The organism is Tatumella citrea, assembly GCF_002163585.1.
Taxonomy (GTDB): domain Bacteria; phylum Pseudomonadota; class Gammaproteobacteria; order Enterobacterales; family Enterobacteriaceae; genus Tatumella; species Tatumella citrea.
Genome location: NZ_CP015579.1, coordinates 1,957,272 through 2,014,047, shown reverse-complemented (window position 1 = coordinate 2,014,047; position 56,776 = coordinate 1,957,272). Strand labels below are relative to the sequence as shown.

Below are 56,776 nucleotides of genomic sequence, written 5' to 3'. Positions count from 1 at the left end.
CCATGTGGATTCCGGTCGGGTTGAACTGTTGACAGATATGGCCGTAGCGCGGGTAATTCTGGAAGGAAAACGGGCCACCGGCGTCGAAGTGATAACCAGTAATCAGACACAGAAAATCTCAGCCAGCCATGTCATTCTGTCAGCCGGTGCGGTGCAGTCACCGAAAATTCTGATGCATTCAGGAATTGGCCCGGAACAACAACTCTCTCAGTTCAATATTCCGGTTAAAGTTAACCTGCCAGGTGTGGGTGAGAACCTGCATGACCACCCTATTATCCCTGTCAGCGCCTATGTGAAAGGCGTGCTCGGTTACCAGAATGCCGCGCTTGGTTTTGGCACGGTCAAAGCCGGTATGCGTTATTACATCACCAAAGACGGTCCCGCTTCCGGTAACGGTATCGAAACTGTTTCGTACTGGAATCCGGACCAGCTCGATGCCGAGCCTACTGTGCAGTGTTATCACGAGCCAATTATTTCGACTAACGGACTCAGCCCGACCGGCAGCCGTTCCGGGGTCACATTCGCACTGGTTGTACTACAACCGCGCAGCAGAGGTTCTGTCCGCCTCGCCGATGCAGATCCATTATCCATGCCGCTGATTGACCCGAATTTTATCGGCGATGACTATGATTTAGATATCGGAATTAAAGCTGTTAAATCGATTCGTGAAGTGATGAAACAGCAATCTCTGGCCCCGGTGCTGGAAGAAGAGCTGATGCCTGGTGACGGGGTAAAAACCGATGAACAGATTGCTGAATTTGTTAAAGCAGTCGCCACCACCATGTGGCATCCGGTAGGTACCTGCCGGATGGGACTGGACGAGATGTCAGTCGTGGATGCCAACCTGCAGGTGCATGGTGTCGATAATTTGCATGTGATGGATGCTTCTGTCATGCCGAATATCACCAGCGGTAATACCAACGCACCCACCCAGGCCCTGGCATTAGTCGGTATCAGGCGCTGGGTGAAACGTTACGCTCAGGCCTGATTAGCCGTAATCACCGCAGAAATCGGCCACAGATAACAGGGTTAACCGGTAACAGCCACGGGTTAACCCTGTGTTCCCCACGGGGAAAGCAGCATTGCTGACCCCAGCCCTCCGGCCGCCGCGATAGCACATAACCCGGTTTGCCCGTTACGTTGTCTGAGTTCATGAAACATTCTGCACAACAGAACCGCACCTGAAGCACCAATCGGATGGCCTCTGGCCAGTGCCCCTCCTCCGACATTTACATTGTCCATCGCCAGGCCACTCTGCCGAATACAAACCATGGCCTGCGCTGCATAGGCTTCCATCATTTCAGTTAGACAGTGTTGTGGCTGATACTGAGGATTACGCTCAAACAACCGACGAATAGCTTCCACCGGCGCATAACCGGGTAACCGGGTATCTGCCCCCAGCGTCTGATATCCCGCGACTGTTAAAGCAAACCCACAGCCTAATCGGGCTGCAGTCTTATCCGAAACCACCACACAGAAAGCAGCACCATCGGCTTCAACGGCAGTGGACGCCAGACTGACCGTACCGGCTAATGCCGGAGTGCGTTGTGCCAGCCGCAGGCTGAGAGCCCGGGGGTAGACATCACCGGTCACCCCGGCCAGTGGCACAATCTCTGCAGTTAACCGGCTGGCCGCAGCTAACGCTTTATGATGACTGTCGATAGCAAACTGGTCCTGTTCCTGCCGCGTAAGATGAAAACGGTCGGCCAGTTCACCGGCAGCCATAGTCATGTCCGGATCCGCTTCGGGATCGGGTGTAAACGACGGGCGGGTATAAAACTCGGCAGGTCGCTGATCAGCAAATGTTTTGGCCCGCAGCGGGCGACGTGAATAACTCTCTGCGCCTCCGGCAATCACAATTTCTGCGGTCCCTGCATCGACCAGTGCCGCGGCAAGCGCTACCGCGTCCAGTCCGCCGGCACACTGGGTATCAATACTCAGCCCGGAAACATGGTCCAGCCCGGCAGCCAGCGCGGCGACCCGTGCCGGATTACCGCCCGCGCCCAGCGAATTTGCCATAACTAACTGCGACACTTCTGCAGCAGCAATGCCGGTCTGCGATAACAGAGCGCGGATCACCAGTTCTGCCAGCTGGTGGGGCAATAACTCGTTGAATGCTCCGCCGCGCGGAACCACCGCAGTCCGTAAGGCCGCAATGATGGCACTCATGGATTCAGTAACGCCGTTAAACGTTGCAGATCTGCTTTCCCGCCATTCAGTAACGGAAATTCAGCCAGAAAATGAAAATGTCGTGGCACCATCGCACTTCCCAGTTGTCGGGTGATATCACTGCGTAGCTGCTTTTCCAGCTGCGGGTCGCTTTCACCCTGGATAAATGCATGCAGCAGATGGCCACGCTGCGTATCAGGACAGGCAATCACCGCGACGGCACCCTGTTCCAGCCGCTGGCTGATCACGTTTTCGACTGCTTCAGGAAATACATTCTGGTCAGCGATAGTGACCATCCGGCTGCGGCGTCCGGCCAGCCACAGATATCCCTGCTCATCCAGCCAGCCCAGTTCTCCGACCGTCATAAAATCACCGTCGCTGCGGGTTTCACTGCTGCCACCTAACGCATAGCCACGGAACAGATAGGGACTGCTGACCCACACCTCACCAATCCCCTGACAGGCATGGCGGATCTCAATAGTTACCCCCGGATAAGCTTTACCGACAGACCCTTCCGGTGTCTGCTGGTCTGCCAGCGTGATAAAGCTGGTTTCAGAGGCACCGTAGAACTCATGGATAGCGGCGTCCGGAAAGCATTCCGCCGCCCGCTGACGGGTTTTGCTGTCCAGTTTGCCACCCCCACACAGAATCAGGCGCACCTTAGGCAAAATATCACCACTGCTGGTCAGCAGACGTAATTGTGTCGGAGTAATATAGAGAACGGTCACTCCGGCATCAGCCAGCAGCCGCACCTGATTACGCGGTCGCATACCCACCATCACTTCGACCGGCATCCCCAGGCCCAGCGATTCACAGACTCCGTACAACGACAAAGAGTGGTTAAGCCCGCCAAAAACCGCACTATGATCAGCTGCGGTCAGGCTAAAAAGTTGCCGGTTAATCTCAAAAGTGCGCTGCCAGGAGAGCCGGTGGCGGCGGATTACTTTCGGCAACCCACTGCTTCCACAGGTAGTACATTCTATGTATTGCTCATCTTCAGTCGTCTCAATCCACGGAGCCTGGTTAATGGCACGAAAGGTCGTACCCTGCTGCCAGGCTGCGAGCAAACGTCGCAGGGCATCGGGTTGTTCACCCTGACTGTCCGCCAGTAGCTGCCCGTGAAAACTGATAACGTTCAGGGGATTAATGTTCACTCTGCCTCCTGTGCGGAAAAACCATGCAGCGTGGTAAATTCCTCTAAACCCGCGCGACGGGTACGGAACTGATTCACTGGTGCATCAGTATCGGCTTTGCCCAGCGCAATTCCGCACACCACCAGCTGTTCATCGGGTAACTGCAGTAACTGATGAATATGTCGGCCGTAATTAGCTAATGCACCAATACCACAACAGCCATAGCCGAGGTGCCCGGCGGTCAGGAAGAAATTCATCAGCGCCATTCCAAGATCCATAAAGCAACCGGCTCCCATGTCGCGCTGAATAGTGACCACAATACCCACGGGCGCGTCAAAGAAACGGTAATTGGCGTCAAACTGACGACGCCGTCCGGCAATATCGCGTTTTTCGATACCAAGCGCCTGATAAAGCGCATAACCGGCATCACGCTGCCGTTGTTTCAGTACAGCAGACATGGGTTGTGGAAAGTAACTGTACAGTTCTTCTTCCGGGGGAGTTGTCTGTACGATGTGGGATAACTGCTCAGTCATTGCTGACAGAGGCTGCCCGGTATAGACGTGAAACGCGCCAGGTTGCAGGTTGGCACCACTGGGAGCACTGCGTGCAGCGTTCAGCATGATCTGCACATCAGACAGTTTCACAGGATCGGGTAAAAACGCGCGGCAGGAAGAGCGGTTAGCCAGAAATGCCGGCAGTGAAATATCTGAGTTTTGCATCAAGGGACAGCCTGAACCTGGAACATGAGAATAAGCAGCAAAGGATACCGGACACTTGCACAGGAGTGAAGAGTCTCATTATAATCGTAAACTAATTTCATGGTTATAGGTTTACAAGTCTGTGTGGTATCTTGCGATCGTTACCTTCCTCTGGGGATCCTCTTTCAGTCTGACCGGGCATTTTCTGGCGGGCCAGGTGGACAGTTACTTTGCCGTGTTCATCCGTACACTGGCAGGCACCCTGATTTTCCTGCCTTTTATGGTATGGCGCAATCTTCCTGCACGGCTGGTGGCAGGCCTGTGGGCAGCCGGTGCACTTCAGTTTGGCGTGACATATGCGTTGTCATACCAGAGTTATACCATGCTGACCGTACCGGAGATGCTGCTGTTTACCACCCAGACTCCGTTGTATATCAGCCTCATTAATAATGCTCTGGAAAGGCGCTTTAACCCGTGGACGCTGCTGGCAGCTATGTTTGCGGTTTCCGGTGGGATAGTGATTCACTACCATCCGCTCACCGGGCATTTCTGGAAAGGATTCTGGTTGTTGCAACTGGCGAATCTGACCTTCGCTGCCGGGCAGGTGCTGTGCCGTCGACTGCTGCTGAAATATAAGCCGGAAGTTGCCCTGCCAAGATTGTTTGGTCACTTCTTCCTTGGCGCTATCTGTATTACCGGACCGCTCTACTATCTGTTTGGTCAACAGGGCCATCTGCCACAAACTACCGCACAATGGTCAGTGCTTATTTATCTGAGTGTGGTGGCCACAGCACTAGGCAGTTACTGGCTGGCCAAAGGCAGTACGCTGGTTTCCGTGGCTACTTTGTCGGTGTTTAACGAGCTGCATGTGCCCGTCGGCCTGGTGATTAATATGCTGCTGTGGGGCAATGATGTTCCGCTGCTGCGACTGGCGGCTGGTTGTTGTTTAATTGCTATCGCGATCGGTATTAATTACCGACACCCTACCCGTCCCCGGGCATCAGCTCAGCCCCTTCCTCAGCCTGACTGACCAGAAAAGGCACAGTAACAGACGTTGCTGTGTCTTTCCTCTTATCCGGTTTCCAGCCTTTGCCCCTTCTCCGGTTCCTGAATTCTCTGTTCTCCCCGGATTAATCACCTTCATCAGAGTTGCACAGCGACCTGCTATTTATCCTGCAAAATTTTTCCGGCACGTCCCTGTCAACCTACCACGGGTTGTTTTTCTGCCTGTTATCGCACAATAAAATTACACAAAAACGTAAATATAAATTAACATTTATTGAAGATGGTTTACAAACCACAGTTTTTTTATTTCCGGATATCTCCGGAATTGTGCAATGTCGACACAGGAGTATCAAATGTCTGATCCTTCATCGAAAGGGATTAGCCGGCGACGGCTGCTCTCTGGCTCTGCCGCAGGTTTAACCGTTGCCGCGGTAAGCAGTGCTAATGCCACCACTATCACCGGCATCCCTCGCTGGATGCTGTTTGACCATAACAGCCCCATCACTCCCACCAGCCCCGGCCTTAAGTTCCTGACTCAGGAAGAAGCGACTGAAGTGGATGCTATCGTCAGTCAGTTGATCCCTGCGGATGAGTTGTCGGTGAGCGGTAAAGATGCCGGTTGTACGGTATTTATCGACCGGCAACTGGCTGGCAGCTATGGCGATGCCAGCCGCAACTATATGCGTGGCCCTTTCCGGGAAGGAACTCCGGCCCAGGGTGATCAGTCTCCGTTAGTACCCCGCGAGCGTTACCGTCTTGGACTGGCGGGCTTGAGTGACTATTGCCAGCAAAAATACCAGAAACTGTTCAGCCAACTGGACAGCGCAACCCGGGATGAAGTGTTGACCGGACTGGAACAGGGAAAAATCAATCTTACCGGCATCAGCGGCAAGATGTTTTTTGATCAGGTTCTAACCAACACCATGGAGGGCTTCTTCTCCGATCCGGTGTATGGCGGCAACCGCAATATGGTCAGCTGGAAAATGATTGGTTTCCCTGGCGCTCGTTATGACTATCGCGACTATCTGACCAAAACCGATCAGAAACTGGATTTAGTCCCGATTTCCATCATGGGCAGCACCGCCTGGAACGCGAAGGTATAAGACGATGACAAAAAAACTCCCTGCCACTGATGTGGTGATTGTTGGCCTCGGCTGGGCCGGTTCAATTTTAGCCAAAGAACTCTGCGATCAGGGTCTGAATGTGATTGGTCTGGAACGTGGCCCGTGGCGCGATACTGCCAAAGATTTTAACGTAGCCACCGCGCCGGATGAATTGCGTTACAACGCCCGCGAGGAACTGATGCTCCGGCCGGCACAGAACACCTGTACCATGCGTAATAACCCTTCAGAAACTGCACTGCCAATGCGGTTCTGGGGCTCTTTCCACCCGGGTAACGGTACCGGTGGCGCCGGTAACCACTGGGCGGGTATTACTTTCCGCTATCAGCCTGCCGATTTCCGGCTGGCGAGCCATCTGCGTGAGCGCTACGGCAAAGAAGTTGATCCGGCTCTGACCTTACAGGACTGGGGGATCACCTGGGAAGAGATGGAACCCTTTTATGACTCTTTTGAACGGGTTGCCGGAATTTCAGGGAAAGCCGGTAACATCAAAGGCAGTATTATCGAAGGCGGAAACCCGTTCGAAGGTCCGCGCGCCCGTGATTATCCAAATCCGCCAAATATTCAGACCATTGCGCAAACATTCTTTGCCAAAACTGCCACCGAAATGGGTTACAAACCTTTTAACGTTCCTTCTGCACTGGCCTCTCAGGGTTATACCAACCAGTATGGTGTGACGATGGGCCCTTGTACCTATTGTGGTTTCTGTACCAACTACGGCTGCGCCAACTATTCGAAAGCCAGTGCTATCGTTAACGTTTTACCGGCAGTAGTCAGCATGCCCAACTTTGAAGCACGCACCAACTGTGAAGTCATGGAAGTTCTGAAAGACAGCAGCGGCAAAAAGGCTACCGGAGTGGTGTATATCGACAGTAATGGCGAACGTTATGAACAGCCAGCGTCTATCGTGATTGTGGCCGCCTTTACTTTTGAAAACGTGCGTCTGATGCTGCTGTCGAATGTTGGTGTGCCTTATGACCCTGTCACCGGCAAAGGAACTACCGGCCGTAACTACTGTTACCAGACAGCGAATGGTGTCCGTCTGTTCTTCAAAGATCAAATCTTCAACCCGTTTATCGGCGGTGGCGCCATCGGGATGGGAATCGACGAATTCAACAACGACAACTTTGATCACTCCGGATTAGGGTTTGTTGGCGGTGGTTCTACCCGGGTGACACCTATCGGTGCTGCACCTATTGCTTCGCGTCCGGTGCCGCCGGGCACTCCGCGCTGGGGATCGGCCTGGAAGAAAGCAACCGTGGAACATTATCTGACCAATATGAGTATTGGTTGCGAGGCCAGCAGCTATCCGCAGCGCACCAACTATCTGTCGCTCGATCCAAACTATACCGACCCGCATGGCCGGCCGTTATTACGGATAACGTTTGATTTCCCGGACAATGATATGCGGATGGCACAGTATGTCACCAATAAAGTTGGTGAAATTGCCTTACGTATGAATCCGGTGCAAATCCAGAAACAACCACGTACTGCCCCGTGGGCCAACAACGACTACCAGTCATCTCACGTGGTTGGCGGCTTTGTGATGGGCGCTGACCCGTCTACCAGTGCGGTCAATAAGTTTTGCCAGGTCTGGGATATTCCAAATCTGTTCGTGGTGGGTGGTTCTGCGGTTCCAAATAACCCCGGGTATAACCCGACCGGTACTGTTGGCGCCCTTGCCTTCCGTACCGCTCACTATATCCGTACTCAGTACCTCAAACAGCCCGGGGAGATGATGGTATGATGAAAAAGTTAATGCTGACTGCCGGCAGTTTACTGTTGCTGACAGCCGGTTACGCACATGCTGACAGCGGTGGCGATTCCTGGGACCTGGTAAGTAAAGGCCGTTACATTGCGCAACTGGGTGACTGTACCGCCTGTCATACAGAGCCGGGACATCCTCTGTTTTCCGGCGGGGTCGCGATTGAGACACCTTTTGGAAAACTGGTAGGCGCGAATATTACCCCTGATCCGGAAACCGGCATTGGTAAATGGACCTTTGAAGACTTCCAGAACGCGATGCGTAAAGGCCACAGCCGTGACGGTCAGTTGCTTTACGGTGCCATGCCTTTCACGGCCTACACCAAAGTAACTACCGACGATAACCGGGCACTGTGGTCTTATCTGCAAACTGTTCAGCCGGTAAACCGGGTGGTTAACACCAACCAGTTGCCATTCCCGTTCAATATCCGTACTTCACTGCATGTCTGGGATATGCTGAATTTTACCGAAGGTGAATATAAGCCGGACCCTAAACAATCAGCCGAATGGAACCGGGGCGCTTATCTGGTTCAGGGTCTGGGGCATTGCAGTACCTGCCATACACCTAAAAATATGCTGGGTGGTGATAAAGACAGCAAGTTCCTGCAAGGCGGCTCACTGGGTGTCTGGTTTGCTCCGGATATTACCGCCAATACCCACAGCGGTATTGGTCAGTGGACCCAGCAGGAAATTGTCGAATACCTGAAAACCGGTGCTAATAAATACGATATCGCTTCAGGTCCGATGGCTGAAGCTGTAGAGCATTCGACTCAGTACTGGAAAGATGAAGACCTGAATGCGGCTGCGGTGTACCTGAAATCGCTGAAAAACGATAGTAGCCAACCACAACCTCTGGCGGCGGATAATGGCCAGATGGTGAATGGTAAAGCGATTTACGCGGACCGTTGCAGTGCCTGCCATGTGTCACAAGGTCAGGGAGTCTCACATCTGTTCCCGCAACTGGCTAATGCACCACTGGTTAATGCAGTCGACCCTGCATCACTGATTCATGTAGTGCTGGCGGGCAGTCGCGCCGGAGGGACCGCTGCGGCTCCAACGGCTCCTGCTATGCCTGCATTTGGCTGGAACATGACGGATCAGAACGTCGCCGATGTGCTGACCTATATTCGTAACAGTTGGGGGAATGCAGCACCGTCTGTCACCGCCAGCGATGTGAAGAATATGCGCAGTACTTTAGAGAAGTAATCAGCCATCACCTCTCCGGAGGTGTTTGGATGCCACAAAAAAGGCCCCGCAACGGGTAATGCCGGTCACTTAAGGTGACCGGCATTGTTTTTAAAGGGATATTTCGACCTTTTCTCCCTCACTTCTCTCACATATTCCCGTTCTCGTCGTGGTGGCAGTTTCAGCATCCCGGCATTACTGTAAAAGTGTTTAAGGTGACCCGGGATGGCTCCCGGTGAAGCCCACGGCAGACCGATCAGTAGCCGTAATATCTCTGATACTGCACCGCTGAAGCTCAACTGGTAAGGCAGGTAATTTCCTTTCAGGCTGAACGCCATTTTAATCATCTGGTAACGCACCAGGTTATACGTCAGCAGTATTCCCCATAACTCCTGCTTCACCAGATCGGGCAACCGGCTTCTCAGCGTCCAGCGGTTTCCCAGTAAAAACTGCTTTGCCTCACGATATCCCAGCTCGATTTCCCAGCGATGCTTATAAAGTTCTGCCACGTCAGTCGCCGGATAACGCATCGCATCTGTCATGGAAGTGACTACCTGCCGTTCCGTCCCGTTCACTTTCCGCCTGATTAGCCTCACTATGAGTTCTTCCGGCAGGCCTTTCCATTGCTTTCTGGCCTGAGGCGTGGTTTTCAGTCGTATCAGTTCGTCCTGCCTGCCGAGCTTTCGTACCACTTCATACTGAGTGTTCTTTTTCAGCGGCGTTAGCCAGTGGCGATTTTCACCTGCATTATGCCAGTCATGTAACAACCCTAAAGAGTAAAAGCCCTTATCAAACAGCGTAATACTGTTATCCGGTGCATTTTCTGCCAGCTGAGCGGCCAGCCGCATTTCGTTGATATCGTAGCGACCTGACACACTTGCACGCAGCAGATGGCTGCTGAGTTCCATCAGACACACCATACGAACCTGAGGATAACCGCGTTCACCATGCTGATTAGATGCTTTGCCGAAGGCCTCTGCATTTTCAGGAGTGTCCCGGGTATGCCAGACAACGCCATCAACAGCATTAAGCGTCAACCCGTGCCAGAGAGGATGTCTGGCTTCTTCGTGCCAGTGTTGTTGAGTGAGATCAAACAGGACCCGGATGGCATCTTCGCCCAGTGTTTTTCGGCGGGCAATCACAGAGCTGGGTGCGGTAAATGACCGTCCGGTCCGGTCAACAATATCCATCAAATTCACGATATGGCTCATGGGCTTATTGTTGAATATGGCCATACCGATAACCAGCCAGACCATCGACTCAAGGGGAAGTTTACGCTTACGCAGCGTGACGGTATCAGTGAGGGAAAACGCCTGTCGGATGAGGTCAGGAGAGAGCAGGTCAGAGAGGCTCTGTACTTCTTCGGGAGCAGTGAGATTAATAATGCCGAGAGCTTGCGAAAGTTCCATTTAAAAAGGGTCCATGTCTGCACATGAACCCTTTTTACACCAACCACCGGATCGGTCAAATGATCCTTAAACGATCGGCATTACCCGCAACGGGGCCTTTTGATTATTGATACTGAATTAACCGTGTTGCAGATCGCGTTTGATACTGTCAGTAGCGCGCAAAGATAACGCCACCATACTCAGGGTTGAGTTAACAGTCCCTGCGGCTGCCATCACACCACCGGAAGCGATATACAGGTTCTGATGATCGTGGGTTCGCATCCATTTATCGACCACTGAATCTTTCGGATCATGTCCCCCGATAGTCCCGCCCATAATGTGGTTGTTCGGGTTAAAATACGGAGTCATTTCGATTTCGGTCGCGCCAAACAGTTTGGCAATAGTCATCAGATGCTCACGGGATGAAACCGCGGCCTTACGCACATAATCACCCACATCATAGGTAACATGCGGGTATGGGATACCCAGTTTATCTTTATGCACGGTGCTGAGTGTCAGACGGTTGTCCGGATTGGCCAGAATATCGTGGTTAACATAGATATCCATTCCACAGGCGGCCCGGCGACGAATCTCCTCATCCAGTTTCTTACCTACCAGCCCCATTTGCAGCGCTTTCACCCCGGCTTTATGGTTCTGAGAAGTATTGTTCATCCCGATCTGAATTGCCGAATGCTCACGACGGAAATCACCATCACGATAGTTAGTGATTGAACTCATCTGTACCGAACCACCGCCGGTCCAGATAGGCTCTGCTGACTGGAAGCTCATCAGAATACCCGGGTGATCCATCATATTCCGCCCCACCATTCCTGAACTGTTCGCGATACCATTCGGGTTACGGTCATTAGCCGCCATTAGCAGCAGTTTCGGTGTTTCGATACCGTTACCTGCCAGCACAAAAGTCCGTGCTGTTACGCGGTGCGAGTTTTTGTCCGGATCGTAGTAGTACAACGCTGTAATGTTGTTGTTTTCGTCGGTATCAAACTTATAGACCACCGCATTTGGCAGAACCTTAGCACCTGCTTTTTCGGCTTTAATAATACTGTGAATACCATTGAACATGGCGCCGATTGGACAGATAGGCATACAGTTATTGTTACCGCAGCACTGCGGACGCCCGTCATATGGCCGGCTGTTACGTCCCTGGGGTACCGGGGTGTTTTCATAACCGGCAGTTGCCACGACTTCGGTAAACCGACGATCGGCCGGACCGTATGGCATTGGCTCCATCGGGAATGGCTTTTTACGTGGAGCAACGTACTTCAGTGATGTGTCGTTAGGGCCATTAACACCAATCAGCACCTCGGCACGATAGTAATAATCTTCCATTTCGTCATAAGTCACCACCCAGTCACGGCCCACACCATAAGTGGTCTGGAGCTGCATATCTGCAGGCAGGAAACGCCAGCAGGAAGCTGCCCAGTGCCAGGTTGTCCCGCCGACGCCTTTGATCATACCCTGACGAAATGCAGAAGCATCCGGACCGGAAACTTCCGGATAATTATTATATGGATAGAGCTGCGGATGAACTGCCCACGGTTCCGCCGGATATGGCGTTGCGTAATCAGATTCAGATTTATTCACTGGCGGCAGATTTCGCCAGTTCTCTACCACTTCCCCTCTTTCCCAGCGAGGGCCTGCATCCAGTACCAGTACGGATAAACCAGCTTCTGCCAGCTCTTTTGCCACGGTTCCACCACAAATACCGCCACCAACAACTACCACATCTGCGCTATATTGTTCAGACATAACCACCTCTAAAGACTACAAATTCAAAAATTCCTGCAATTTCAGCGACGTTTGCGCGAAATGCGGACAATAATCAGCACAATAATCAGTAACAGGATCACACCACCCACTGCCGATCCTGATGCAGCGTATTTGGCGAGGAACGGCTGTGGGCCGCCTTCACGTAGTGTTTTTACCTGATCAGCAGTCACCGACAGTTGTGGATTGCCGAATTGTTTGAAGATGTAATTACTAAGTTTTGCTACCTGCTCATCATTCAGCGATTGCACGTCTGATCCCGGACCAAAGGCTGGCATCAGTACCTGCTTGCCGTTCACTTCACGTTGCACACCAAACAGAATCGCGGAGACCAGATTGTTCGGGGTATTTCCGCCGGTGGCAGTGTTGTGGAACAGTGATGGATAGAAATTATCCGTAGTACCCGCTCCGGAAGACTGATGGCAGCTGGCACAGGTTGTGTCGTAAAGGGCTTTACCGGTAATGTCGTCCGGCAGTACAGATCCCATAGGCTGAGTACCACGAACCTCAGAATCTGAACTGTTACCAGCGGAACTGCCGAAATCACCGGTAGCTTTCGCCTGGTCTGGTTCACTGACCGGTGGCAGACTTTGCAAATACGTCACAATGGCCCCGATATCATCATCACTCAGATATTGCAGGCTATTGGTGACAGCTTCCGCCATCGGTCCGGCAGCCTGAGCTTTACCGGCAACATGACCTGTTTTCAGATAGGTGATGAGCTGATCACGTTGCCAGCTGCCCAGACCGCTCTGCTGGTCAGAAGTCAGATTTGGTGCAAACCAGCTTCCCAGGGCTGCACCGCTATACTGTGCCGACCCGGTTTCGCTGCCCATCAATGTATTACGTGGGGTGTGACACTCTCCACAGTGTTCAAGGTTCGCGACCAGATACTTACCACGGTTCCATTGCGGGCTTTGGGAGGGGTCGTCACGGAAAGGTTTTTGTTTCAGGAACAGTAAATTCCAGCCCCACATAGCTTCGCGGATATTAAACGGAAAGCTGAGTTCTGTCGGACGATTAGCCTGTTCTACCGGTTGTACGCCGTGAGTGAAATAGTAATACAACGCATGAATATCCTGATCGGTCAGACCCGAATAGGAAGTGTATGGCATGGCCGGATACAGGTGGCTCCCGTCACCGCGAATACCATGGCGAACTGCCTGTTCAAACTGAGCTTCGCTGTAGGAACCGATACCATACTGCCGTGAAGGAGTGATGTTGGTGGAATAAATCACCCCCATTGGAGAGTGAATGGCGTAACCACCGGCGAAAGTCTTTTTGGTTTGAGGATCGGTATGACAGGCGGCACAGTCAGCAGCAATGGCCAGATAATGCCCCTGTTTCAACAATGCATCAGCACTGTTATCCACAGAAGGCTGACTGACCGGCACCTGCTCAGCTGCCATCACAGGAACCGCGCTTAATGCACTCAGTCCCAGACAAAGACTCAGTAGCTTTCGGCGGAAACCTGCGGCTTTATGCGCGTTTAGCTTGTGTTGTTGTTTCACATTAACTCCGGAAAATTCTGCTATCCCGAACTGTTACCGGTAACAATAGCAGACAAAAAAAATGCCATAGAATGAGGTAAATACTGTTTAACCTGCTGTTTTCTGTTCAGAAGTTCAGAAGTCGATCGACCGGTGGTGGATCTGCAGTCCAGTAGTCCGGTCCGTTATGCGCATAGGTAGGGATGACCATGCCATCACGCGGTACCTGGTACATCAGGGCATTCTGATAGGCATAGACTTTGGCATGGTGACTGTCATCAATGACTCCGAGATACCAGCCTTTAATCACCGACATCATCAGGGCATGCAGCGGCTGTCCTGACAACTGGCTGTCAAGGGCCTCTACATCTGCCGGTTGTTTATCGGCAATCCACTGATTCAAGGCTGACAGCTGGGTAATGAACTGTGGGTCCTTCTCGCTGAATGCCACGTACAGACGTTGACCCAGGGTAAGATCGAGGTTCTGATGGCCGGTAAGAAGACGGGAGGTTTTCATAAACTGATTCAGGGTCTGAGTATCAGGCCCGGCAGAAGTGGTTGCTGCATTGGCACCATTACTGAGTGTGCTGCCAGCTATTGCGGAGCCAATGGCGAAGGAAGCCACCAACCCGCCCGTCTGTCCGAACAGCTTTCGGCGACGCAACCCCTCTTCACTCAGCTCAGGCTGTGTTTCAGGTGCATTATGGTTATTCATAAATTTCCTTGATGCTTAGTATTATTTTCTGCCCGCGACGACAGTACTCACGCGGTTTTATACTAACGTTCAATGGCACCTGAAATCTCAAAAAGTAACTTAAAATTTACAAATGCATAGAAATAATTACACTTTAAAGTTAAAAACCATCAATGCTTGTGAAAATAAAGTTACAAATAACAGTCTTAAGAGATAACAGCTTATAAACCTAAGTTGTTCACCATAAAATATCCGGCACTTATTCCCTGCATTTCTATTGTAAAGAGTCGCCTTCCGGCCCGACGCTGGGTCGTTGTACCGCTACGGCTGTCTGAAAAAGGAATATTACCCCTTGCAATTATACAGACCGGTTAATCATTTTCGCTGCACATCCCTGACACCCACTCCTAATGAATCCCTGAAAGTGAACTCACTATCAGATTGCTCAGCAAATCGCTGGCCGCCTGATTTTCCTGAGCATGCATACTCCGTTGCAGACTGATCCCCAATTTTCCGGGGGACGGCAGGTGCGGATGTCCAAACTGCAATGATTCAGGCATTCCCAGGCGACTACGGACGGTGATTCCCAGACCGGCCTGAACGGCAGCGCGGATCCCCTGCAGGCTGTGGCTGACAAACATCACCCGCCAGGGGATCCCGGCTTTATCAAGACAATCGATGGCATGACGGCGCATGACACACGGGCTTTCAAACATTACCAGCGGCAGTGGCTCACCCCGTTGCAGATAATGTTGCGGATCAAAATCAGGGTGATAGATCCATTCCAGCTGGCACTCCGTCAGCCATTGGTCGGTCGGCGCCCTCTCCGACTGCCAGAGCAATGCCAAATCCAGGTCATTTTCCTGCAGTCCACGATTCAGAGCCTGCTGGCGATCGACTCTGGCAAAAATTCGCAGATCCGGGTGATGTCTTTTAAACTGCCCAAGTATTCCGGGCATCAGTGATTCCCCGAAATCCTCCTGTAATCCGATACGAATCTCTCCACTCAGTAGCTCACCTTTTATTGCACGCAACGCTTCATCATTGATGGCCAGCAGCCTTCTCGCATAACTCATCAACAGCTCTCCCCGGGGAGTGAGTTGCAGGTGTCTTCCCTGTTTCACCACCAACGGGGTCCCACACTGTGATTCGAGTTTTTTTAACTGAGCACTGACAGCTGAGGTTGACCGGCACAGTAGCACCGCCGCCTGAGCAAAACTGCCACATTCAATACCGGTGACAAAGCTGCGCAACGCATCGCTGTCCAGCGCAGGAATAATTTTATCCATTAATAATCCTGATAATCGGGATGGTTAATTCCAAATGATTTGATTTTCAGGATAAAGCAGGCCGCAGATAATAGCGAGCAACTTCACAGGAGAATCAGATGAGTAGCCACAGCATACCCGATTCATTACGTCGCCTTGCCCCGGAGCTGGCAGAAATCAGCGAGCAGTTACTGTTCGGTAATATCTGGCAACGACCCGGCCTTTCAGCCCGTGACCGGAGCCTGATAACGGTCGCGACACTGGCTGCGATGGGACGTTTACCACAGCTACGCTGGCACATTGGCTTTGCACAACAAAATGGTGTTACCCGGGATGAACTGAGTGAGCTGTTCACTCATCTGGCCTTCTATGCCGGGTGGCCGGCTGCCGCATCCGGCCTCGATTGTATGGAAGGAGAACCAGACTGATGCCTGTTACCCGAATAAGTACCCGACATTGTTACAGCCGTGAACAGTTACAGACTATCAGTGATGTACTTCATCGTTGTCTGGTTGCTGAATTTGAGGTACCGCCAGATGACCGGTTTCAGATAATCAACCAGCTGACTGCGACTGAGTTCAGTTTTGACACGGGTTACCTGAGCGACGGCCGGAGTGAGCAATGTATTTTATTTGAAATTACCGCAGGCCGCCCTCGCAGCCGGGTACAGAAGCAGCAATTTTACCGGATGCTGACCAGGGAACTTCAACAGTCCGTCGGTATTCGCCCTGATGATGTAATGATCATCATCACTTTTAACAGCAGTGATGACTGGAGTTTCAGCCGGGGCGTCATGCTAAGCGAGGTTAAGATATGATTATTATGCAATACCGCTTCGAACTGGCGGACGATTACGATATGGCGTTGATAGAACAACGCATTGCCGATAAAGGCCCCTTATTTGAAAATCATCCCGGTTTAGTGTTTAAAAGCTGGTTGTACAGCCGTCGCGACCAACCATTGCAACCGGAAACCCGCAACTGCTACGCACCTCTCTATGTCTGGGAAAGCAGTGAGGCGATGGATACATTTTTATCCGGCCCGTTGTTTGCCGGTGCAGTCAATAGCTTCGGTCAGCCTGATATCCGCCGCTGGATGGCCCTGCGCACACCGGATATTTCGCAGCTCAGTTCAGCAAAACATCTGTCAATCACCAGTCAGATCCTCAGCCCGGAAGCTGATCCCTCAGGCCTGCCGCTCAGCGGACAGCTTGCCGGATGGGATGTCAGCCGCCGGGAATTACTGGATGTAACGTTATCAGACTCCCCTCAGCCACAAGCTGACAACTTGCGAATTGGTTACATTTCACATGGCGCAGTCAATTCAGGTCATAATTGAACCAGAGATTGTTCAATAAACCACCCACAGCGCCGAATAAATGACCAGGGATAAGTAAAATACGAGATACTGTATATATATACAGTATCTCGTATTCCTGTAGCTATAGCGCACTGAAAAATTAATTCAGGTCGTGGCTAACCGGGGGATAGGCAAAATGTATTACTGCTTTGGTGAGATTCAACATTACTATTACTTATCGTATTTTCTGCTCTGCAGCGACTGTAGCTGCTTTAAATCTGTGAATTATTGTTATGTCCCGCACCCATGACCGTCTGGACTGGAATCTGTTACGTACTTTTCTCGCTATTGTGCAGGAAAAAAGCATCAGCAAAGCAGCAATCCGCCTGCATCTGACGCAACCAGCAGTCAGCTTGGCGCTAAAGCGGCTGGAAGAGCAACTGGACGAAGCACTGATCCTGCGTAATGGCTCCTCATTTAGCCTGACTGCCGCCGGCGAACTGGTCTATAAAGAAGCGCTAACCATTTATGGTACCCTGGCCCGTCTGTCCGTTGCTGTACAGGACACTCCGAAGGATCTCACCGGAACTGTCCGACTTTGTTCTGTTTCTGCCGTACAAAGTACGATTCTGGACGATGCAATGGCTGAATTTCACCAGCAGCACCCGCGGGTAACTTTTGATATTTCTAGCGGTTCCAGTTCAGATGTCCAGCATGCTTTGCTCCATTACCAGGCAGCTCTGGGGATCGCACTAAAGCACCGCTATATCCCGGGTATTGCAGATATGCCGCTGCTTGCCCAGAACTACTATCTCTATTGCGGTAAATCCCACCGCTTGTCCGGTTTGCGTCAGATAACCACCGATGATCTAACTCATGAACACTTTGTTTCGTTTTCCGGAGATCAGCCGGACGGTGTTCTGGCCCCTCTGACCAGCTTTCGGATACGCTACAATTTGCAGGGTACTACTCGTGGTGTCAGTCCTGATATTCATGAGGTGATCAGAATGATTCGGTGCGGCCTGGGTATCGGAGCACTCCCTGAACATGTGGTAAAACATGAAGAAACACAAGGTCAACTCTGGCGTCTGCCCCCGTATGAAGGAGTAGCAAAAGTTACCCTGTATCTGATGTGGAATGAGGTGTTAAAAATGAATAAAGCAGAGCATGCTTTTCTCTGCTTTCTCCGGGAAAAAATCACTTCAGCTTCCGGTTAACTGTTCAACCGGAATTACTCTGACTGCTGATCTGGACTGATACACTCCGCAATGCAGTCAATCTCCATAGAGACTCCCCACAAACTGACACATACTGTAGTTCTGGCCGGGAGAGTATCACCCATAAATTCCCGGTAGACACGATTATAAGTTTCAAGCTGGTCAGGATCTGTCAGATAACCATTCATCTTAACCACGTGTTGTAAATCTGAACCGGCAGCCAGTAATGTCTGCCGGAGGTTATTCATAATTTGCCGTACCTGTTGTTCAAAATCTGGTGGTGACTGATTATCCAGTGGAGATACCGGAATCTGGCCCGCCGTAAACACAAAACCTCCACTGACGACAGCCTGAGAATATGGACCGGCCACTGCGGGAGTACCGGGAATTGACTGAAAACGCTTTATCATAGTGATTCTCTGTGAAAAGCCCGGCTGCAAATAACAGTCGGGCCCGGGTTATCAGGAATAAAATTAACGGTGAGCAGAGGAATTAAGCTGGCGACGAAAAGTTTCACTTAGCAGTAATAAAGCCAGCAGTGAAATCAGTGCCGAACCTATCATGTACCAGGCAACCGATGATCCCTTTCCGGTCCACGAAAGAAGTGCTGTAGTCACCACCGGTGTGGTGGCGCTGCCAAGTAGCCCGGAAAGCATATAGGCTACGGAAAGCCCGGAGTAACGAACTCTGGTGCCAAACAGTTCGGCCAGAAAGGTGGCAATCGGACCGTAATTTGCAGCAAAAGCGGTCATCAGCAATCCATAGCCTATATACACCAGCCAGAGTTCGCGGGTATCCATCAGCCAGAACATTGGGAACGCGACAACCGCTTCTGCAATAATTCCGCCGATGATTACCGGTTTTCGACCGATACGATCAGAAAGTGCGCCAAACAGTGGCAGCAGCAGAATACAGAGTGCGCAGGAGGCTAAAACCACCGAAAGCATTTCACTGCGAGTAAAATCCAGGGTGCGGGTACCATAAGTCAGGCCAAACGCTACAATAATATTGAACGATGACCCGGTCGACATGGTAGCAATTCCCCCCAGCAGCACTTCTTTCCAGTACTTACGAATCAAGGTAACTAACGGGATTTTGACTTCGGGTTCGGTCCTGCGGGTCTGTTCGAACACAGGTGTTTCATGAATACTGAGGCGTATATAGATTCCAATGATAATCAGCAATGAGCTCGCGAGAAACGGAATTCGCCAGCCCCAGCTTTGCAAGGTGTCTCCGGTAAAACCGGCAGACATCGCGAGGAACGCCAGATTAGCAATCAGCGTGCCGACCGGTACGCCAATCTGCACCCAGGAACCATACAGCCCTCGTTTTTTTTCAGGGGCATGTTCTATTGCCATCAGCACTGCGCCGCCCCATTCTCCCCCCAGTGCCAGTCCCTGAATCAGGCGCAGCGTCAGCAGCAGAACCGGGGCCCAAATCCCTAAACTCTCATAACCAGGTAACAGACCAATCGCGAAGGTGGATAATCCCATCGCCAGAAGTGAAATCAGTAGCATCGATTTCCGGCCAAGTTTATCCCCAAAATGGCCGAACAGTGCAGCCCCTACTATTCGGGCTCCGTAGGCAGAAGCAAAAGTTGCAAACGCGAGTAATGTCCCGATTAACGGCGTAAATGTCGGAAAAAACACTTTATTAAAAACTAACGCCGATGCTGTGGCGAATATAAACAGATCATACCATTCAATGGTCGTTCCGATAACACTGGCTAAAGCCACCTTTCGCATATTTACTTTTTTTTCAGGCAATGAAAATGCCTCAAATTCAACAGAACTTGTCATAATACTCTCCGGTTAAATAAGTCAGATAAAGCAGGAGTTAATTTATTGATAAATTTTACTTAGCCGCTCTCCTTTATTTATCCTTTCAATCAAAGAGGGCTCACGACGTTGTATTTCAGTAACTTCATCTAAATTTCCGATAAATATATCCGGAGCAAGACAGAGCACTCCGTTTTCGTCGGCCAGAATCCAGTCACCCGGAGTAACCACGATACCTCCACAGACCACTGGCTGATTAATTGTCCCTTCTTTTTGACGACGTTTAGTCGTCAGCGGCGATCGTCCTTTACACCATACCGGTAATCCAATGTTGGTCAGTGCATGCAGGTCAGTCACAAAGCCATCAATAATCACTCCTGCTATGCCGGAACATTTCGCTGCGGTGGCCATCACTTCCCCCCAGCAGGCATGGCGGTCACTGTCAGGACAGGTAATCACCAGTACATCTCCGGGCTTTACTTCATCCAGTGCGGCAGGAAGGATATAACCATTATCGTCCGGCAATGAGACAGTGACTACCGGACCAAAACACCTGGACTGCGGAAATAATGACTGTATTTCCGGGGCCATAAACCCCTCATCCAGAATATGGCCAAAAGTTGCCGTCTCAATGGCATTCATCTGTGGAATTAACTGCCGAATGTCTGTTTCTTTTTTATAGTTCACTCTGTCACCCACGTTCACCCCTCAGCATTAATAAATTCAGGCTGAAAAATTAAATATTAATAGTCATGAAAATAACTTTAACAATTACCGGTTAGCTCGTTGCCAGACTGAATTAAGTAATACATCCAACCCATATGCTGCGTCTTCAGGCGTAATACTTTCGGCTTCGTTATGGCTAATTCCACCAGCGCAGGGAATAAATATCATCGCAGTAGGACAGTGCCCTGCAATATTAATCGCATCATGCCCTGCACCACTGATCATTTTACGACCGGGATACCCCAGTTGCAGGGTCATTTTTTCCACCAGCGAGACGCACTGATCATCAAACGGTACTGCCGGGCTAACCCAATGCTCGCTGATATTTATTCCGACATGGCGCTGACTGGCGACCTGTTGCATAACCTCCCTGCATTGCCTGTCAAATGTTTGCAGCGTCGCATCATCCGGATGACGAATATCCAGGGTAAATCGAATATTACCTGCGATTGTATTTCGTGACGCAGACGAGATATCGAGTTCACCGATAGTCATCAGCCCTTGTGGTGCAAACAGAGCAGCCTGGCTTTCCAGTGCAGAAATTATCTCGCTGGTAGCGAACATCGCATCGCGGCGGTTTTTCATGGGGGTCGTCCCGGCATGTGCTGCCTGGCCACAGACCGTAATATCCAGCCAGCGAATAGCCTGCCCACCAGTCACAATTCCAATGCTCAGAGACTCATCTTCCAGTACCGGACCTTGCTCTATATGCGCTTCAAAATAGGCATCGAATGGCCGACCAGCCGGTGCCTCTCCACGCCAACCTTGTTGTAGCAGTGCGTCGGCCAGTACGATATTGCTACTGTCACATCGGGATAAAGCATCGTCTAAAGACATCTTGCCTGTGAATACTGCTGAGCCCATCATCGCCGGAGTGAATCTGGCACCTTCTTCGTTGGTCCAGACAATAATTTCGATAGTACGTCGTGGAGTCAGCTGCAACTGGTGCAAAGTAGTCACCACTTCCAGTGCTGCCAGAACTCCATAAACTCCGTCAAAACGTCCACCCTTAGGCTGAGTATCAAGATGACTCCCCATTGTGACCGGCAATAATTCCGGATCCTGCCCCTGAAAACGACAGAACAGATTACCAATCGCATCTGAGGTTACACTCATGCCAAGCGCCTGGCAGGCAGTAATAAACTGATGGCGACCGGCACTGTCTTCTGAAGAGAGCGCCAGCCTGGAACTTCCTCCACCCGATGTAGCGCCAATGCGTGCCATCGACATCAGGCTATCCCATAGTCTCTGCCCGTTGCCGTGTAATAAAGAAGGGTATGGTGAAACAGCAGATTCAATTGTCATTTTTAACTCCGGTGGTCCGTCAGTCGTAATTCAACTGACAAAAATCGTTGATCATGGCCGGTTAATAGCCGGATATTGGGTTGATGGTATTTTGAGGAGAACTCCCTGAGTTAAACCGGTCGACATTTTCCCCAATTTGCCGGGCAATCGTACGAAACGATGCGGCCGATGCCATATGCGGGGTCACAATAATTCCGGGGGTTGTCCATAACGGATCTTCTGCAGGCAGTGGTTCATGTGGAAATACATCAAGAACTGCCCCCTGTAACCAGCCAGATTCTGTCGCATAAATAATATCCTGAGCCACCATATGTCCCCCCCGCCCGCAATTGATTAATGCTGCAGACTGAGGTAATTGACTAAGAGTCGCAGCACACAGAATGCCTTGTGTTTCAGGGGTTAATGGCAGCAGGTTAATCAGAATGTTGCTCTCATTCAGAAACTGCTCCCGCTCAGAATCACCACTAAAACAGCGTATTTCGGGGAGATTTTTCCGGCTGCGGGACCAGCCATTCACCCGGTAACCCAGTTGCGCCAGTTTCTCGCCAACATAACGGCCGATCTCACCTAATCCCATAATTCCAATGCAAATTTCTGAGGCAAGCCGTTGAGGATATCTCTGCCAGTGCCGGTGCTGGTTATTTTTCAGTACCTTGTTTAAATCACGATGAAAATAAAGTACGGCCCACAGGATATATTCAAACATCCCCTGCTTTTGATTTTCATCCACCACCCGACATATAACTTTGCCAGACTGAAGAAGTTCCGCTCCTAAATGGTCAACACCCGCCGCCACGGAGTGAATTAATTTCAGCTGCGGATAACGATTAAGAGTGCCGCTTTCCGGAAACCAACATGCAGCAATCTCAGCCCCTGAAGCCGCAGGATCATCGGCAAATAACGGTGTGATATCCGGACGCTGCAAACTAAATGCCTGGCGTAACTCACGGGAAAATTGTTCTGATGAGCTCAGAATGACGACGTCAGTCATAAACAGTAGGCACTCCGCTGATCTTCAATCAGGCTCAGTGCCGCATTCCAGCCATCATTAATGATGACCTCAATACCCTCTCGTTTAAACTGGCGGGCGGTATGGCGGCAGACCTCTTCCGAAGGAAAATTCAAAGGTTGCCCACCTGACAGGGCTTTTACCTGCGCCTGACAGGCTCTCTCCAGAAAATAAATTTCGTGGAATGCGCTGGCAATCGTATGACCTGCACCAATCAGGCCATGATTTCGTAAAATCATTGCATTGTGGACGGATAAATCATGCACCAGCCGAAGCTGTTCTTCCCTGGATAACGCAATACCTTCATAAGTGTGATAGCCAAGGTTATCGAAAAACTTTAACGCATGTTGCGTCAGCGGTAATAACCCTGCCTGTTGAGCAGCTACCGCCATACCATCAGCTGTATGAGTATGAATAATACAGTTCAGATCATGCCGGTGCTGATGAATCGCAGAATGAATAATAAATCCTGCGACGTTCACCTTTTTATCCTGTTCGTAAGCCTCGACAATCCCTCCGTCACAATTTATTTTCACCAAATCCGAGGCGGTCATTTTCTCAAATAAAACACCATATTTATTAATCAGGAAATAGTTTTCCTCGCCAGGAATACGCAGTGAAATATGGGTGTCGATCATGTCTGTCATTTTAAAATGAGCAACAATACGATACAGAGCAGCAAGTTCACACCGTAACTCCCACTCCTGTAAGCTAACTTTGTTTTTTATCGACATATTATTCCTTACTAACATTCATTTAATTCGCAGTAGAAAACATCCGAAAAACACATGCTGTTAGTTATGAAGATAATTATGTCACTTAGCAAAACAAGATTATTAATAGCACATATAAATGATATTTATACAGAAAATCAGCGACAGAATTCACTTTATTGGTGCAACAGAACGGACAGCTAAAAGGTTATAATCTGTAGCCAACATAGTATTTGTATGAAGAAATGGCACTGCATTTTTGAAACATGCTTTCTGTCTGCACCAGGGAAATTATTTTATTGCACCAATTCAGGGATTAAAATATTTGTGAATGACAAGTGAGCAACAACCAATAAATGAGAGCTGATAACCGGATCGTAAAGTGCAGATTGTGTTAACTACACAATCAGACCAATAACTGACTCAGTAGCCCCGGTGATCCTCCAAAATCCCTCTGCCAGATTTAGAAAATCACCTGTTGATTATTGCCCTATCCACCGATTTAACACTGCTCGCAATCATTTATCTGACGGCGGTGAGTTTGTCGGTTGGGATTTTCCTCTGCCAGAGTATAAGCAGAGAAGACTGTTCAGACTGTCCGGACACGCTCAGCGCCTGGTCGCTTAAAAAAACATCAGGCATTGGCTTTAAAATAGTTTCGCACTCAGCAGGTTATGTTAGCATGCGTTATATAATTACTTTCACAATGCTCTCTCCTGTGATGGCGGCAGTCTGAGAGGTAGGTTATGTATGTATGACTGATTTTACTGACAAGAAAGAAGCTAATTCCCGTTCACCGGCGATTACCCGGGCAGTGAAAATCCTCGATTTACTTGCTGCATCTAAAACAGGGTGTTTGACGCAGACCGAAATATCAGTTGCGCTTGATCTGGCGAAATCATCGACAGCACATCTGTTAAGTAGTCTTGAAGATGCTGACCTGGTTCATCGTACAGCTGAAGGTTATATGTTGGGACGGAAACTTGTCGGTCTGGCAAGTGCCTATCTTAACCGACTGGATACCGTTCAGGAGTTTTATCGCTTCTGTAAAGCCTCTCCGGTGCTGAGTACCGAAACAGTCAGAATAGCGTTACTCGATAAAACAGATGTTATTTATCTGGCCCGTTTTGAGGGTCATGCTGCAAACCACCTGACACCGAGTATTGGCGACCGTATGCCAGCATCGCTTTGTGCTGTAGGTAAAGCAATGCTGGCAAAACTGGACACTGAAGACGTTGACTTGTTATATGCCAGTTTCACAGAATTACCGGTGCTTACTGAGTTTTCTCTGCGCACGGTAACAGAGTTAAAACAAGAACTTATTGATATCAGGCAACAAGGATTTGCCCTGGAAAATCAGGAAAGCGCTCTGGGTGTGGTCTGCCTGGGTATTGCTGTTCCGTCCCGTGGAATCAACGGCCCTAAACTGGGAGTTTCGGTCAGCTCAGTCACCGTGACTTTTGATGAAAAACGAAAACAAAGTCTTTTATCTGAACTGGATACGCTCGCCGCATTACTGGGGAATCCTCTGCATACCAGAATTGATATACAGAAAGATAGTTGAGCCCCTGTCCTGTGACAGAACAGGAGCCAGCTGGTCAGTTAACCAGATTTAACGGCAGCTGGCCGTGCTTTAATCGTTCAGTTTGATCTGCCAGAAGTTTGTGTATTCCGGGGACAAATGCCGTTGTGTTACCGCCCAGGTGAGGAGTTATCAACAGATTTGGGCATTTCCACAGTGGATGCTCAGGCAATAACGGTTCAGGATCGACAACATCCAGAGCGGCGTGCAATCTCCCCGTGTTCAGTTCACTGATCAAATCTTCTGTAACCACAACCCCACCACGCCCTACATTGACTAACAGAGCCTCGTCCGGCATCCGGGATAAAAATTGATGATTAACCAGACTTTTGGTTTCCTCAGTCAGTGGCAGAGCAAGTATGACTATTTCGGCATCAGCCAGAGAATCATTTAGCCCGGCAAATGTCATCACTTCCCCCAACTCGTCCCTTCTGGCAGTACGGCTGATCCGTGACAAAGTCACACCGAAAGGAATTAATCTTCTGACAATAGCATCCCCGATGTTACCGGCGCCTATGACTAAGACCTTACGATGCTCCAGTGACTTATGCCGCTTTTCACGCCAGACTCCCTGTAGCATGTCCTTTGCAGCAGTATCGATATTCCTGAGTGAAGCAATAACGAGGCCAATCGCCAGTTCTGCTGTTGATGAAGCATGGACACCAGCTGCATTCGATAATCTCACCCCCACAGGCAGACAGGCCAGTACATTGTCATAACCGGTACTTTGTGTCTGAACCCATTTTAATCCAGGTAAATCATGTAAAACATGCAGAGTATGGCTGTCGTGTTGATAGGGTAAAACAACCCCCGTGACTTCCTTTTTAACATCTTCAGGCAGTTCCGAGCCATCGGGCCAAAATACAATTCTGACCTCTCCGGCACCCGATTGTAGTGCTTCAGCCAGAGACTTATCCGGCACAGTAATGACCTGGGTTGTCGTGCTATCCATAATAATTTCCTCTTACCGATGGCTAAATGAACGATTGCTTAGTACAGCATTTGGAACTATAAACCACATATGGAACTAACGTCGATATAATTTTGCAGACCTCGTCGCTGTGTTTAGCAAATATCATTAGGTAAGTATGGGGATATTCAATGACTGCAGTCGGACTCACTGATCAAACAACTGGATCAGCAAAAAAGACATTGCTCGCTGGCAGAGTATTGAGCTTATTTACTGCTGAAATTGCGGCACATGAAATGCAGCAACAAGCATCGGTAAGGCTAATTAAAGGCATTGGAATAGAGGGTGACAGATATGCTAAACAAGAAGGACGATGGTCAGACAGACCGAAACCTGAACATCAACTGACACTAATTGCTGACGAAGTTCTTACCGATATTAGTCAGACGTTAGGTATAAATTTTAGTGCCCGGGAATGCAGGAGAAATATTATTACCGAAGGTATAGATCTTAACCTGCTCATTGGCAAAAGAATTTCAATAGGCAATACAGTGATTATTCTGGCCACTAAACTAAATCACCCCTGCCGGTATCTGGAAAGATTGATCGACAAACCTGTCATGGAACCTCTGCTAGGTCGTTCAGGGTTAAATTGCGAGATCTTAACCGGCGGAATAGTTTTCCCGGGCGATGAGATAAAAGAGGCTAAATAATGACAGTACGACTGCTTATGAAAGTCAGAGTCGATAAGATATCCTCTGTTTCTCCAGATATTAAGACCATAGAATTTACCCCGGCTGATCGGGAATACTTTCCGGTTTGCGCTGCAGGTTCCAACATCATATTCAGAATGAAAAAAGGACTAAGCCGGCAATATTCTGTATGCAATAGTCATGATCCTCAAAACTATCGCATTGCAGTAAAATTAGATCCGTCAGGAAGAGGCGGCTCTCAGTACGTTCATGAACATGTCCGGGAAAAGGAACATTATTTCATTTCGTATCCGCAACCAGATTTTAGTATCAACCCGTTATTTTCAGAGTATATATTTATTGCCGGTGGAATTGGAATCACCCCAATCCTTAGTTTTATCTATGAACTCGCAGACAAAGAAAAGAAAATGACACTTCATTATTGTGTTCGCCATCGGCAGGATGCTATTTTTCTGGATGAACTGAATAACTTACCCGTTGATGTTGTTCTGCATTGCTCAAATGAAGGTTCCAGACTGGATATTGAACGATTATTAAATATCTGTCCCGAAAATACCGTACTTTACTATTGTGGATCTGCGCGATTTAATCAGAGTATTTCACTGGCTTGTCAGCACTGGCCGACCGGAACGGCTTTCTCTGAAAATTTCTCTTCACCACCTCAACAAGGGGCTATATTAGGTGAGCCCTTTATTGCCGAAATTCCACGTAGTGGCCATACGTTGCAGGTTTCCGCTGAAAAAACATTACTACAGGTTTTACTCGACGATGGCGTTGATATTGATTATGCATGTGAAGCCGGAACCTGCCGGAGTTGCATTATTGATATAATTTCCGGAGAAATTCAGCATAAAGATCATTGCCTGACAGAAGAGGAGAGAAAAACATTAATGACCCCCTGCGTCTCCCGGGGCAAAGGGATAATAGTTATAAATTCACTGTGAATTATTACGTTAACTTTGGTGGAGGTAAAATGAAAAACATTAAGCATAATGTCCAACCGGACGGACTGGCCGCAGGTAATGGCTGGTCTCATACGGTTTCAGGAAATGGTATCCCGGCATTTATATCAGGCCAGGTATCTGTCGATCAGCAAGGAGCTGTTATTGGTGCTGGTGATATGGAGGCACAAATTCGCCAGGTCTATTATAATCTTGAGCTCTGTCTTAAGTCTCTCAATACTGACTGGCAGCATGTAGCAAAAATAACTTACTACTCGACTGATATTTCAACCGCACTCCCGCTAATGAGAAAAATTCGCGAGGAAATTATGCCGCCAACAATGAGAGCATCAAATACTTTTGTCGAGGTATCCGCTCTCGCGCACCCTGATTTTTTATTTGAAGCAGAAGCGTTTGCCTTAACTGAACTTTAATAAAATATAATAAATCAAACCTCTCTACCAGGTAATTCATTTATGTGAGGCCTGAATTATGTCACTAGCTTATGAAAGCAGCACCAGGAATGCCAGGAAATATACTATCCGCTGGCGAATGATTTCATTAATTTTTATCCTGTACACTATTAACTGCATTGACAGGATCTCTCTGTCTCTTGCAATGCCGGATGTCACCAAAGAATTTAATTTATCACCGGAGGTTCAGGGGATAATACTAAGTTCATTTTTTTGGGCATATTGTGCATTTCAGTTACCAGGTGGTTATCTGATTGATAAGATAGGAGCAAAAAAAATTCTGGGTGTGACCTCTATATTTTGGGGGGTATTTGCTGCTATTGGTGGCCTGGCTATGGGAGGTTTTACACTTATTTTAAGCAGGCTTGGTCTGGGCGCTTTCGAAGCCCCGTTTATGCCTGCCGCCAACAAGATTGTCAGCCAATGGTTACCCGATAAGGAACGTAGCCGGGGTATCACCTTAATTGATAGTGGTGCTGCGCTCGGTTCTGCGGTCGGTGCAATCATAGTGTCTTCGCTGATCATCTGGTTCGGTTCATGGCGTGCGGCATTCCTTGTTACTGGTATTATCAGCATGATTGTCGCCTACATCGTGTTTCGTAAAGTTAAAGAGTTCCCTCATCAGCATCCTGGTATTACGGAACATGAGTTGCAGATCATCACTCAAGCGGCAACGACGAATGCACTCCCGGTAAATCAACAGACTGCTACCGAACGAAAACTGGATATTGTTTCACTGATATTTATGTTTTTTGGCCGTATGGGCTTCGCGATGGTTTTCTTTGGACTGGTGACATGGGGACCCAGCTATCTGGTTCATGAGCGTGGGTTGAGTTTGCAATATTCAGGACTTGCTACTTTTTGCATTTTTCTTGCTGGTACCTTAGGTGAAATAAGTGGTGGATTTATTTCAGACAAATTTCGGGGTAGTTTAATCTTTCCATGGGTTCTTAGAATATTGTTTCTGGTATCAGGCGTTGTTTCCCTCGCCTCCCTCGCCTCAATTGGTTATATACATAGTGTAACCTTAGCCGTTGCCATAATCTGTCTTGGTTTTTATTTTGAAATGTTTGGCGGTCTTTACTGGTTAATTCCGGGAATGATAACCTCTCATAAAAATCTTGGTTTTGTTGGCGGCGTGCTTAACTTTGCAGGGCAAATTGGCGGGGCAACTGTAGGTATTGCATCAGGTATAATTGTGCAACATTACGGTTATCAGGCTATGCTGGTTTATTATGCCGGATGCGCCGCTGTGTATCTGGTTTGCTCACAGTTCATCAGATTCAGAAATTAATTTTTTGATATAACAGAAACAGGCATGGCAGTGACTAAAGCAGGGAGCCTCAGACTCCCTGCAACCTAATTACTGTTCAATCTCTTTATAATGATGTTCATCATAAGGTTCGGTAAGATAACTATTTACTACACTATCAAAATGCTGCCAGTGCGCCGTTTTCTGATGCCCGCCGAGAGATTCTTTATCTTTCCAGTGCTCGATCAACACATAGAAGTTATGATTATCATGGTCTTGCCATAACTGATAAAACTCACAACCCGATTCTTTATTTGACTCAGTCACCATATGAGTGAGTTCTTTCAGAAATTCACTTTTCTTTTGTGGATTGACCTTAAAAAAAACGTTTAAAGTAATCATAATTCTCTCCATAAAGTAGGGTAAGCAAACCAGTACTACCTGATGAAGTGTAGAAGCAGATAAGATATAGCGTATTAATTTTTATTGAGGAGCGGCATTCACAATTTGTGAAAAACAATGAAAAACATGATAATAAATGACGGGAATTTACAGGAAATACGGGGAAATAGTCTGGTAAGCCACTGATATTACCTCCGGATTCAGGTCGGAGAAGTCCTGCTCCCGAAGATGAGTTCTGCAGCTTACAGGGGTTAATCGGCCAGGCGGTGTATTATTAAACGACAGGCCGAAAAACAAATGGCTGGAAGATGACTGCCAGACACTGCGTCGGAACACAGTGTCGTGGCCACTAAACCGGTGAGAATTAACGCCAGCCCAGAGCCGGTGCAACATGTTTAAGAATTGACTCCATCACATGTACACAATAATCAACGCCCAACTGGTTAGGTATGGTTAACAACAGGGTATCTGCCAGAGCAATCGCCTCATCTGCCTTTAACTGTTCAATCAGTTTGTCCGGTTCAGCGGCATAGCTACGTCCAAAAATCGCCCGGGTCTTTTCATCCAGATAACCTATCTGGTCCCCTCCCTGAGCCATTCCCCCGAAATAGGCTTTATCCTGCTGGTTGGTCAGTGCAAAAATACTGCGACTGACCGATACCCTCGGAGTATGCGTGTGCCCTGCCTGCTTCCAGGCCTCCTGGTAGATACGGATTTGCTGAGCCTGCTGCACATGGAAGGGTTCGCCGGTTTCATCGTCCTTCAGTGTTGAGCTTTGCAGGTTCATACCCTGCTCTGCCGCCCAGCGAGCCGTCGCATTTGAGCCAGACCCCCACCAGATTCGGCTTCTTAACCCTTCAGAAAAAGGTTCTGTACGCAATAGCCCCGGCGGATTAGGGAACATTGGCTGCGGGTTAGGTTTGGCAAATCCTTCCCCGCGAAGTGCATCGAGGAATACCTCAGTATGGCGGCGGCCCATATCCGCGTCAGATTCGCCTTCCTGAGGACGGTAGCCAAAATAACTCCATCCATCAATCACCTGCTCACCCGAACCACGGCTGATACCCAACTGCAGCCGACCACCACTGATCAAATCTGCCGCTGAAGCTTCCTCTGCCATATAAAGTGGATTTTCATAACGCATATCAATTACCCCGGTGCCTATTTCTATTTTCCGGGTGCGGGCACCGGCAGCAGCCAGCAACGGGAAAGGGGCACTCAGCTGGCGCGCGAAATGATGAACACGAAAATACGCACCATCAACACCAATTTCTTCGGCAGCTACCGCCAGTTCAATTGACTGAGTCAGCGCATCTGCAGCACTGGCAGTGGCGGAATGGGAAGAAGGTGTCCAGTGACCAAAAGATAAAAATCCTATTTTTTTCATAGCATCAGCGCCTGATAGTAGGTTTGTATTATATGAAATGACATCAGAGTAATCAGCATGCAGGAATTCGCAGTATATACCTGAATAGCAATGAAGTGGGTTTCCACCGCACATTAATGTCACTCCCTGAGGTGTCAGAACAGTGACGGGTTATGAAACACAGAGATGATTATCAGAATGTCTGCCGGAGATTATTTTACTGATCTTCTTATCCGGCAGATAATCATGCTATTAGGTACTTACAAAGAGATTACTTTAAAACCATCAGGTTACCTGTTACCCCCAGCTTATCCCACAACAGAATTCACACGATAACCATCTGATATAAAACAATTAAAAAAAATAACGGCAACGAAAATAGCGCCTTAGCTAAAAAACAGTCAACTGCAGAGAATTTTATCGACAAAAAGCCTTTAAATAAAGATTTTAAGCTAGTTGCCAGTTTTGATGCAGGGATATATTCTACACGCAATTCAATACGCCCGATGATATCTCTGTCATCTGGCAAATTACCCAATACATCAGACTTTATATACCGAGGATTACAGCCATGTTCTCTGCACAATCCCGCCTGCGTCATGCGGTTGCAGATACCTTTGCGATGGTGGTTTATTGCACCATCGTTAATATGATGATCGAGATTTTTTTGTCAGGCATGACATTCCAGCAATCACTCTCATCCCGTCTGGTAGGTATTCCGGTTAACATTCTGATTGCAGTGCCTTACGGGGTGTACCGGGATTTTCTGATGCGCAGAGCACAACATATAAGCCCTGCGGGATGGATAAAAAGTGTGGCGGATATCGTAAGTTACGTGACGTTTCAGTCACCGGTCTATGTAGCCATTCTGCTGTTTGTTGGTGCTGACTGGCATCAGATCACCGCGGCCGTCAGTTCCAACATTCTGGTCTCGATGATTATGGGCGCTGCCTATGGTTATTTTCTCGATTTTTGCCGGCGGCTGTTTCGTGTCAGTACCTCTCTGCCAGTCAAGGCCTGAGTTTTCAGATTAAACCTCCCTTCTGCTAACTGTCGGGTATACAACTTCTGCTACCCGGCAGTGACCATCCCCATCCCCCAGTCAGGTCAAAGCTCCACTTAAATCGCTAAAGAGGCACGGTCTTTGCTGATTATATGCAGAGTTAACCAAGGGGATTTAGCGGGAAAATTTTCTAATAGAGCGGGACAGACCGAGAAGAAACACCTGTAATCAGACCGTGCAGGCTGACCGTAGCGGCATACAACCACGGTCATTATTGATAATCGGATCAGACAATCGTGTGAGACAATTTACCAATCTGGCTGATTTCAACAGCAATATTATCCCCGGGGAACATAAATAGCTGAGGAGTTCGCGATTTACCTACTCCACCAGGCGATCCGGTGATAATCACATCCCCTGCAGCCAGCGGAGTAAAACAGGTAACATAAGCGATAATATTTGCCACGGTATGAATCATATTCGCCGTAGAATCATGCTGAACCTGCTGACCGTTCAGGAAAGTCCGGATATCCAGTTGTTGCGGATCAGGAATCTCATCACTGGTGGTCATAGAAGGTCCAAACCCACCGGTTTGCGGCCAGTTTTTTCCGGCAGTAAACCAGGTAAACTGCATATCCCGCACCGTCGCATCCATAAAGCAGCTGTATCCGGCAACGTACTGCAATGCCTCTTCAGCAGGCACCTGATGGGCTGGCTTGCCGATAATCACCGCCAGTTCACCTTCATAATCGAACTGTTCGCTGCTGGCTGGTTTTTGCAAGGGAGCCTGGTGCGCAGACAAAGTGTCAGCAAACCGGACAAACAAGGTCGGAGCCGGATTAGTTTCACCAAATTCTTTGCGCTTCTCAGAATAATTCATTCCGACACACAGAATTTTGCCCGGAGATTCAATCACCGGCAAAAATGAAATCTCATCCAGTGTATAGTCGGCCGGATAATCCAGCAGACCACGCAGTTCATCAACAGCCTGTGCTGTAAGTACCGCTTTCAGGTCAGCATAGCCGGTATATTTGCCTGCATCGGTCACACCATTGTCCCTGATAATTCCAAAACTGTGGTGGCCAGTGGCTTTAATTTTAAAACTACATAACTGCATATTAAATAACTGTTCTTATCTTCGTAAGGATGGAGGATATTATTACGGTTTAGTTACCGCTGATCCAGCAGGAAAATGCTGTTCAGTAAACATATTAACATTAAGCTTGCGATAAACATCACAATTTTTTTCAAGCCTATGAAATGTATGGATTTTTTTCAACATCTTTCATACGGTCATTTTTTGTAAAAATGGCAAATTTTGGTGATAAAACGCCTGATAATGGCGACAAACAGACAGGAAATATCGCAAATACACGCAGAACAGCTCCGGGATCACCGGGTGACGAATAAAGCGGCAATGCCCGGCACCTGCCGGGCAGGAAAACTAGAGATCAGCGTATTCGCCGGTACCTTCAGGCCACGGAGTTAACAGGTCGTATCCCTCTGCTGTCACTGCAATGGTATGTTCCCACTGAGCAGACAACGAACGGTCTTTTGTCACCACCGTCCAGCCATCAGACAGCACACTGGTCGCTGCTTTACCGGCATTAATCATTGGCTCAATGGTGAAAATCATCCCTTCTTCCAGCACGGTTCCGGTGCCAGGAGTGCCGTAATGCAGAACCTGAGGTTCGGTATGATAAATCTCGCCCACCCCGTGACCGCAATACTCTCTCACTACTGAGAAACCCGCGCTTTCTGCAACAGACTGAATAGCTGCGCCGATATCCCCCAGCGTAGCGCCAGGGCGAACTGCACGGATACCGGCAACCATTGAGTCATAAGTTGTCTCAACCAGCCGTTTCGCACGGATAGAAGGTTCACCTACGTAATACATACGGCTGGTATCGCCATACCAGCCATCTTTAATCACGGCCACATCAATATTTACGATATCGCCCTTTTTCAGAACTTTTGGCGCGGGTATTCCGTGGCAAACCACGTGGTTAACAGAGGTACAGACAGTTTTGGTGTAACCGTGGTAGCCAATATTGGCCGGAATCAGTCCCTGAACATTGACAATATAATCATGGCAACGCTGATCCAGTTCTTCTGTCGTGACTCCGGGCACCACATAAGGGGTGATCATTTCAAGGACTTTGGCAGCCGCATGGCCTGCCGCACGGGCCAGTTCAATTTCGTCCTGAGTATGTAGTTTTATCTCTGACATTAAATGCTCTCTGTGGTCGTGGACAATGGTGGATGTTGACTGACCAGCATACTGATCGCGGCCTCACCATTTTCTAATTCGATACGCACTAATTCACGGGCCAGTTGCGGGTAGGTTAACTGCGGATACATCTCTGCCAGCATACCAACTTTCATCCAGTGCTCCGCCTGAGCGTTTATTGAACGGCTCATTGCATTACTGGCAATCCGCAGATTGCTATGCATCAACTCATTGATTTTAACAATGCCCATAATCAGCCTATATAAAACGTATATGTTTCATATAATGCCATGCATCAATAGTGATGCCAAATCACTGCAGGATGAATATGTAACATAACGTGCGGTAAGTACTTCGCCAGGATACAGGCGAAATATTGTGTTCATTGTTCATCGCCAAAATTAGCCGCACAGTAATCGATATATTCATAAACAGACATAACTGAAATATTGCAGCCATCCGTTAAACAGGTTAAAGCTAATCCACTGTTTTTACTGAAACTTAGCGCCCGGGAATAGTTATGACAAAACACATCGATGCAATAAAAATACTGCTCAGGCTGGAAGGTTTAGCGTTCCTGTTAGTCAGCGTGCTGCTATACAGCCAGACCACCGCACATTGGGGGGAGTTTGCATTGTGGTTTTTCGTACCGGATCTGGCAATGGTGGGTTATGCCCTGGGCACCAAAGTGGGTGCTGTTTTGTATAATCTGACCCATTCTTATACAGGCGCTTTGCTGCTGATTGCTATTGCAGTGATATCGCACTCTGCTGTCGCCCTGCCGGTCGGCATAATCTGGATGGCACATATTGGTTTTGACCGGATGCTTGGCTACGGGCTGAAATACCGGCGTGGTTTTGGTTTTACCCACCTTGGCAACATCGGAAAAAACGCGTCTGTTGTCACTGAAGGCGAATAACTCTCAGGCAGAGAAAGTCACAGACTTTCTCTGATTTTAATCGAAAACTCTAACGGTAAATACCTGACTACTCCGGACTGGCCGGCGGGTTCATCCAGCAGTCTGGAAATAAGATCACAAACTGTTGTCAGATCCTGATAAATAATTACATCGACGGTACCATCGACCAGTGCCTGTTCCCAGCCAACAAACGGGCCATGGCAAATCATAAATATTTCATCTTTACGTGGGTGATTGCGCAGAGAATCAATAATTCCACCGACACCTCCACAGGGAGCATAAATCAGATTCAGCTCAGGATGTTCTTGCAGCAATTTATTGGTTTGTATCTCTGCATAACGCACATCTTCCAGAGTATGCAACGGGCCGGTAATCTGCGGCCGTAAATTTTGTTCACGGAACCATGACCGGAAACTGCTTTCACAATCTTCCTGACACAGAAATCGATTGTTCCCCTGAAATATCGCAATATTGAGTTGCTCACCGCTCAACCGTTGTGCCAGCCAGGCCGCAGCACGCCCCGCTTTACGGTCATCCAGTCCGATGTGAGCTATCTGCCCGGAGTGGGACAGCGGGGAAAACAGGGTAAATATCCGCGCACCATTATCGGCCGCTTTGCTGATAGCCAGTTTGACCTGCGGGTCATCCAGCACCACCATGCCCAGCACATCCACCTCTTTTGCCAGCCGGATAATAGTGGCACTGACAGTGTTAAGATCACGAATGTCACAATCCACCATTACCGGCACCACTTCCTGCTGATAATGCTGGCTCATGCCCTGGATAATCTGCTGAGTAAGCATTTCATAAATACTGCCTTCGACCCGCGGAACTATCATCCCGATACGTATTGTTTGACCCGCCACCATCGCGAGACTCCCGTGCTGCCCTGCCCCCTGATAGTTTAGTGTTGTCATTGCCGTTCGGATCTTATCGGCAGTAGCTTGTTTTACCTGGCTTCGGCTGTTCAGATAACGGTCTACCGTCGCAGCTCCCACGCCTGCTTCTCTGGCAATATCTTTCAGCGTGACCTTTCTGGCGAATTTGTTCTTCAGTTCAGACATTCCATTTTAACCTCATTATTTTTGAGGTATTAACATCAAAATACACCTCAAAGTTGTAACATAATAATGCAATTAACGTAACCGTATGATTTTAAAAAAATAAATTTAACCACTGAATTCATGATGACAATAGATCTTTAAATTTAACAATTCTAAAATCCTGTCAATGAGGTGTTAACAATTTTCACTTTTATTAACACTGTCGTGACGTCTGAAACAGAAAGCAACCTGCTGTTTTGATGGTTTTTATTGCTAATGACCTCAGAACCAGAGGTTCTGACTGCCAATGCCGTCCAGGTCCACGTCGGGTAACAGATAATTCTATTACGCGTCACCAGAAAGATAAACCACCCTCTCCAATAAAGGATCAACAGCAATGAAATTTGTTATAGATCAGGAATCTGATACAGGGGAAATCTCTGCATCACGCCGTAGTTTCCTGATAAAAATAACTGCATTATTAGCCTCATTCACCTTGATTCCGGCACATGCTGTTATTACCACTCCAGCTGACGTTGGTGCATCAGTGATATCGCAGTTACAGACAACCGCTCAATTCTTAACCGAAAGCCAGCAGGATCCTCAACTGATTATCCGTGCAGCTAACGCCCTGCTAAAAGTTAACAGTAATTTTGCCGGTGATCTGCAACAGCTTTCTTCATTGATTGCAGACAATCACATAGCCAACTTAAAAGACCTCAAAACCTCAAATCTTTTTGAGGGCAAACCACAGCAAACCGCGAAAGACATTTTGTCTGCCTTATATCTTGGCTATGCCGGAACACCGGTGATGTTGTCATCGGAAGATAATGTCGTGTTTGTTGCCTATGCCCAGGCACGCACGTATCAGCTCACCAAAGATTTCACCCCGGTCCCCAGCTACTCCCGCTGGAAAAGTGGCTACTGGGCGCATTTGCCGGCAGGCGTTTAATTTAAAAGAGTAAATCATAAAACATTTCAATGAATATAAAGGGTTACTACTTTGGCTACAGAATTTGATGCAGATGTGATTGTCGTAGGGTCAGGAGCCTGTGGCTCTAACCTGGCAAACGAACTGGCGGTAAAAGGGAAATCGGTGATTCTGCTGGAAGCAGGTGCCAATGTGCCGCGCTGGAAAATCCTCGAAAACTTCCGTAATTCAGGCCGCCATTATGACCGGAATAATGCATACCCAAATAATCCGTGGTCTCCGACCAGTAATACCCCCGGCTATATAGAGAACGTTGGTGAATTTCGTGAACAGCCTGGCATGCTAAAACTGGTGGGTGGCACCACATGGCACTGGGGTGGCGCCACCTGGCGGTACATTCCAAATGATTTTAAACTGAAGACTATGTACGGTGTGGGTCGCGACTGGCCGATCAGTTACAGCGATCTGGAACCCTTCTATACCCGTGCCGAATATGCTATCGGGGTTGCCGGCTCAGACACAGAAGACCAGTCAGGTCAGAACCCGGGGATCTCTTTTCCTCCACGTTCCAAAGCTTACCCTGTAGATCCGGAAGCTGATATCTACAGTAACGCCAAACTTAAAGCAGCACTGTTACCGCATGGCCATAGCGTAGTACACGAACCCACAGTGCGTATCCATCGCCCTTATGATGGTCGTCCGGGATGCCAGGGGAATAATAACTGTGACCAGGTCTGTCCAATAGGTACCTTGTATAACGGTTCAGTTCATGCAGATAAAGCCGTGCGTAACGGCGCAAAACTGATTACCGATGCGGTAGTACACAAAATTACCAAGGGTGAACAAGGTAAAATCACTTCTGTCAGTTACCTGACCCCTGCTGGTGAAGAACACACGCTGACTGCTAAATATTTTGTTCTGGCGGCACACAGTTTCGAAACTTCAAAGCTGATGCTGATGAACGATATCGGTAACTCCTCTGATATGGTGGGTCGTAATCTGATGGACCATATTGGCCTGAGTATGAATTTCCTTGCCGATGAACCAATGTGGGCAGGACGCGGCCCGGTGCAGCAGGCGACTATTATGACCTGGCGTGACGGTGATTTTCGTTCCAAATATTCAGCCAACAAGCACTCTTTAGCCAATAACAACCCACAAATCGATATCGCCCAACGTGCTATTAACGAGGGATTGATGGGTAAAGAGCTGGATGCTCGTATCCTTGACTGGTCATCCCGCTGGATGTCGATCTATAGCTTTCTGGAACCATTGCCTAATCCGGCTAACCGTGTACAGCCGAACCCGGCCTGGAAAGACAGCCTTGGTTTACCTGGTATCAAAGTGACCTTTGATGTCGATGACTATACCAAACTGGGTGCTAAGCACATGGTCGAACAATATAAGCAGATTGCCGGGCTGATGAACGGTCAAATCATTGATTTAAATACTGCGTTCGAAAACCATGACCACCTGATGGGCACCATGATTATGGGTGATAATCCTAAGGACTCCGTGGTTAACCATGAATGCCGCAGCCACGACCATCCGAACCTGTTTATTGCATCAGTTGGCGTAATCCCTGCTGCCGGTGTCGTTAACCCGACACTGACCGGTGTGGCTCTGGCAATCCGTTCTGCTGACATCATTGCAAAGGAGGTGTGAGATGAAAAAATACTCAGCTCTTCTGACTTTGTCAGCTGCATTCCTGTTCTCCCCCCTCGCTCTGGCGGCCACCAGCAGCAATAGCGATTTAGTCAGTCGCGGTGAATATCTGGCGCGGGCCGGTGACTGTACTGCATGCCACACTGCCGCAGGTGGTGCCGAATATGCCGGCGGGTATAAATTTAATATGCCTATGGGCACTATCGTAGCACCGAATATTACCTCTTCAGTGCAATACGGTATTGGTAACTGGTCTGAAGCCGATTTTGCCAAAGCAGTAAGGCAAGGGGTACGCCCTGATGGTTCTCATCTCTATCCGGCAATGCCATATACCTCTTACGCCACAGTTACCGATGAAGATATGCAGGCGTTATATGCTTTCTTCAAAACCGTTCCGGCAGTAGATAAAGCCCCGGCAGATAAAAACGACCTGAAATTTCCGTTTAACCTGCCAGGCCTGATGGGGATCTGGAATGCTTTGTTTGCCAGTGATGCGCCATTTAAAGCCGATCCGGCATTAACTGCTGAGCAAAACCGGGGGAAATATCTGGCCGAAGGGCTGGCTCACTGTTCAACCTGTCACAGTCCACGCAATCAGATGATGGCCGAGGATACTCATCAGTTGCTTGCAGGCAATCATGTGGATGGCTGGCTGGCACCAAACATAACCTCTGATGCTGTCAGCGGCATCGGTGGCTGGAGCCAGCAGGAACTGACCGAATATCTGAAAACCGGCCATGTGGAAGGGAAAGCTCAGGCCGGTGGTCCTATGGCTGATGCCATCGAGCACAGTTTCAGTCACTTATCAGACAGTGATTTAGCCAGTATTGCCACATGGCTGAAAACAGTACCAGCCATCCGCACTCCGGGCCAGACACAACCTTCATGGGCTGCCGCGCCAGCCAGTAAGGTAGACTGGACAAGTTATCAAACCGGGGGCGGGAAGAATAATTCTCCGGCGTACCGTGACTCGTCCACTACCGACGGAGCCGTACTGTTTGACAGCAGTTGTGCGGCCTGCCATCAATCGAGTGGCCAGGGTTCAGACGACCATTACTTCCCGTCTCTGACCCATAACAGTGCGGTTGGTGCAGCGGACCCGTCAAATCTGGTTATGGCGATTGTTGATGGTATTCACCGTAAAACCCCGGAGGGTGAAGCGGTTATGCCAGCGTTCTCTTCAGAAACTCAGGCCATTCACTCATGGCTGAATAATGATCAGATTGCGGCAGTGACTAACTACGTCACCGAAAAATTTGGTCACGGAAATGCCGGTCTGACCGGTGCCGATGTTGAGAAAATCCGTAACGGCAACAGCAATGTTCCGTTCCTGATTAAAAATGCAGGCGGCCTGACCATTGGCGGGATAGTGATTGTCGTTATTATCATTATTGCGTTACTGGCGGCACGCAGCCGTAAAAAACGTCGATAAGTGAGTCACCCCGGCGCGCACTCTGCCGCCGGGGATTTTCCGGCTTACTGCTGGCAAACCTGGAGCAGTTGCTGGCGTAACCAGCGATGTGCGGGATCATTTTCCGACCTCGGATGCCACATCTGCGACACAGTAATGGTCTGGGTGACCACCGGCAGACTGAACATATGCAGCGCCGGGCTGCCAGAGTTTCCTTCCATACCTGGCTGATTTTTCATAAAGGACGCAGGAACCAGGGCGATCAGTTCAGATTCTCTGACCACCGCTAGTGCCGCGGCAAAACCAGGCACCACTGCCACCACGTTACGGGTTAGCCCCAGTTCTGCCAGTGCGGTATCTACCGGCCCGTGATATTTACCACGGCGGGAAGAGGCAATATGCTGCCAGCTCACATAATCCTGTAATGTCACCTCCGGCTGTGATGCCAGTGGATGGCGGCTGCTGACCACTCCGACAAATCTGTCACGGAACAACGCCTGCACCCGGATTTCCGGCCCCGAGTCCCCCAAAACACCAATTTCTATATCAACCAGCCCTTCCCGCAGATAATGAGCACTTTTTTCCGGCTTCGGTGCAAAGCGCAGACGTATGCCGGGTGCCCGGGCAGCTACAGCAGCAATCAGTATAGCGCCAAAGGTATTAATAAAGCCGTCATTGGCACGCAGGGTAAATGTTCTTTCCAGAACCGCCAGGTTGACGCCGGAAACATCCGGACGCAATAAATCCCTGGCTGCTAAAACAGTTTCACGGGTACGCTCGCGGATCGCTTCGGCATAGGGTGTCAACACCATCTCCCTGCCCGCACGCACCAGCAACGGGTCCCCCGTGACACTACGTAAGCGGCTTAACGTCCGGCTCATCGCCGAAGCACTCAACCCCAAACGGCGGGCAGCAGCGGCTACCGAACGGGTAGCCAGCAGGACATCCAGTGCTGTTAACAGATTTAAGTCGGCGTCTTTCATAACAGTTATTCCTGATGATTCTGTGAGCAGGCGTTTGGTGCAGGTTATAACTGCAAATGCTGCGTCTTCCGCCTTATATCCTGACAGAGTATATTTCTGTCACAGGCAAATCAACGACCTGCCGGCGGGCAACCGTGACAGGCCTTAGCACAATAGTTTCTGGTGATTGCGGAGAAGCAAAGGATGTTATTTTCAGATTTACCGGGTGATGAAGGTTTACCCGGCCGCCAGCGACGACTGGCGATGATTGCGGTAATGATGACCACAGCGATGTCGGTGTTCGATGGCTCAATGGTGAACATCGCCCTGCCTCAGATAGCCAAAGCAATGCAGGTACCGGCCGCCGAAATTGTCTGGGTATCCAACGGTTATTTACTGGCAGCCGCCATGACCCTGGCTATCTTCGCGGCCCTGGCCACCCGGATGGGATTCAGAAATCTGTTTGCCACCGGACAGGTGATTTTTACTCTGTCCTCACTTGGCTGTGCATTGTCATCTGACCCCAAAACACTGATCATTATGCGTATTCTCCAGGGGATTGGCGGGGCCGCCACCCTGAGCATTGGTCCTGCCATTCTGCGTTCGGTCTTCCCTAACCGGCTACTGGGCCGCATTCTGGGAATGAATGCGCTACTGGTCGCATCCAGTACTGCCATTGCGCCCATGCTCGGCGGCTCATTGTTATCTGCCATGAGCTGGCAGTGGTTATTTGCCATTAATCTGCCGCCGGGCATCATTGCAGTGATGCTGACGGTCCGTGTACTGCCAGGCCGGGTACAAAAAATCACCGAACGCTTTGATATCACGGGGGCGGTACTCTCTGCCATCATTCCCGGGGCACTGATAATGGCAGCGGACAGCTTTGCCAACACCAACGGCCAGGGTTTCACGGCGCATTCGCTGTTGATGGCAGTGGGTTATGCGATACTGGCACTGTTGGCAGGTACTGCATTTGTCTGGTGTGAACGTCGGGCCAGCAAACCGTTATTGCCGCTATCAATTTTTGCCTCTTCCCGGTTTTCACTGGCCGCGATGACCTCAATGGCTTCATTCGTTAGCCAGGGGATCACTTTTATCGCACTGCCATTCCTGTTTCAGAACGTCTATGGCTACAGTGCTTTTGTCTCAGCATTGTTATTCACTCCCTGGCCGGTCGGCATTATTCTGGCGGCCCCGCATTCCGGACGGTTGTCTGACCGCTTTCCGCCGGCAATAATTTCAACCGTCGGACTGGCGATTTTCGTGGTCGGTCTGGTGCTGCTGGCACTGTTACCGGAAAATGCGGCCGCGTGGGATATCTGCTTGCGTAGCCTGGTGTGTGGCATTGGTTTTGGATGTTTCCAGAGTCCAAATAACCGCGAAATGCTGTCCAACGTTGCCCGTGAAAATAGCAGCTATGCGTCCGGCATTCTGGCGATAATGCGAATGTTTGGTCAGTGTCTGGGAACGGCAATCGTCGGAGTGATTCTGGCGTTATTTGGTCAGAAAAACCTGCTAAATGAGTATCACGGTGTACAGACCGGATTGTGGCTGGCGGTTGTCTCCAGCGTACTGGCAATTATTCTTAGTATCAGCCGGTTACGTAAAAAATAGTCTCTTCTCCCGCCGGTAGTTACCGGCGGGCAGTATTCAGGCAGTCAGCGCTGCCGGTGCATAATTTTTCAGATGCAGGGCAATAAACCGGGTCAGCAGACCGCTGGCATCGGGTGTCTGTGTCACCCCCGCAATCAGCGACTGACTGTCGCGACCTTCTTTATCTAACTCTGTGCTACGGCGTTCAATCATTGCTTTGGCAGCGGCCACCGTAAATTCCGGATGAAACTGAGTTGAAATGGCATTCGGCCCGTAACGCACAATCTGATGAGTATCTGATGTCGAACTGGCCAGTACGGCGGCGCCCTCAGGCAGACGACTCACGGTCTGCATATGGGTCAGATGTGCAGGGAAATGCTCAGGCAAATGTTTTACCAGGGGATCATGGCGGGCTTGCTCATTCAGAGAGACCGGCAGGCAGCCTGTTTCACGGATACAATCCAGATAGCGCACTTCGCCGCCCAGAGCATAAGACATCAACTGATGACCATAACACACCCCAAACAGTGGCATGTTAATTGCCATTGCCTGGCGGATCCATTCTGCGGTCAGCTCACTCCAGGGTAATTTTTCTGTCACCATTGCCCAGGAACCGGTAATCACTGCCAGCCTCGAATTATCCGGCGCAGGCAGTGGTTGGCCTTCAAAAACTCTCACCACTTCAATCTCCTGCAACGGAATACCAATCGCACGGCTGAACCAGTCTGGCAAATCTCCGTAATTCTGACGTATATCCTCTGGCGGAGTTCCGGTTTGAATAATAATGATCGACGGCTGACTCATAACTTAAATTCCTGCTGCCCCGGCATCTCAAGGCCAGATGAAGTAATATTATGTATTGATAGCTGAAATTTATTAATCATACAAGATGTCGCTATATACCGATTTTCACCTTATAAAATTCGTCAGCGGATAAGCATTAACTGGTGACAGCGTCACTTAATCAGTTATCAGTAGCTGCCGATATCACCTCTGAGCCACGGCTTTTGCCTGCCGGGACTTCCCCCCTCCGGATATTCGTTCTATGATTAAGCCGATTTTTTATCATTTGGGCGAGTTATGAAAACGATTATTCAAGGGTTTCTGAACTTTCAGAAAGAAGTTTTTCCTGAGCGAAAAGAGTTATTCCGTAGCCTGGCGGGCAGTCAGAATCCTAAGGCCTTGTTTATTTCCTGTTCAGACAGCCGTCTGGTCCCGGAGCTGGTGACACAGCAAGAACCTGGCCAGTTATTTGTCATCCGTAACGCAGGGAACATCGTCCCTTCTTTCGGTCCGGAACCTGGTGGTGTCTCTGCTACCATTGAGTATGCTGTGGTGGCTCTGGGCGTGAAGGATATTATTATTTGTGGTCATTCCAATTGCGGAGCAATGGGGGCGATTGCAAAATGCCAGTGCATGGACACCATGCCGGCTGTCGCTCACTGGCTGCGTTATGCTGATGCAGCAAAAGCGGTAGTAGAGAAAAACGACTACGCTGATGAAGATCAGAAAGTGAGTGCGATGGTGCGGGAAAATGTTATCGCACAGCTGAACAATATCAAAACTCACCCGTCAGTTGCGGTTGCGTTACGCAACAATGCTATTCATCTGCATGGCTGGGTTTACGATATCGAAAGCGGAGAAGTTCAGGCGCTGGATAAAGGTGGCAATAAATTTGTCCCTCTGGCGGCAAACCCGGATGTTTGTTTCGAATAACAGACAACCTGCCGGCCTCCTTCGGCCGTTTTACCTGCGGGTCACCCGCAGGTGTTTCGCCCCGCTACCACCGCGATTTCATCACCCTTCCTGTTACTCCATCCAGACCGGTACCAGTGACAGTACCAGCATCAATGCCAGCACCGTATTCAGCAGTTGCCACTGCCAGCGATGGCGAAGTCGTGCCGCCAGCCACCAGCCTGCCAGACACCATAAACAGAGCGAGATAAGTGCGAACACGCCGAATAACAGGCTTAGCACCATTGCCAGTGTATAAGGTGATGCTGACAGTGAAGCAAATGAAGCGACGGCGCCCAGACTCATTGTCCAGCCTTTAGGGTTATGCCAGACCATCCATAACGCACTGATTACGCCCACCGGCTTAAGGGTTTTTCCGCTTAAATGAGGTGGCAGCTGACGGGAAATTTTCCAGGCCTGCCATAGTAACCAGGCACTCCCGGCAAGCTTCATTACCCATTGTAATGACGGAACCACGAGTACCAGCGCCCCCAACCCGGTAGCAGCCACAGCCGCCATGCTGGCCAGACCGACAGCAACACCACCGATAAAGGGTAATGAGCGTCGCAGCCCAAAATTTGCTCCTGAAGCTGTCGCCAGAGTGGTGGCTCCCCCCGGAGTCACTGTTGAAACAATCACAAATAACAGTAATGGCAGATAATCAGTCGATAACATTTTTCCCTCCGCAGTTCACAGAGAGACTGTATACCGGTAGATTTGATTACAGAATCAACTATTATGCATATCATCCATTAACACTGGTAATAGACAGATGCGCCGTAATTTGGATATCACCCTGCTGAGAACCTTCGTCTGTGTTGCAGACCACAGTGGTATGACAGCCGCTGCTAACGCATTACACCTGACTCAAAGTGCAGTCAGCCAGCAAGTTGCCCGGCTTGAAGAACTGAGTGGCGAGTTATTTATCCGCAACAGCCGCAGACTCCGTCTTTCTGCCAATGGTGAACGGTTGCTGGCTAAAGCCCGCCAGATGGTGGCGCTGAATGATGCGTTGTGGAGTGAAATGTCCGCCGGTCAGGTAGCAGGCCAGGTCCGGCTAGGTGTTCCCTATGACCTGACAGGTGAATGGCTGACAACGCTGTTACGTCAGTTTGCTGACGACTATCCGGGAGTGGATATCCGGCTGGTATGCCTCTCATCGCCAGAATTACGTTCTGCTATAGACTCTGCAACGCTCGATATTGCGCTGATTGAGGAACCGACTGGCCAGGTTGCGGTGGAATGCCTGAAAATTGATTCCCTGGTCTGGGTCGGCGCCAGAGGCGGTAATGCCTGCATGAAAAACCCCTTACCGGTGTCGATGGTTGCCGATACCTGTGCATTTCGGCCAGTTGTATTAACGGCACTGGAAAACAGTGGGCTAACGTGGCGAACCTTATCAGAAAATGGCAGTATTGATGCCACCCGCGCCACCGTGCGGGCTGACCTGGCGGTAACGGTTTGGCTGAGAACCACAGTACCGGCCGATCTGGTTATTCTCAGTGAAACAGAGACCTTACCCGCGCTACCGGCGTTTGCGATTAATCTCTATCGTTCCGCAAAACAGCCAGCCGCGGCGGCCGAAGCACTAACCACTAAAATCAGGCAACATTTTTCCACAAGCTGATCGCTGACTGACCAGCACAATGCCAGCCACTGAAATGTCCCCCTGTAAAAGGCTGACCGTCTGCTCAGCCTGCAGGAGATTGTGATTATTGCACTTTAGTTAAGGACTATTATGCACCTTACTTCTGAAAAATTCGGAAATGCTGCCACCCTGTTGATGCTGGCATGTCTGACTACCACACCGTTAACTGCTTTAGCCGCACTGCCCGCCAGCCCGGCATTTCTCGGCTATCAGCTGAACAGCAGGCTGACTCTGGCAGATACCGACACTGTGATGAACAACAACAGTGATACGCTGCTCACCGACCAAAATCTGGCTCATTACAACGGAGTGGTTTTTGTTAAATCCCGGCAGGCTGCCAGTCCGTTTAAGCAACCGCATGTACTACTCAGCGATGGCCGAATCGTGCAGGTGATGGCTTCCGATGACTCTCTTAATCCGGCGCAATGTCAGAATACCCTGCAAAAAGAGTATACCCGCCTGATAACCAGTTTCGGCCCGGCGACCAAGCAGGCTCCGGAATTAAAACACTGGAAAAACAGTGCTGCGGGTTATCAGTTGGTTATACAGTGCCAGGCCGGAAATTTGCTGGGCACATTTTCTCTCTGAGAACCCCACGTCATCAGACAATCCCGGCAACTGACAATAGTCATCCGTACTGACTGTATGGCAACACAGACTCTGAAATAACGCTTTCACACTGGTGCCGGTTTAAGGTACAACGACATGACAGTTAACGGGATTTGGAGAATATTATGACTATACCGGTTGAGCAGTCCGCACTCGATTCATTATTCAATCAGGCCCGTACCCACAGTTACTGGCTGGATAAACCAGTAACGGAAAAAACGCTGCAAACACTGTATGAGCTGACCCGGCTTGGCCCGACCTCAGCTAACTGTTCTCCTGGCCGGTTTGTCTTTGTTACCAGCGATGCCGGTAAAGAGAAACTTAAACCAGCACTTTCCTCAGGTAATATTGATAAAACCATGTCAGCTCCGGTGACAGTAATTGTCGCATCAGATATGGCTTTTTATGAAAAACTGCCGGGCCTGTTCCCTTATGCCGATGCCCGGAGCTGGTTCACCAGCAGCGAAGCACTGGCTCAGGAAACTGCATTTCGTAACAGTAGCCTGCAGGCAGGTTATATGGTGGTGGCTGCACGTGCTCTGGGACTGGATGTGGGTCCGATGTCGGGATTTGATGCTGATAAGATTAATGCAGAATTCTTCCACGGCAGTGACTGGCGGGTCAATTTATTAATCAATCTGGGTTACGGCAACAGCGAAAAACTTCATGGTCGTTTACCGCGGCTTGATTTTGATGATGCCTGTCGGTTTGCCTGATGACGTTACACTGACTGTGGCATTGTCACAGTCAGTGGATTGGATGATAACGGTGAGTATTGGTAAAGCACAGCTCATTCCAGTAGGTAACCCGCAGTAAACGGTGCTGTTTATTTTTGTTCATCATGCAACCATTGAGGATCAAGATAACCAGGCCCGATACCATAAAGCCCCAGGATAGGGATCATAGATTCCAGCAACAAATGGCTGTCTTTGGCCCGTTCTGCCGCCGGACTGCGTTCCACCAGTCCGGTAATACTGACAATTTTTTTCCAGATCTGCAGTGCCATAATATTTTCCCGCTGAAGTGTCGATAGCTACAGTTCAGCCTAAATAGTGACTGAAGGGAAATATCAATTCCGGTACTGCATTTTACAAAAACAGCAATTGCCGCAACGCAGGCAGAAAGCCTCAGCGCGGACGAAGACCTTCAGTGATCACACTCTGAATATTATTGAGTGTCTGGTTAAAGAAGGCTTCATCCTGTAGAGTTTTACCGGTAATGGCCTGCACCTGAATTGCGAAGTCTGCATAATGCTGGGTAACTGACCACAGCATAAAAATCAGCTGACAGGGATCGGTTTCTGCCAGTTGCCCGCGACTAATCCAGAACCGGATCAGTTCAGCTTTCTCATTAACCAGCTCACGTAACCCACCTTCCAGTTCTCCCTGCAACACCGGGGCACCCTGTAAAATTTCCAGACAGAACAGGCGCGAAGCCTCAGGATGATCCCGCGATACTTCCAGTTTCAGGCGGATGTAATGGTTAATCGCTTCCAGAGGTTGCTGATCGGCCTGCAGTGCTCTGAGCGGGGCCAGCCAGACTGCAAGAATTTCCTGCAGTACCGCCAGATAGAGCTGCTCTTTTGACGGGAAATAATACAGCAGGTTGGTTTTAGAAACTTCAGCCAGTGCCGCCACCTGCTCAACCCGGGTTCCGTGCAGGCCAAACTGCGAAAAGAGAGATAATGCAGCGTTGACAATCGCCGTACGTTTAGCCGCTACCGCCAGGGAGCGACGTCCCGGTTTTTTTTCGCTTACTTTCACTGACTAACCTCTTATCTGTCCGTTTGCAGCATCATAACAGACTGCCCTTAATGCACCACTGCACAGAGCTGCCCTTTTTCTGCGCAATCCGCGTCAGGTTTTGCACTCTTTTTTTACCAAATGGTCTGTTTTGGACCATTTATTACCGGCCGTAATTGTAAAAAATCACTCACCCCATTGTTTATTAACAATTATTTAAACATGGCACAAGCTTTGCTTAACAATACAGGTACACACGACTCAGCGACGACCCATGGAGATGCAGGATGCACCGCCGCCGACAGGTGAAACTTTAAACATTCATCAGACGAGGTTTGACATGAAAATAGGCGTCTTTATCCCGATTGGTAATAATGGCTGGCTGATTTCTGAAAACGCCCCGCAATATATGCCAAGTTTTGAACTGAACAAAACCATCGTTCAGCGGGCCGAGCATTACCATTTCGATTTCGCACTGTCGATGATCAAACTACGTGGTTTCGGCGGTAAAACTGAATTCTGGGACCACAATCTGGAGTCCTTCACTCTGATGGCTGGTCTGGCTGCGGTAACTTCGCGCATCGAGATTTATGCCACGGCAGCCACTCTGACCCTGCCACCCGCCATTGTTGCCAGAATGGCCAGCACCGTTGACAGCATTTCTGGTGGTCGCTTCGGCGTGAATCTGGTGACCGGCTGGCAAAAGCCAGAGTACGACCAGATGGGCCTCTGGCCGGGTGAAGAGTACTTTTCCCGTCGTTACGACTATCTGACCGAATATGTCACGGTACTGCGCGATTTATGGGGTACCGGTAAATCTGATTTCAAAGGGGATTTTCTGACGATGAATGATTGTCGTCTGAGTCCTCAGCCACAGAAACCAATGAAAGTTATTTGTGCCGGGCAGAGTGATGCCGGAATGGCCTTCTCTGCACAATATGCCGATTACAATTTCTGTTTTGGTAAGGGAGTAAATACCCCAACCGCCTTTGCTCCAACTGCGGCACGCATGAAAAGTGCCGCGGATAAAGCCGGTCGTGATGTCGGTTCCTATGTGCTGTTTATGATTATTGCCGACGAAACCGATGAAGCAGCGCGTGCTAAGTGGGAACACTATAAAGCCGGTGCAGATCAGGAAGCGCTCGCCTGGCTGACCACCCAGAGCCAGCAGGATACCCGTTCCGGAAGTGACACCAATGTGCGCCAGATGGCCGATCCAACTTCAGCAGTGAACATCAATATGGGCACCCTGGTAGGGTCTTATGCCTCAGTTGCAAAAATGCTGGATGAAGTGGCTACCGTGGAAGGTGCCGAAGGGATTTTGCTGACATTTGATGATTTTGTTCAGGGTATTGAGAATTTTGGACAGCGTATCCAGCCGTTGATGACCAGCCGGAGCGCCGTAACTGAAGCAATGAAAGAGGTGGCCTGATGAATACTGTGATTTGTTCTACTGCCAGTCAGTTAAATAATGTGGTTGTCGCTGCAAAGCCTGAATCCATTGCTTTCCCGCCCCACCAGACAGCGTTGATTGTTGTGGATATGCAAAATGCCTACGCCACTACCGGCGGTTATCTGGATCTGGCAGGATTCGATGTATCCGCAACCAAACCGGTGATTGCCAATATCAAAACAGCCGTTGAGGCCGCGCGTGCTGCCGGTATTCAGATTATCTGGTTCCAGAATGGCTGGGATGACCAGTATGTTGAAGCCGGTGACGCAGGATCACCCAATTTCCATAAATCGAATGCGCTAAAAACCATGCGCAAAAATCCCGATTTACAGGGAAAACTGCTGTCAAAAGGCGGCTGGGACTATCAGTTGGTTGATGAACTGGTGCCTGAGCCGGAAGACATTATTATCCCGAAGATCCGCTACAGCGGTTTCTATAACACTCCGCTGGACAGCATGCTGCGTAGCCGTGGTATCCGCCATCTGATATTTACCGGCATCGCCACCAATGTTTGTGTGGAATCCACGCTGCGTGACGGCTTTTTCCTCGAATATTTTGGCATTGTGCTGGAAGACGCTACCTATCAGGCTGGCCCATCTTCAGCCCATGAAGCTGCTCTGTTTAATATCCAGACATTTTTCGGCTGGGTCTCTGATGTCAGCAGTTTTTGTAGCGCCATTGCGCCGGTTTCTGAACAGGAACGTCCGGCTGCCTGAATTCCGGATTTTCATCACCTGCAACTGATAATAAAAGGAACATTAATATGCCAAAGTCTGTGATCATCCCCGCCGGTACCAGCACCCCTATCGCCCCGTTTGTTCCGGGAACGCTGGCAGATGGTGTCGTTTATGTGTCCGGGACGCTTCCCTTCGATGAAAATAATAACGTGGTTCATGTAGGTGATGCTGCAGCTCAAACCCGGCACGTACTGACCATTATTAAAAATGTGATTGAAACAGCGGGTGGGACTATGGATGACGTGACATTCAATTCCATTTTTATTACTGACTGGCAAAACTATGCGGCGGTAAATCAGGTGTATGCCGAATTTTTCCTGGGTGAAAAGCCGGCCCGTTTCTGTATCCAGTGTGGTCTGGTGAAACCGGACGCATTGGTAGAGATTGCCACCATCGCCCATGTCGGTAAGCAGGCTTAAATATGCAGATACAGATCTCCGGTGTTGATTCTCCTGACGCTCCGGTGGTGGTGCTATCCGCCGGGCTGGGCGGCGCGGCGGCTTTCTGGAAACCCCAGATGGCTGCGCTGACCGGTAAATATAAAGTGGTAACTTATGACCAGCGCGGAACCGGGAATAACCCGGACTCGCTGCCTGAAAATTACTCTATGCAACAAATGGCGGATGAACTGGCCGCCGCACTCGAAGCCCACGGTATTCACCGCTATTGCGTGGCAGGCCACGCTCTGGGCGGGCTGATTGGTTTGCAACTGGCGGCCAGCTATCCGCAACGAGTGACTGGTGTGGTAGTGATTAATGGCTGGATCTCTCTGAATGCACATACCCGTCGCTGTTTTGAGGTCCGCCAGCAACTGTTGCTGAATGTTGGAGTGGAAGCCTTTGTCCGCGCCCAGCCACTGTTTCTCTATCCTGCTGACTGGATGGCTGACAATCAACAGCGGCTTGAAGCTGAAGATATCAGTCATGCAGAGCATTTCCAGGGTACTGACAACCTGCTGCGTCGTCTGAATGCACTTATGGCCTGCGATTTCACCCGGATCGCACCCACTCTCAACCTGCCGGTGTTAGTTTTCTATAGCCAGGATGACTTACTGGTGCCCTGGGGCTGTTCTGTCGTGCTGGCAGATGCTCTGCCGCAATCCAGCGTGGCAGCGATGGCCAGGGGGGGACATGCAATGAGTGTCACTTACCCTGATGAATTTAACCAGTTGCTGTTACCTTGGCTTGAACAGCATGCAGCCTGAAACGTATTGATTTCAGATAAGGAGCACAGATGAACGTTTCTGAGCTGGCCCCGTTACCGGACGGGGTTGATCAACAGCAGTTTCGTAATGCGATGTCACGTCTTGGGGCAGCCGTCAATATTATCACCACCGACGGACCTGCGGGCCAGGCCGGTTTTACCGCATCGGCAGTATGCAGTGTGACAGATACACCGCCAACACTGCTGGTTTGCCTGAATCGTTCAGCATCGGTTTGGCCAGTTTTCCACGCCAATGGTCGGTTATGTGTCAATACCCTGTCTGGCGATCATCAGGAGCTGTCGGGGCTGTTTGGGGGTAAAACCCCAATGACCGATCGGTTTGCGGCAGCACAATGGTCTGAACTGATTACCGGTTGCCCGGTACTGACGGGGGCTGTTGCTTCTTTTGACTGTGAAATTACCCAAAGTGTCAGCGTCGGGACACACGATATTTTGTTTTGTCAGGTGCAGGCCCTGGTCTGTGACCACACACCGCATGGACTGGTGTGGTTCGACCGACGCTATCACTCCCTGACCCGGCAGGAAGCCTGATGACGAAGCCAGTTGCTGGCATTCATTGCTTTTCCACTTTACCGGAGTACAAAGTCTATGAGCTGGTTTCCTGTATGGCGTAAAAAAACAACTCTCAGCGGAGATGGTGTCATCGCTCCTGATGAAACGCTGCCCTTCGGCCCAACGGTGGTTATGGGGTTGCAACATGCGGTTGCGATGTTTGGTGCGACGGTACTGATGCCATTACTGATGGGTCTGGACCCTAATCTCAGCATTCTGATGTCCGGCATAGGCACCCTGCTGTTCTTTCTGATTACCGGCGGACGGGTTCCCAGTTATCTCGGCTCCAGCGCCTCTTTTGTTGGTGTGGTGATTGCTGTAACAGGATTTACCGGGCAAGGGCTGAATCCTCATCTTGGGCTGGCGCTCGGCGGTATTATTGCCTGCGGTGCAGTATACGCAGTGATAGGCCTGGTGGTTATGAAATCCGGTGCCCTGTGGATCGAAAAGCTTATGCCTCCGGTCGTCACCGGCGCGGTGGTGATGGCTATTGGTCTCAATCTGGCCCCCATCGCTATTCACAGTGTTTCTGGCTCGATGTTTGACAGCTGGATGGCTGTGATTACCGTGGTTTGTATTGGTATCGTGGCAGTGTTTACCCGCGGGCTTATCCAGAAACTGTTACTGCTGGTCGGTCTTTGTCTGGCCTGGGCTGTCTATGCTGTGCTGACAAATGGCCTGGGGCTGGGTAAACCCGTAGACTTCTCACAACTGTCAGCTGCTCCCTGGTTTGGACTGCCTGCCACCACAGCGCCTGTGTTTGACTGGCAGGCGATTGTTATGATTGCACCCGTGGCGATTATTCTGGTAGCTGAAAACCTTGGTCATATGAAAGCGGTGGCGGGTATGACCGGACGTAATCTTGACCCGTACGTTGGCCGGGCTTTCTTCGCCGATGGACTGGCCACCATGCTGTCCGGCGGTGTCGGCGGCAGCGGTGTGACTACCTATGCTGAGAACATCGGCGTGATGGCAGTCACCAAAGTCTATTCAACCCTGGCTTTTGTGGCAGCCTCTGTCATCGCCCTGCTACTCGGATTTTCACCGAAGTTTGGAGCACTGATCCACACCATCCCGGGCCCCGTGATTGGCGGAGCTTCAATTGTTGTTTTCGGGCTGATAGCGGTCGCTGGCGCAAGGATCTGGGTACAGAATAATGTTGATCTGAACCGCAACGGCAACCTGATTATGGTCGCGGTAACGCTGGTACTGGGTGCAGGTGATTTTGCCCTGAAAATCGGTAGTTTCACCCTGGGCGGTATCGGCACTGCAACCTTCGGTGCGATATTACTTAATGCCTTCCTTAGCCGGAGAAAATCAGCAGCAACAGACAATCCTCCAACACTGGTTACGCCTTCGGGTAAATAACCACCCTGTATATCTGCTGGCTACCCGGGTAGCCAGCACTATTATCTGTATAATCACCATCCTGGTATCTGGTATCTGAATCCTGGCATCTGATGCCTGTCATCTGGCGGCAAAAAACTCCCTGCAAATAACTACCTTCACCACCGTTATTTCTGCCCGTAACAGGCATCAGGCCCATGTTTCCGCATAAAATGTTTTTTCATCAGATAAGGTTCGATGTGCCGAAGACCGGGATTAATCCCGCAGGCAATCCAGGCGATTCGTGCCACTTCTTCAAGAACTACCGCATTATGCACGGCATCATGAGCATCTTTCCCCCAGGCAAAGGGGCCATGCTGGTAAACAATGACCCCGGGGTTATGCAGAGGGTTTTGCTCTGCCAGGGTTTCGATAATCACTTTACCGGTATTCAGCTCGTACTCTCCCTCAACTTCCTGTTGTGTTAATGCCCTGGTGCAGGGAATATTCCCCAGGAAATAGTCAGCATGTGTGGTGCCGAGTGCCGGAATTGACAGCCCTGCCTGTGCCCAGGCGGTGGCATGTGTCGAGTGAGTGTGAACAATCCCCCCCAGTGAAGGATAGCGCCGGTACAATTCCAGATGGGTGGCGGTATCTGAGGAAGGTCGCCATTTACCATCAACGATATTCCCTTCAGTATCCAGCACGACCATATCATCGACGGTCATCGCGTCATACGCAACGCCACTCGGCTTAATCACCACCAGCCCCTGATGGCGATCAATAGCGCTGACATTCCCCCAGGTGAAAGTGACCAGACCATAGCGAGGAAGGTCCTTGTTTGCCTCAAATACCTGCTGTTTCAGGGTTATCATCTTCTGCCTCCAGCAATCCAGCCTGTACCATGCGTTCACGTACCCATGCACGGGCTTTTATCACTTCAGCCACCGGGTCTTTCGCGGTTTCACTCCACATCTCTATCAGATAAGGTCCGGAATAACCTGCCTGTTTCAGGGTACGGAAGCAGTGCACGAAATCCACCACGCCGCTACCGAAAGGGACATTTTTGAACACCCCCGGCAGGGTATCTTTAACATGTACCGCCACGATATGCCCTGTCCCGGCCTCCAGTTCGAGCTGTACGTCGTTATCCCATGCTGACAGGTTGCCGAGATCAGGATAGATCTGGAACCATGGGTTGTTCAGGTAATGTGTATACCCCAACGCCTTACTGACAGAGTTCATTAACGGATAATCCATAATCTCCATTGCCAGCGTGACCTGAGCACGACTGGCCATCACTATGCTCTCTTTAAGCCCCTCACGAAAACGGCGGCGGGTCTCGTCATTCGCCTGCTGGTAATAAACGTCATAGCCTGCAAGCTGGATGACGCGGATGCCGACATCCTGGGCAAAACCGATCGCCTTTCGCATAATCTCCAGCGCTTTTTCCCGTACCTCATCATTTTCACTTCCCAGAGGAAAACGGCGGTGTGCACTGAGACACATCGAAGGAACCTTCACTCCGGTTTCCGATATAGCGTTCACCAGTTGCAGGCGCTGTTGCCGGCTCCAGTTGAGCCTGGCAAGACGTGCGTCCGTCTCATCCACTGACATTTCAACAAAATCAAAACCCAGTTGTTTTGCCTGCTGCAGACGCTGAAGCCAGCACTCCCCCGCAGGGAGTGCTTTTTCATAGATACCCAGTGGAACCTGTTGCGACAACATAGCAGCTCCTTAGCCCCAGATCTCAGCGATTGAGCGTTTGAACTGGCGGGCGGCCTCCACCGGAGATGCTGCATCGCGAATACTGCGTCCCGCGATAAATACATGGATCGGAATCTCCTTAAACATCGGTAAATCTTCCAGCGCCAGCCCTCCGGTAACAGTGACTTTAAAACCCATATCGTTCAGACGTTTAATCGACCGGATATCCTGATCTCCCCAGGCCACGCCCGCCGCCTGTGCATCACGACTGCGGTGATAGACCACCTGCTGAATACCTGCATCATGCCATGCCTCAGCCTGCTCCCAGGTCCAGTGGCCGGTCAGTTCAATCTGCACATCACCGCCAAACTCTTTTGCCACTTCCAGAGCGCCACCTGCCGTGTTTATATCAGCACAACAGATCACGGTGACCCAATCAGCATTAGCTTCAAAACACATCCGGGAGAGAATTTTGCCTGCGTCAGCAATTTTTGCGTCTGCCAGTACAATTTTATGCGGATAAAGCGACTTCAGATCACGTACTGCCCGTACACCTTCGCCCACACAGAGGATAGTGCCGACCTCAATAATATCCACCTCCTCAGCAATCAGCCGGGTTGTTTCATAGGCGTCTGATAACGTCTGATTATCCAGTGCAACCTGCAACATAGGTAATGGCATATTCAATTCCTTCTGTATTTCTGCCTGCGTGGCATGATCAATTAAATCAAGTACCTCCTGTTCTGTCCGACAGGCTCGTAACCGATCAAAATTAGCTTCATCTTCAAACAGGCTGACAATCTGCATAATGCCTACCTCCTGGTGGGTAGTGGCATCTACGGCGGCCATCGTGATAACAATGTCGACCGGGTCATTGTCTTCGTGATTAAAGATAAGT

General features: G+C 49.7%; 59 protein-coding genes and 1 pseudogene (2 of these 60 only partly in view). 30 read left to right on the top strand and 30 right to left on the bottom strand.

Annotated features, from left to right (window positions below; translation table 11 throughout):
- A protein-coding gene (locus A7K98_RS09610; protein WP_087488359.1) for a GMC family oxidoreductase crosses the window boundary here: on the top strand, positions 1 to 988 show its 3' portion. 608 nt of this gene lie to the left of the window's left edge; 988 of the gene's 1,596 nt are visible here — the last part of the coding sequence; its start codon lies beyond the left edge, outside the window; the stop codon is at positions 986 to 988.
- 62 nt (positions 989 to 1,050) lie between these two features.
- On the opposite strand, the gene A7K98_RS09605 is transcribed toward A7K98_RS09610, so the two are convergent.
- The 3 genes from A7K98_RS09605 to A7K98_RS09595 are packed head-to-tail and all read right to left on the bottom strand — an operon-like array spanning position 1,051 to position 4,021.
- The gene (locus A7K98_RS09605; protein ID WP_087488358.1) at positions 1,051 to 2,169 is read right to left on the bottom strand and encodes a thiolase family protein; all 1,119 of its coding nucleotides are present in this window, start codon (positions 2,167 to 2,169) and stop codon (positions 1,051 to 1,053) included.
- The gene (locus A7K98_RS09600) at positions 2,166 to 3,323 is read right to left on the bottom strand and encodes an AMP-binding protein (protein WP_087488357.1); all 1,158 of its coding nucleotides are present in this window, start codon (positions 3,321 to 3,323) and stop codon (positions 2,166 to 2,168) included. Before A7K98_RS09600 ends, A7K98_RS09605 begins: the two co-directional genes overlap by 4 nt.
- Entirely contained in the window at positions 3,320 to 4,021 is a 702-nt protein-coding gene (locus tag A7K98_RS09595) for a nitroreductase (protein WP_087488356.1), read from the bottom strand. The genes A7K98_RS09600 and A7K98_RS09595 overlap by 4 nt, the downstream gene beginning before the upstream one ends.
- 121 nt (positions 4,022 to 4,142) lie before the next feature.
- Here A7K98_RS09595 and A7K98_RS09590 point away from each other — a divergent pair, with 121 nt between their 5' ends.
- From A7K98_RS09590 to A7K98_RS09575, 4 genes are all read left to right on the top strand, one after another.
- On the top strand, positions 4,143 to 5,030 hold the full coding sequence (locus A7K98_RS09590; RefSeq protein ID WP_087488355.1) for an EamA family transporter: 888 nt from the start codon (positions 4,143 to 4,145) through the stop codon (positions 5,028 to 5,030).
- 328 nt (positions 5,031 to 5,358) lie between these two features.
- Positions 5,359 to 6,108, top strand: coding sequence for a gluconate 2-dehydrogenase subunit 3 family protein (locus tag A7K98_RS09585; RefSeq protein ID WP_087488354.1), 750 nt, complete (start codon positions 5,359 to 5,361; stop codon positions 6,106 to 6,108).
- A gap of 4 nt (positions 6,109 to 6,112) precedes the next feature.
- A complete protein-coding gene (locus tag A7K98_RS09580; protein WP_087488353.1) occupies positions 6,113 to 7,873 on the top strand; it encodes a GMC family oxidoreductase in 1,761 nt (586 codons plus the stop codon).
- Positions 7,873 to 9,096, top strand: coding sequence for a c-type cytochrome (locus A7K98_RS09575; protein WP_087490443.1), 1,224 nt, complete (start codon positions 7,873 to 7,875; stop codon positions 9,094 to 9,096). The genes A7K98_RS09580 and A7K98_RS09575 overlap by 1 nt, the downstream gene beginning before the upstream one ends.
- A gap of 65 nt (positions 9,097 to 9,161) precedes the next feature.
- On the opposite strand, the gene A7K98_RS09570 is transcribed toward A7K98_RS09575, so the two are convergent.
- The 5 genes from A7K98_RS09570 to A7K98_RS09550 form a co-directional block, all read right to left on the bottom strand.
- Entirely contained in the window at positions 9,162 to 10,484 is a 1,323-nt protein-coding gene (locus A7K98_RS09570) for an IS4 family transposase (protein WP_087488352.1), read from the bottom strand.
- Positions 10,485 to 10,601: 117 nt separating this feature from the next.
- Positions 10,602 to 12,233, bottom strand: a complete 1,632-nt coding sequence (locus A7K98_RS09565; RefSeq protein ID WP_087488351.1) for a GMC family oxidoreductase — start codon at positions 12,231 to 12,233, stop codon at positions 10,602 to 10,604.
- A 41-nt stretch (positions 12,234 to 12,274) separates the two neighbouring features.
- The gene (locus A7K98_RS09560) at positions 12,275 to 13,762 is read right to left on the bottom strand and encodes a cytochrome c (protein WP_232461614.1); all 1,488 of its coding nucleotides are present in this window, start codon (positions 13,760 to 13,762) and stop codon (positions 12,275 to 12,277) included.
- 106 nt (positions 13,763 to 13,868) lie between these two features.
- A complete protein-coding gene (locus A7K98_RS09555; protein ID WP_087488350.1) occupies positions 13,869 to 14,456 on the bottom strand; it encodes a sugar dehydrogenase complex small subunit in 588 nt (195 codons plus the stop codon).
- Between the two features lie 386 nt (positions 14,457 to 14,842).
- Complete coding sequence (locus tag A7K98_RS09550) at positions 14,843 to 15,724, bottom strand: LysR substrate-binding domain-containing protein (protein ID WP_087488349.1); 882 nt, start codon at positions 15,722 to 15,724, stop codon at positions 14,843 to 14,845.
- Positions 15,725 to 15,822: 98 nt separating this feature from the next.
- Between A7K98_RS09550 and A7K98_RS09545 the strand changes: the two genes are divergently transcribed.
- From A7K98_RS09545 to A7K98_RS09530, 4 genes are all read left to right on the top strand, one after another.
- A complete protein-coding gene (locus tag A7K98_RS09545; RefSeq protein ID WP_087488348.1) occupies positions 15,823 to 16,131 on the top strand; it encodes a carboxymuconolactone decarboxylase family protein in 309 nt (102 codons plus the stop codon).
- A complete protein-coding gene (locus A7K98_RS09540) occupies positions 16,131 to 16,520 on the top strand; it encodes a tautomerase family protein (protein ID WP_087488347.1) in 390 nt (129 codons plus the stop codon). The genes A7K98_RS09545 and A7K98_RS09540 overlap by 1 nt, the downstream gene beginning before the upstream one ends.
- Entirely contained in the window at positions 16,517 to 17,041 is a 525-nt protein-coding gene (locus A7K98_RS09535; protein WP_087488346.1) for a DUF4865 family protein, read from the top strand. Before A7K98_RS09540 ends, A7K98_RS09535 begins: the two co-directional genes overlap by 4 nt.
- Positions 17,042 to 17,295: 254 nt before the next feature.
- Positions 17,296 to 18,219: a LysR family transcriptional regulator gene (locus tag A7K98_RS09530; RefSeq protein WP_087488345.1), complete on the top strand. Its 924-nt coding sequence runs from the start codon at positions 17,296 to 17,298 to the stop codon at positions 18,217 to 18,219.
- Positions 18,220 to 18,233: 14 nt separating this feature from the next.
- Here the strand turns inward: A7K98_RS09530 and A7K98_RS09525 are convergent, their stop codons facing one another.
- The 6 genes from A7K98_RS09525 to A7K98_RS09500 form a co-directional block, all read right to left on the bottom strand.
- Entirely contained in the window at positions 18,234 to 18,629 is a 396-nt protein-coding gene (locus A7K98_RS09525) for a RidA family protein (RefSeq protein WP_198361149.1), read from the bottom strand.
- Positions 18,630 to 18,692: 63 nt separating this feature from the next.
- Entirely contained in the window at positions 18,693 to 20,018 is a 1,326-nt protein-coding gene (locus tag A7K98_RS09520) for an MFS transporter (protein WP_087488344.1), read from the bottom strand.
- A gap of 42 nt (positions 20,019 to 20,060) precedes the next feature.
- Entirely contained in the window at positions 20,061 to 20,684 is a 624-nt protein-coding gene (locus tag A7K98_RS09515) for an RraA family protein (RefSeq protein ID WP_232461613.1), read from the bottom strand.
- An 84-nt stretch (positions 20,685 to 20,768) separates the two neighbouring features.
- The gene (locus A7K98_RS09510; RefSeq protein WP_087488343.1) at positions 20,769 to 22,028 is read right to left on the bottom strand and encodes a Zn-dependent hydrolase; all 1,260 of its coding nucleotides are present in this window, start codon (positions 22,026 to 22,028) and stop codon (positions 20,769 to 20,771) included.
- 61 nt (positions 22,029 to 22,089) lie between these two features.
- Positions 22,090 to 23,019, bottom strand: a complete 930-nt coding sequence (locus tag A7K98_RS09505) for a 2-hydroxyacid dehydrogenase (RefSeq protein ID WP_087488342.1) — start codon at positions 23,017 to 23,019, stop codon at positions 22,090 to 22,092.
- Entirely contained in the window at positions 23,016 to 23,771 is a 756-nt protein-coding gene (locus A7K98_RS09500) for a class II aldolase/adducin family protein (RefSeq protein ID WP_087488341.1), read from the bottom strand. The genes A7K98_RS09505 and A7K98_RS09500 overlap by 4 nt, the downstream gene beginning before the upstream one ends.
- A gap of 733 nt (positions 23,772 to 24,504) precedes the next feature.
- Between A7K98_RS09500 and A7K98_RS09495 the strand changes: the two genes are divergently transcribed.
- Entirely contained in the window at positions 24,505 to 25,314 is an 810-nt protein-coding gene (locus A7K98_RS09495; protein ID WP_087488340.1) for an IclR family transcriptional regulator, read from the top strand.
- Positions 25,315 to 25,348: 34 nt separating this feature from the next.
- Here the strand turns inward: A7K98_RS09495 and A7K98_RS09490 are convergent, their stop codons facing one another.
- Complete coding sequence (locus A7K98_RS09490; RefSeq protein ID WP_087488339.1) at positions 25,349 to 26,284, bottom strand: NAD(P)-dependent oxidoreductase; 936 nt, start codon at positions 26,282 to 26,284, stop codon at positions 25,349 to 25,351.
- Between the two features lie 149 nt (positions 26,285 to 26,433).
- Between A7K98_RS09490 and A7K98_RS09485 the strand changes: the two genes are divergently transcribed.
- Genes A7K98_RS09485 through A7K98_RS09470 form a run of 4 tightly spaced genes read left to right on the top strand, consistent with a single transcriptional unit; the run spans position 26,434 to position 29,663 of the window.
- The gene (locus A7K98_RS09485) at positions 26,434 to 26,955 is read left to right on the top strand and encodes an MOSC domain-containing protein (protein ID WP_087488338.1); all 522 of its coding nucleotides are present in this window, start codon (positions 26,434 to 26,436) and stop codon (positions 26,953 to 26,955) included.
- A complete protein-coding gene (locus A7K98_RS09480; protein WP_087488337.1) occupies positions 26,955 to 27,899 on the top strand; it encodes a PDR/VanB family oxidoreductase in 945 nt (314 codons plus the stop codon). The genes A7K98_RS09485 and A7K98_RS09480 overlap by 1 nt, the downstream gene beginning before the upstream one ends.
- 29 nt (positions 27,900 to 27,928) lie before the next feature.
- A complete protein-coding gene (locus A7K98_RS09475) occupies positions 27,929 to 28,330 on the top strand; it encodes a RidA family protein (RefSeq protein ID WP_157665916.1) in 402 nt (133 codons plus the stop codon).
- Positions 28,331 to 28,388: 58 nt separating this feature from the next.
- Positions 28,389 to 29,663, top strand: coding sequence for an MFS transporter (locus tag A7K98_RS09470; protein WP_087488335.1), 1,275 nt, complete (start codon positions 28,389 to 28,391; stop codon positions 29,661 to 29,663).
- A gap of 69 nt (positions 29,664 to 29,732) precedes the next feature.
- On the opposite strand, the gene A7K98_RS09465 is transcribed toward A7K98_RS09470, so the two are convergent.
- A complete protein-coding gene (locus A7K98_RS09465; RefSeq protein ID WP_087488334.1) occupies positions 29,733 to 30,023 on the bottom strand; it encodes a putative quinol monooxygenase in 291 nt (96 codons plus the stop codon).
- A 364-nt stretch (positions 30,024 to 30,387) separates the two neighbouring features.
- On the bottom strand, positions 30,388 to 31,410 hold the full coding sequence (locus A7K98_RS09460) for an LLM class flavin-dependent oxidoreductase (protein ID WP_087488333.1): 1,023 nt from the start codon (positions 31,408 to 31,410) through the stop codon (positions 30,388 to 30,390).
- Between the two features lie 550 nt (positions 31,411 to 31,960).
- On the opposite strand from A7K98_RS09460, the gene A7K98_RS09455 reads away from it, so the two are divergent.
- On the top strand, positions 31,961 to 32,410 hold the full coding sequence (locus A7K98_RS09455; RefSeq protein ID WP_087488332.1) for an L-alanine exporter AlaE: 450 nt from the start codon (positions 31,961 to 31,963) through the stop codon (positions 32,408 to 32,410).
- Positions 32,411 to 32,678: 268 nt separating this feature from the next.
- Here A7K98_RS09455 and A7K98_RS09450 read toward each other — a convergent pair whose 3' ends face one another.
- From A7K98_RS09450 to A7K98_RS09440, 3 genes are all read right to left on the bottom strand, one after another.
- A complete protein-coding gene (locus A7K98_RS09450) occupies positions 32,679 to 33,509 on the bottom strand; it encodes a fumarylacetoacetate hydrolase family protein (RefSeq protein ID WP_087488331.1) in 831 nt (276 codons plus the stop codon).
- A gap of 327 nt (positions 33,510 to 33,836) precedes the next feature.
- Positions 33,837 to 34,622 (bottom strand): type I methionyl aminopeptidase, encoded by a 786-nt coding sequence (gene map / locus A7K98_RS09445; RefSeq protein ID WP_087488330.1) that lies wholly within the window; start codon positions 34,620 to 34,622, stop codon positions 33,837 to 33,839.
- The gene (locus A7K98_RS09440) at positions 34,622 to 34,873 is read right to left on the bottom strand and encodes a ParD-like family protein (protein WP_087488329.1); all 252 of its coding nucleotides are present in this window, start codon (positions 34,871 to 34,873) and stop codon (positions 34,622 to 34,624) included. Before A7K98_RS09440 ends, map begins: the two co-directional genes overlap by 1 nt.
- 269 nt (positions 34,874 to 35,142) lie before the next feature.
- Between A7K98_RS09440 and A7K98_RS09435 the strand changes: the two genes are divergently transcribed.
- Positions 35,143 to 35,541: a DUF4260 domain-containing protein gene (locus tag A7K98_RS09435; protein WP_087488328.1), complete on the top strand. Its 399-nt coding sequence runs from the start codon at positions 35,143 to 35,145 to the stop codon at positions 35,539 to 35,541.
- Between the two features lie 17 nt (positions 35,542 to 35,558).
- Here the strand turns inward: A7K98_RS09435 and A7K98_RS09430 are convergent, their stop codons facing one another.
- A complete protein-coding gene (locus tag A7K98_RS09430; protein ID WP_087488327.1) occupies positions 35,559 to 36,605 on the bottom strand; it encodes a LacI family DNA-binding transcriptional regulator in 1,047 nt (348 codons plus the stop codon).
- 376 nt (positions 36,606 to 36,981) lie between these two features.
- Between A7K98_RS09430 and A7K98_RS09425 the strand changes: the two genes are divergently transcribed.
- Genes A7K98_RS09425 through A7K98_RS09415 form a run of 3 tightly spaced genes read left to right on the top strand, consistent with a single transcriptional unit; the run spans position 36,982 to position 40,612 of the window.
- A complete protein-coding gene (locus A7K98_RS09425) occupies positions 36,982 to 37,536 on the top strand; it encodes a sugar dehydrogenase complex small subunit (RefSeq protein WP_087488326.1) in 555 nt (184 codons plus the stop codon).
- A 51-nt stretch (positions 37,537 to 37,587) separates the two neighbouring features.
- Positions 37,588 to 39,180 (top strand): GMC family oxidoreductase, encoded by a 1,593-nt coding sequence (locus tag A7K98_RS09420; protein WP_087488325.1) that lies wholly within the window; start codon positions 37,588 to 37,590, stop codon positions 39,178 to 39,180.
- Between the two features lies 1 nt (position 39,181).
- Complete coding sequence (locus A7K98_RS09415; RefSeq protein WP_087488324.1) at positions 39,182 to 40,612, top strand: c-type cytochrome; 1,431 nt, start codon at positions 39,182 to 39,184, stop codon at positions 40,610 to 40,612.
- Positions 40,613 to 40,656: 44 nt separating this feature from the next.
- Here A7K98_RS09415 and A7K98_RS09410 read toward each other — a convergent pair whose 3' ends face one another.
- Positions 40,657 to 41,574 (bottom strand): LysR family transcriptional regulator, encoded by a 918-nt coding sequence (locus A7K98_RS09410; protein WP_087488323.1) that lies wholly within the window; start codon positions 41,572 to 41,574, stop codon positions 40,657 to 40,659.
- 183 nt (positions 41,575 to 41,757) lie between these two features.
- Between A7K98_RS09410 and A7K98_RS09405 the strand changes: the two genes are divergently transcribed.
- Complete coding sequence (locus A7K98_RS09405) at positions 41,758 to 43,167, top strand: MFS transporter (protein ID WP_087488322.1); 1,410 nt, start codon at positions 41,758 to 41,760, stop codon at positions 43,165 to 43,167.
- 36 nt (positions 43,168 to 43,203) lie between these two features.
- Here A7K98_RS09405 and A7K98_RS09400 read toward each other — a convergent pair whose 3' ends face one another.
- Complete coding sequence (locus A7K98_RS09400; RefSeq protein ID WP_087488321.1) at positions 43,204 to 43,950, bottom strand: glutamine amidotransferase; 747 nt, start codon at positions 43,948 to 43,950, stop codon at positions 43,204 to 43,206.
- 276 nt (positions 43,951 to 44,226) lie between these two features.
- Here A7K98_RS09400 and A7K98_RS09395 point away from each other — a divergent pair, with 276 nt between their 5' ends.
- On the top strand, positions 44,227 to 44,862 hold the full coding sequence (locus tag A7K98_RS09395; RefSeq protein ID WP_087488320.1) for a carbonic anhydrase: 636 nt from the start codon (positions 44,227 to 44,229) through the stop codon (positions 44,860 to 44,862).
- Between the two features lie 93 nt (positions 44,863 to 44,955).
- Here A7K98_RS09395 and A7K98_RS09390 read toward each other — a convergent pair whose 3' ends face one another.
- Positions 44,956 to 45,555, bottom strand: coding sequence for a LysE family translocator (locus A7K98_RS09390; protein WP_087488319.1), 600 nt, complete (start codon positions 45,553 to 45,555; stop codon positions 44,956 to 44,958).
- Positions 45,556 to 45,652: 97 nt separating this feature from the next.
- Here A7K98_RS09390 and A7K98_RS09385 point away from each other — a divergent pair, with 97 nt between their 5' ends.
- The 3 genes from A7K98_RS09385 (at position 45,653) to A7K98_RS09375 (ending at position 47,853) form a co-directional block, all read left to right on the top strand.
- The gene (locus tag A7K98_RS09385; protein ID WP_087488318.1) at positions 45,653 to 46,507 is read left to right on the top strand and encodes a LysR substrate-binding domain-containing protein; all 855 of its coding nucleotides are present in this window, start codon (positions 45,653 to 45,655) and stop codon (positions 46,505 to 46,507) included.
- Positions 46,508 to 46,618: 111 nt separating this feature from the next.
- Entirely contained in the window at positions 46,619 to 47,116 is a 498-nt protein-coding gene (locus A7K98_RS09380) for a hypothetical protein (RefSeq protein ID WP_087488317.1), read from the top strand.
- A 146-nt stretch (positions 47,117 to 47,262) separates the two neighbouring features.
- Positions 47,263 to 47,853, top strand: coding sequence for a malonic semialdehyde reductase (locus A7K98_RS09375; protein WP_087488316.1), 591 nt, complete (start codon positions 47,263 to 47,265; stop codon positions 47,851 to 47,853).
- 110 nt (positions 47,854 to 47,963) lie between these two features.
- Here the strand turns inward: A7K98_RS09375 and A7K98_RS09370 are convergent, their stop codons facing one another.
- Together A7K98_RS09370 and rutR are read right to left on the bottom strand one after the other, a co-directional pair.
- The gene (locus A7K98_RS09370) at positions 47,964 to 48,143 is read right to left on the bottom strand and encodes a hypothetical protein (protein WP_087488315.1); all 180 of its coding nucleotides are present in this window, start codon (positions 48,141 to 48,143) and stop codon (positions 47,964 to 47,966) included.
- A 121-nt stretch (positions 48,144 to 48,264) separates the two neighbouring features.
- Entirely contained in the window at positions 48,265 to 48,900 is a 636-nt protein-coding gene (gene rutR / locus A7K98_RS09365; protein ID WP_087488314.1) for an HTH-type transcriptional regulator RutR, read from the bottom strand.
- Between the two features lie 319 nt (positions 48,901 to 49,219).
- Here rutR and rutA point away from each other — a divergent pair, with 319 nt between their 5' ends.
- From rutA to rutG, 6 genes are read left to right on the top strand one after another with little or no spacing between them, the layout of a single operon-like run.
- Positions 49,220 to 50,311, top strand: a complete 1,092-nt coding sequence (gene rutA / locus A7K98_RS09360; protein ID WP_087490439.1) for a pyrimidine utilization protein A — start codon at positions 49,220 to 49,222, stop codon at positions 50,309 to 50,311.
- On the top strand, positions 50,311 to 51,048 hold the full coding sequence (gene rutB, locus A7K98_RS09355) for a pyrimidine utilization protein B (RefSeq protein WP_087488313.1): 738 nt from the start codon (positions 50,311 to 50,313) through the stop codon (positions 51,046 to 51,048). The genes rutA and rutB overlap by 1 nt, the downstream gene beginning before the upstream one ends.
- A gap of 47 nt (positions 51,049 to 51,095) precedes the next feature.
- Entirely contained in the window at positions 51,096 to 51,488 is a 393-nt protein-coding gene (gene rutC / locus A7K98_RS09350) for a pyrimidine utilization protein C (protein WP_087488312.1), read from the top strand.
- A 2-nt stretch (positions 51,489 to 51,490) separates the two neighbouring features.
- On the top strand, positions 51,491 to 52,273 hold the full coding sequence (gene rutD, locus A7K98_RS09345; RefSeq protein ID WP_087488311.1) for a pyrimidine utilization protein D: 783 nt from the start codon (positions 51,491 to 51,493) through the stop codon (positions 52,271 to 52,273).
- Between the two features lie 29 nt (positions 52,274 to 52,302).
- A complete protein-coding gene (gene rutF / locus A7K98_RS09340) occupies positions 52,303 to 52,824 on the top strand; it encodes an NADH-dependent FMN reductase RutF (protein WP_087488310.1) in 522 nt (173 codons plus the stop codon).
- Between the two features lie 57 nt (positions 52,825 to 52,881).
- Positions 52,882 to 54,213 carry a pyrimidine utilization transport protein G gene (gene rutG / locus A7K98_RS09335; RefSeq protein ID WP_087488309.1) on the top strand — a complete coding sequence of 444 codons (1,332 nt, stop codon included), beginning with the start codon at positions 52,882 to 52,884 and terminating at the stop codon, positions 54,211 to 54,213.
- A 146-nt stretch (positions 54,214 to 54,359) separates the two neighbouring features.
- Here the strand turns inward: rutG and A7K98_RS09330 are convergent, their stop codons facing one another.
- The 4 genes and pseudogenes from A7K98_RS09330 to ulaC form a co-directional block, all read right to left on the bottom strand.
- Positions 54,360 to 55,046, bottom strand: a complete 687-nt coding sequence (locus tag A7K98_RS09330) for an L-ribulose-5-phosphate 4-epimerase (RefSeq protein ID WP_087488308.1) — start codon at positions 55,044 to 55,046, stop codon at positions 54,360 to 54,362.
- On the bottom strand, positions 55,018 to 55,899 hold the full coding sequence (locus A7K98_RS09325; RefSeq protein ID WP_087488307.1) for an L-ribulose-5-phosphate 3-epimerase: 882 nt from the start codon (positions 55,897 to 55,899) through the stop codon (positions 55,018 to 55,020). Before A7K98_RS09325 ends, A7K98_RS09330 begins: the two co-directional genes overlap by 29 nt.
- Before the next feature lie 9 nt (positions 55,900 to 55,908).
- Complete coding sequence (locus A7K98_RS21480) at positions 55,909 to 56,559, bottom strand: 3-keto-L-gulonate-6-phosphate decarboxylase UlaD (RefSeq protein WP_169715433.1); 651 nt, start codon at positions 56,557 to 56,559, stop codon at positions 55,909 to 55,911.
- Positions 56,560 to 56,580: 21 nt separating this feature from the next.
- Positions 56,581 to 56,776: pseudogene (gene ulaC / locus A7K98_RS21475) on the bottom strand (PTS ascorbate transporter subunit IIA); its annotated part runs 263 nt beyond the window's last position; the annotation flags it as partial.

Excerpts from the sequence above, each read along its gene's own strand:
- A7K98_RS09400 (WP_087488321.1), bottom strand. The coding sequence starts at position 43,950 with ATGAGTCAGCCGTCGATCATTATTATTCAAACCGGAACTCCGCCAGAG.
- A7K98_RS09425 (WP_087488326.1), top strand. The coding sequence starts at position 36,982 with ATGAAATTTGTTATAGATCAGGAATCTGATACAGGGGAAATCTCTGCA.
- A7K98_RS09415 (WP_087488324.1), top strand. The coding sequence starts at position 39,182 with ATGAAAAAATACTCAGCTCTTCTGACTTTGTCAGCTGCATTCCTGTTC.
- A7K98_RS09535 (WP_087488346.1), top strand. The coding sequence starts at position 16,517 with ATGATTATTATGCAATACCGCTTCGAACTGGCGGACGATTACGATATG.
- A7K98_RS09475 (WP_157665916.1), top strand. The coding sequence starts at position 27,929 with ATGAAAAACATTAAGCATAATGTCCAACCGGACGGACTGGCCGCAGGT.
- A7K98_RS09490 (WP_087488339.1), bottom strand. The coding sequence starts at position 26,284 with ATGGATAGCACGACAACCCAGGTCATTACTGTGCCGGATAAGTCTCTG.
- A7K98_RS09570 (WP_087488352.1), bottom strand. The coding sequence starts at position 10,484 with ATGGAACTTTCGCAAGCTCTCGGCATTATTAATCTCACTGCTCCCGAA.
- A7K98_RS09495 (WP_087488340.1), top strand. The coding sequence starts at position 24,505 with ATGACTGATTTTACTGACAAGAAAGAAGCTAATTCCCGTTCACCGGCG.
- A7K98_RS09480 (WP_087488337.1), top strand. The coding sequence starts at position 26,955 with ATGACAGTACGACTGCTTATGAAAGTCAGAGTCGATAAGATATCCTCT.
- A7K98_RS09325 (WP_087488307.1), bottom strand. The coding sequence starts at position 55,899 with ATGTTGTCGCAACAGGTTCCACTGGGTATCTATGAAAAAGCACTCCCT.
- A7K98_RS09580 (WP_087488353.1), top strand. The coding sequence starts at position 6,113 with ATGACAAAAAAACTCCCTGCCACTGATGTGGTGATTGTTGGCCTCGGC.
- rutG (WP_087488309.1), top strand. The coding sequence starts at position 52,882 with ATGAGCTGGTTTCCTGTATGGCGTAAAAAAACAACTCTCAGCGGAGAT.
- A7K98_RS09470 (WP_087488335.1), top strand. The coding sequence starts at position 28,389 with ATGTCACTAGCTTATGAAAGCAGCACCAGGAATGCCAGGAAATATACT.
- A7K98_RS09465 (WP_087488334.1), bottom strand. The coding sequence starts at position 30,023 with ATGATTACTTTAAACGTTTTTTTTAAGGTCAATCCACAAAAGAAAAGT.
- A7K98_RS09450 (WP_087488331.1), bottom strand. The coding sequence starts at position 33,509 with ATGCAGTTATGTAGTTTTAAAATTAAAGCCACTGGCCACCACAGTTTT.
- rutC (WP_087488312.1), top strand. The coding sequence starts at position 51,096 with ATGCCAAAGTCTGTGATCATCCCCGCCGGTACCAGCACCCCTATCGCC.
- A7K98_RS09410 (WP_087488323.1), bottom strand. The coding sequence starts at position 41,574 with ATGAAAGACGCCGACTTAAATCTGTTAACAGCACTGGATGTCCTGCTG.
- A7K98_RS09385 (WP_087488318.1), top strand. The coding sequence starts at position 45,653 with ATGCGCCGTAATTTGGATATCACCCTGCTGAGAACCTTCGTCTGTGTT.
- A7K98_RS09585 (WP_087488354.1), top strand. The coding sequence starts at position 5,359 with ATGTCTGATCCTTCATCGAAAGGGATTAGCCGGCGACGGCTGCTCTCT.
- A7K98_RS09395 (WP_087488320.1), top strand. The coding sequence starts at position 44,227 with ATGAAAACGATTATTCAAGGGTTTCTGAACTTTCAGAAAGAAGTTTTT.
- A7K98_RS21480 (WP_169715433.1), bottom strand. The coding sequence starts at position 56,559 with ATGCCATTACCTATGTTGCAGGTTGCACTGGATAATCAGACGTTATCA.
- A7K98_RS09530 (WP_087488345.1), top strand. The coding sequence starts at position 17,296 with ATGTCCCGCACCCATGACCGTCTGGACTGGAATCTGTTACGTACTTTT.
- A7K98_RS09405 (WP_087488322.1), top strand. The coding sequence starts at position 41,758 with ATGTTATTTTCAGATTTACCGGGTGATGAAGGTTTACCCGGCCGCCAG.
- rutA (WP_087490439.1), top strand. The coding sequence starts at position 49,220 with ATGAAAATAGGCGTCTTTATCCCGATTGGTAATAATGGCTGGCTGATT.
- rutD (WP_087488311.1), top strand. The coding sequence starts at position 51,491 with ATGCAGATACAGATCTCCGGTGTTGATTCTCCTGACGCTCCGGTGGTG.
- map (WP_087488330.1), bottom strand. The coding sequence starts at position 34,622 with ATGTCAGAGATAAAACTACATACTCAGGACGAAATTGAACTGGCCCGT.
- A7K98_RS09550 (WP_087488349.1), bottom strand. The coding sequence starts at position 15,724 with ATGGATAAAATTATTCCTGCGCTGGACAGCGATGCGTTGCGCAGCTTT.
- rutF (WP_087488310.1), top strand. The coding sequence starts at position 52,303 with ATGAACGTTTCTGAGCTGGCCCCGTTACCGGACGGGGTTGATCAACAG.
- A7K98_RS09500 (WP_087488341.1), bottom strand. The coding sequence starts at position 23,771 with ATGTCGATAAAAAACAAAGTTAGCTTACAGGAGTGGGAGTTACGGTGT.
- A7K98_RS09460 (WP_087488333.1), bottom strand. The coding sequence starts at position 31,410 with ATGAAAAAAATAGGATTTTTATCTTTTGGTCACTGGACACCTTCTTCC.
- A7K98_RS09510 (WP_087488343.1), bottom strand. The coding sequence starts at position 22,028 with ATGACAATTGAATCTGCTGTTTCACCATACCCTTCTTTATTACACGGC.
- A7K98_RS09430 (WP_087488327.1), bottom strand. The coding sequence starts at position 36,605 with ATGTCTGAACTGAAGAACAAATTCGCCAGAAAGGTCACGCTGAAAGAT.
- A7K98_RS09575 (WP_087490443.1), top strand. The coding sequence starts at position 7,873 with ATGAAAAAGTTAATGCTGACTGCCGGCAGTTTACTGTTGCTGACAGCC.
- A7K98_RS09370 (WP_087488315.1), bottom strand. The coding sequence starts at position 48,143 with ATGGCACTGCAGATCTGGAAAAAAATTGTCAGTATTACCGGACTGGTG.
- A7K98_RS09565 (WP_087488351.1), bottom strand. The coding sequence starts at position 12,233 with ATGTCTGAACAATATAGCGCAGATGTGGTAGTTGTTGGTGGCGGTATT.
- A7K98_RS09390 (WP_087488319.1), bottom strand. The coding sequence starts at position 45,555 with ATGTTATCGACTGATTATCTGCCATTACTGTTATTTGTGATTGTTTCA.
- A7K98_RS09555 (WP_087488350.1), bottom strand. The coding sequence starts at position 14,456 with ATGAATAACCATAATGCACCTGAAACACAGCCTGAGCTGAGTGAAGAG.
- A7K98_RS09545 (WP_087488348.1), top strand. The coding sequence starts at position 15,823 with ATGAGTAGCCACAGCATACCCGATTCATTACGTCGCCTTGCCCCGGAG.
- A7K98_RS09540 (WP_087488347.1), top strand. The coding sequence starts at position 16,131 with ATGCCTGTTACCCGAATAAGTACCCGACATTGTTACAGCCGTGAACAG.
- A7K98_RS09525 (WP_198361149.1), bottom strand. The coding sequence starts at position 18,629 with ATGATAAAGCGTTTTCAGTCAATTCCCGGTACTCCCGCAGTGGCCGGT.
- A7K98_RS09605 (WP_087488358.1), bottom strand. The coding sequence starts at position 2,169 with ATGAGTGCCATCATTGCGGCCTTACGGACTGCGGTGGTTCCGCGCGGC.
- A7K98_RS09520 (WP_087488344.1), bottom strand. The coding sequence starts at position 20,018 with ATGACAAGTTCTGTTGAATTTGAGGCATTTTCATTGCCTGAAAAAAAA.
- A7K98_RS09375 (WP_087488316.1), top strand. The coding sequence starts at position 47,263 with ATGACTATACCGGTTGAGCAGTCCGCACTCGATTCATTATTCAATCAG.
- rutB (WP_087488313.1), top strand. The coding sequence starts at position 50,311 with ATGAATACTGTGATTTGTTCTACTGCCAGTCAGTTAAATAATGTGGTT.
- A7K98_RS09455 (WP_087488332.1), top strand. The coding sequence starts at position 31,961 with ATGTTCTCTGCACAATCCCGCCTGCGTCATGCGGTTGCAGATACCTTT.
- A7K98_RS09440 (WP_087488329.1), bottom strand. The coding sequence starts at position 34,873 with ATGGGCATTGTTAAAATCAATGAGTTGATGCATAGCAATCTGCGGATT.
- A7K98_RS09435 (WP_087488328.1), top strand. The coding sequence starts at position 35,143 with ATGACAAAACACATCGATGCAATAAAAATACTGCTCAGGCTGGAAGGT.
- A7K98_RS09485 (WP_087488338.1), top strand. The coding sequence starts at position 26,434 with ATGACTGCAGTCGGACTCACTGATCAAACAACTGGATCAGCAAAAAAG.
- A7K98_RS09330 (WP_087488308.1), bottom strand. The coding sequence starts at position 55,046 with ATGATAACCCTGAAACAGCAGGTATTTGAGGCAAACAAGGACCTTCCT.
- A7K98_RS09380 (WP_087488317.1), top strand. The coding sequence starts at position 46,619 with ATGCACCTTACTTCTGAAAAATTCGGAAATGCTGCCACCCTGTTGATG.
- A7K98_RS09505 (WP_087488342.1), bottom strand. The coding sequence starts at position 23,019 with ATGACTGACGTCGTCATTCTGAGCTCATCAGAACAATTTTCCCGTGAG.
- A7K98_RS09595 (WP_087488356.1), bottom strand. The coding sequence starts at position 4,021 with ATGCAAAACTCAGATATTTCACTGCCGGCATTTCTGGCTAACCGCTCT.